Annotated in this window: 62 protein-coding genes and 1 tRNA gene (2 of these 63 only partly in view); 36 read left to right on the top strand and 27 right to left on the bottom strand. The window is 34.4% G+C overall.

What is annotated here, in order from left to right:
• The 5 genes in view from mrdA to purH are tightly spaced (at most 56 nt apart) and all read right to left on the bottom strand, a layout consistent with a single transcriptional unit that may run on beyond the window.
• Positions 1–483, bottom strand: the 5' portion of a protein-coding gene (mrdA, locus tag Y10_RS05375; RefSeq protein ID WP_281764336.1) for a penicillin-binding protein 2. It extends 1,395 nt beyond the left edge of the window; only the first 483 of its 1,878 coding nucleotides appear in the window; the start codon lies at positions 481–483; its stop codon lies off the left edge, out of view.
• Positions 484–486: 3 nt separating this feature from the next.
• Positions 487–996 carry a rod shape-determining protein MreD gene (locus Y10_RS05380; RefSeq protein WP_281764337.1) on the bottom strand — a complete coding sequence of 170 codons (510 nt, stop codon included), beginning with the start codon at positions 994–996 and terminating at the stop codon, positions 487–489.
• On the bottom strand, positions 989–1,819 hold the full coding sequence (mreC, locus tag Y10_RS05385; protein ID WP_281764338.1) for a rod shape-determining protein MreC: 831 nt from the start codon (positions 1,817–1,819) through the stop codon (positions 989–991). The genes Y10_RS05380 and mreC overlap by 8 nt, the downstream gene beginning before the upstream one ends.
• A gap of 10 nt (positions 1,820–1,829) precedes the next feature.
• The gene (locus Y10_RS05390) at positions 1,830–2,858 is read right to left on the bottom strand and encodes a rod shape-determining protein (RefSeq protein ID WP_281764339.1); all 1,029 of its coding nucleotides are present in this window, start codon (positions 2,856–2,858) and stop codon (positions 1,830–1,832) included.
• Between the two features lie 56 nt (positions 2,859–2,914).
• Positions 2,915–4,447, bottom strand: a complete 1,533-nt coding sequence (gene purH, locus Y10_RS05395; RefSeq protein WP_281764340.1) for a bifunctional phosphoribosylaminoimidazolecarboxamide formyltransferase/IMP cyclohydrolase — start codon at positions 4,445–4,447, stop codon at positions 2,915–2,917.
• A gap of 147 nt (positions 4,448–4,594) precedes the next feature.
• Here purH and Y10_RS05400 point away from each other — a divergent pair, with 147 nt between their 5' ends.
• Complete coding sequence (locus tag Y10_RS05400; RefSeq protein ID WP_281764341.1) at positions 4,595–5,848, top strand: ABC transporter permease; 1,254 nt, start codon at positions 4,595–4,597, stop codon at positions 5,846–5,848.
• A gap of 152 nt (positions 5,849–6,000) precedes the next feature.
• Here the strand turns inward: Y10_RS05400 and ade are convergent, their stop codons facing one another.
• From ade to Y10_RS05415, 3 genes are read right to left on the bottom strand one after another with little or no spacing between them, the layout of a single operon-like run.
• Positions 6,001–7,626, bottom strand: a complete 1,626-nt coding sequence (gene ade, locus Y10_RS05405) for an adenine deaminase (RefSeq protein WP_281764342.1) — start codon at positions 7,624–7,626, stop codon at positions 6,001–6,003.
• Between the two features lie 56 nt (positions 7,627–7,682).
• Positions 7,683–8,693 carry a transglutaminase domain-containing protein gene (locus tag Y10_RS05410; protein WP_281764343.1) on the bottom strand — a complete coding sequence of 337 codons (1,011 nt, stop codon included), beginning with the start codon at positions 8,691–8,693 and terminating at the stop codon, positions 7,683–7,685.
• A 10-nt stretch (positions 8,694–8,703) separates the two neighbouring features.
• Entirely contained in the window at positions 8,704–9,105 is a 402-nt protein-coding gene (locus tag Y10_RS05415; protein ID WP_281764344.1) for a carboxypeptidase-like regulatory domain-containing protein, read from the bottom strand.
• A 248-nt stretch (positions 9,106–9,353) separates the two neighbouring features.
• Here Y10_RS05415 and Y10_RS05420 point away from each other — a divergent pair, with 248 nt between their 5' ends.
• The 12 genes from Y10_RS05420 (at position 9,354) to Y10_RS05475 (ending at position 21,652) form a co-directional block, all read left to right on the top strand.
• Complete coding sequence (locus Y10_RS05420; RefSeq protein ID WP_281764345.1) at positions 9,354–9,782, top strand: OsmC family protein; 429 nt, start codon at positions 9,354–9,356, stop codon at positions 9,780–9,782.
• Between the two features lie 11 nt (positions 9,783–9,793).
• A complete protein-coding gene (gene recJ, locus Y10_RS05425; protein ID WP_281764346.1) occupies positions 9,794–11,491 on the top strand; it encodes a single-stranded-DNA-specific exonuclease RecJ in 1,698 nt (565 codons plus the stop codon).
• A 71-nt stretch (positions 11,492–11,562) separates the two neighbouring features.
• Positions 11,563–12,795 (top strand): AAA family ATPase, encoded by a 1,233-nt coding sequence (locus tag Y10_RS05430; protein ID WP_281764347.1) that lies wholly within the window; start codon positions 11,563–11,565, stop codon positions 12,793–12,795.
• 5 nt (positions 12,796–12,800) lie between these two features.
• Positions 12,801–13,379, top strand: coding sequence for a hypothetical protein (locus tag Y10_RS05435; RefSeq protein ID WP_281764348.1), 579 nt, complete (start codon positions 12,801–12,803; stop codon positions 13,377–13,379).
• 227 nt (positions 13,380–13,606) lie between these two features.
• Positions 13,607–15,370 (top strand): T9SS type A sorting domain-containing protein, encoded by a 1,764-nt coding sequence (locus tag Y10_RS05440; RefSeq protein WP_281764349.1) that lies wholly within the window; start codon positions 13,607–13,609, stop codon positions 15,368–15,370.
• Positions 15,371–15,445: 75 nt separating this feature from the next.
• A complete protein-coding gene (locus Y10_RS05445; protein WP_281764350.1) occupies positions 15,446–15,802 on the top strand; it encodes a hypothetical protein in 357 nt (118 codons plus the stop codon).
• Positions 15,803–15,868: 66 nt separating this feature from the next.
• Complete coding sequence (locus tag Y10_RS05450; protein WP_281764351.1) at positions 15,869–17,155, top strand: MFS transporter; 1,287 nt, start codon at positions 15,869–15,871, stop codon at positions 17,153–17,155.
• Positions 17,156–17,280: 125 nt separating this feature from the next.
• Positions 17,281–18,042, top strand: a complete 762-nt coding sequence (locus Y10_RS05455; RefSeq protein ID WP_281764352.1) for a threonine/serine exporter family protein — start codon at positions 17,281–17,283, stop codon at positions 18,040–18,042.
• Positions 18,043–18,044: 2 nt separating this feature from the next.
• Entirely contained in the window at positions 18,045–18,557 is a 513-nt protein-coding gene (locus tag Y10_RS05460; RefSeq protein ID WP_281764353.1) for a threonine/serine exporter family protein, read from the top strand.
• Between the two features lie 199 nt (positions 18,558–18,756).
• Positions 18,757–19,260 carry a hypothetical protein gene (locus Y10_RS05465; protein ID WP_281764354.1) on the top strand — a complete coding sequence of 168 codons (504 nt, stop codon included), beginning with the start codon at positions 18,757–18,759 and terminating at the stop codon, positions 19,258–19,260.
• Between the two features lie 26 nt (positions 19,261–19,286).
• Positions 19,287–21,044 (top strand): tetratricopeptide repeat-containing sensor histidine kinase, encoded by a 1,758-nt coding sequence (locus tag Y10_RS05470; RefSeq protein ID WP_281764355.1) that lies wholly within the window; start codon positions 19,287–19,289, stop codon positions 21,042–21,044.
• Positions 21,041–21,652, top strand: a complete 612-nt coding sequence (locus tag Y10_RS05475; protein ID WP_281764356.1) for a response regulator — start codon at positions 21,041–21,043, stop codon at positions 21,650–21,652. Before Y10_RS05470 ends, Y10_RS05475 begins: the two co-directional genes overlap by 4 nt.
• Here the strand turns inward: Y10_RS05475 and Y10_RS05480 are convergent.
• The 4 genes from Y10_RS05480 to Y10_RS05495 form a co-directional block, all read right to left on the bottom strand.
• On the bottom strand, positions 21,649–22,407 hold the full coding sequence (locus Y10_RS05480; RefSeq protein ID WP_281764357.1) for a UDP-2,3-diacylglucosamine diphosphatase: 759 nt from the start codon (positions 22,405–22,407) through the stop codon (positions 21,649–21,651). The genes Y10_RS05475 and Y10_RS05480 overlap by 4 nt on opposite strands.
• Positions 22,408–22,500: 93 nt before the next feature.
• On the bottom strand, positions 22,501–22,953 hold the full coding sequence (locus Y10_RS05485) for a 6-pyruvoyl trahydropterin synthase family protein (protein ID WP_281764358.1): 453 nt from the start codon (positions 22,951–22,953) through the stop codon (positions 22,501–22,503).
• Between the two features lie 585 nt (positions 22,954–23,538).
• Positions 23,539–23,919, bottom strand: coding sequence for a DUF3037 domain-containing protein (locus Y10_RS05490; RefSeq protein WP_281764359.1), 381 nt, complete (start codon positions 23,917–23,919; stop codon positions 23,539–23,541).
• Positions 23,897–24,691: a HipA family kinase gene (locus tag Y10_RS05495; RefSeq protein ID WP_281764360.1), complete on the bottom strand. Its 795-nt coding sequence runs from the start codon at positions 24,689–24,691 to the stop codon at positions 23,897–23,899. Before Y10_RS05495 ends, Y10_RS05490 begins: the two co-directional genes overlap by 23 nt.
• An 83-nt stretch (positions 24,692–24,774) precedes the next feature.
• On the opposite strand from Y10_RS05495, the gene Y10_RS05500 reads away from it, so the two are divergent.
• Positions 24,775–25,422 carry a 2OG-Fe(II) oxygenase gene (locus tag Y10_RS05500; RefSeq protein WP_281764361.1) on the top strand — a complete coding sequence of 216 codons (648 nt, stop codon included), beginning with the start codon at positions 24,775–24,777 and terminating at the stop codon, positions 25,420–25,422.
• Between the two features lie 43 nt (positions 25,423–25,465).
• Here Y10_RS05500 and Y10_RS05505 read toward each other — a convergent pair whose 3' ends face one another.
• From Y10_RS05505 to Y10_RS05515, 3 genes are read right to left on the bottom strand one after another with little or no spacing between them, the layout of a single operon-like run.
• The gene (locus Y10_RS05505; RefSeq protein WP_281764362.1) at positions 25,466–25,639 is read right to left on the bottom strand and encodes a hypothetical protein; all 174 of its coding nucleotides are present in this window, start codon (positions 25,637–25,639) and stop codon (positions 25,466–25,468) included.
• 1 nt (position 25,640) lies between these two features.
• Positions 25,641–26,402 carry an enoyl-CoA hydratase/isomerase family protein gene (locus tag Y10_RS05510; RefSeq protein WP_281764363.1) on the bottom strand — a complete coding sequence of 254 codons (762 nt, stop codon included), beginning with the start codon at positions 26,400–26,402 and terminating at the stop codon, positions 25,641–25,643.
• Positions 26,403–26,437: 35 nt separating this feature from the next.
• Positions 26,438–27,781 (bottom strand): MATE family efflux transporter, encoded by a 1,344-nt coding sequence (locus tag Y10_RS05515; protein ID WP_281764364.1) that lies wholly within the window; start codon positions 27,779–27,781, stop codon positions 26,438–26,440.
• A 1,005-nt stretch (positions 27,782–28,786) separates the two neighbouring features.
• Between Y10_RS05515 and Y10_RS05520 the strand changes: the two genes are divergently transcribed.
• The 6 genes from Y10_RS05520 (at position 28,787) to Y10_RS05545 (ending at position 33,140) form a co-directional block, all read left to right on the top strand.
• Entirely contained in the window at positions 28,787–29,584 is a 798-nt protein-coding gene (locus Y10_RS05520) for a universal stress protein (RefSeq protein ID WP_281764365.1), read from the top strand.
• Positions 29,584–29,657, top strand: a tRNA-Ala gene (locus tag Y10_RS05525). Before Y10_RS05520 ends, Y10_RS05525 begins: the two co-directional genes overlap by 1 nt.
• Positions 29,658–29,816: 159 nt before the next feature.
• Positions 29,817–30,599: a hypothetical protein gene (locus Y10_RS05530; RefSeq protein ID WP_281764366.1), complete on the top strand. Its 783-nt coding sequence runs from the start codon at positions 29,817–29,819 to the stop codon at positions 30,597–30,599.
• A 630-nt stretch (positions 30,600–31,229) separates the two neighbouring features.
• Entirely contained in the window at positions 31,230–31,772 is a 543-nt protein-coding gene (locus tag Y10_RS05535; protein WP_281764367.1) for a hypothetical protein, read from the top strand.
• A 317-nt stretch (positions 31,773–32,089) separates the two neighbouring features.
• Positions 32,090–32,494 (top strand): hypothetical protein, encoded by a 405-nt coding sequence (locus tag Y10_RS05540; RefSeq protein WP_281764368.1) that lies wholly within the window; start codon positions 32,090–32,092, stop codon positions 32,492–32,494.
• 136 nt (positions 32,495–32,630) lie between these two features.
• Positions 32,631–33,140, top strand: a complete 510-nt coding sequence (locus Y10_RS05545) for a hypothetical protein (protein ID WP_281764369.1) — start codon at positions 32,631–32,633, stop codon at positions 33,138–33,140.
• A 491-nt stretch (positions 33,141–33,631) separates the two neighbouring features.
• Here the strand turns inward: Y10_RS05545 and Y10_RS05550 are convergent, their stop codons facing one another.
• From Y10_RS05550 to Y10_RS05575, 6 genes are all read right to left on the bottom strand, one after another.
• Positions 33,632–33,943, bottom strand: a complete 312-nt coding sequence (locus Y10_RS05550; protein ID WP_281764370.1) for a hypothetical protein — start codon at positions 33,941–33,943, stop codon at positions 33,632–33,634.
• 617 nt (positions 33,944–34,560) lie between these two features.
• The gene (locus Y10_RS05555) at positions 34,561–35,043 is read right to left on the bottom strand and encodes a hypothetical protein (protein WP_281764371.1); all 483 of its coding nucleotides are present in this window, start codon (positions 35,041–35,043) and stop codon (positions 34,561–34,563) included.
• A gap of 157 nt (positions 35,044–35,200) precedes the next feature.
• Entirely contained in the window at positions 35,201–35,968 is a 768-nt protein-coding gene (locus Y10_RS05560; protein ID WP_281764372.1) for a hypothetical protein, read from the bottom strand.
• 190 nt (positions 35,969–36,158) lie between these two features.
• Positions 36,159–36,641: a VOC family protein gene (locus tag Y10_RS05565; protein WP_281764373.1), complete on the bottom strand. Its 483-nt coding sequence runs from the start codon at positions 36,639–36,641 to the stop codon at positions 36,159–36,161.
• Between the two features lie 216 nt (positions 36,642–36,857).
• Positions 36,858–37,298: a GNAT family N-acetyltransferase gene (locus Y10_RS05570; protein WP_281764374.1), complete on the bottom strand. Its 441-nt coding sequence runs from the start codon at positions 37,296–37,298 to the stop codon at positions 36,858–36,860.
• Positions 37,299–37,380: 82 nt separating this feature from the next.
• Positions 37,381–37,719 (bottom strand): hypothetical protein, encoded by a 339-nt coding sequence (locus Y10_RS05575; protein WP_281764375.1) that lies wholly within the window; start codon positions 37,717–37,719, stop codon positions 37,381–37,383.
• A gap of 292 nt (positions 37,720–38,011) precedes the next feature.
• Here Y10_RS05575 and Y10_RS05580 point away from each other — a divergent pair, with 292 nt between their 5' ends.
• The 6 genes from Y10_RS05580 (at position 38,012) to Y10_RS05605 (ending at position 44,008) form a co-directional block, all read left to right on the top strand.
• Positions 38,012–39,400: a T9SS type A sorting domain-containing protein gene (locus Y10_RS05580; RefSeq protein ID WP_281764376.1), complete on the top strand. Its 1,389-nt coding sequence runs from the start codon at positions 38,012–38,014 to the stop codon at positions 39,398–39,400.
• A 333-nt stretch (positions 39,401–39,733) separates the two neighbouring features.
• Positions 39,734–40,057, top strand: a complete 324-nt coding sequence (locus Y10_RS05585) for a hypothetical protein (protein WP_281764377.1) — start codon at positions 39,734–39,736, stop codon at positions 40,055–40,057.
• A gap of 274 nt (positions 40,058–40,331) precedes the next feature.
• Positions 40,332–41,549, top strand: a complete 1,218-nt coding sequence (locus Y10_RS05590) for a DUF418 domain-containing protein (RefSeq protein ID WP_281764378.1) — start codon at positions 40,332–40,334, stop codon at positions 41,547–41,549.
• A gap of 189 nt (positions 41,550–41,738) precedes the next feature.
• Positions 41,739–41,906, top strand: a complete 168-nt coding sequence (locus tag Y10_RS05595) for a hypothetical protein (protein WP_281764379.1) — start codon at positions 41,739–41,741, stop codon at positions 41,904–41,906.
• Positions 41,907–41,922: 16 nt separating this feature from the next.
• Positions 41,923–42,912 (top strand): hypothetical protein, encoded by a 990-nt coding sequence (locus Y10_RS05600; RefSeq protein WP_281764380.1) that lies wholly within the window; start codon positions 41,923–41,925, stop codon positions 42,910–42,912.
• 127 nt (positions 42,913–43,039) lie between these two features.
• A complete protein-coding gene (locus tag Y10_RS05605) occupies positions 43,040–44,008 on the top strand; it encodes a hypothetical protein (RefSeq protein ID WP_281764381.1) in 969 nt (322 codons plus the stop codon).
• 158 nt (positions 44,009–44,166) lie between these two features.
• On the opposite strand, the gene Y10_RS05610 is transcribed toward Y10_RS05605, so the two are convergent.
• From Y10_RS05610 to Y10_RS05620, 3 genes are all read right to left on the bottom strand, one after another.
• On the bottom strand, positions 44,167–44,742 hold the full coding sequence (locus Y10_RS05610) for a hypothetical protein (RefSeq protein ID WP_281764382.1): 576 nt from the start codon (positions 44,740–44,742) through the stop codon (positions 44,167–44,169).
• Between the two features lie 74 nt (positions 44,743–44,816).
• Positions 44,817–45,515, bottom strand: a complete 699-nt coding sequence (locus Y10_RS05615; RefSeq protein WP_281764383.1) for an MBL fold metallo-hydrolase — start codon at positions 45,513–45,515, stop codon at positions 44,817–44,819.
• A 77-nt stretch (positions 45,516–45,592) separates the two neighbouring features.
• Positions 45,593–46,111, bottom strand: a complete 519-nt coding sequence (locus Y10_RS05620; protein WP_281764384.1) for a hypothetical protein — start codon at positions 46,109–46,111, stop codon at positions 45,593–45,595.
• 120 nt (positions 46,112–46,231) lie between these two features.
• On the opposite strand from Y10_RS05620, the gene Y10_RS05625 reads away from it, so the two are divergent.
• From Y10_RS05625 to Y10_RS05645, 5 genes are all read left to right on the top strand, one after another.
• Positions 46,232–46,795, top strand: coding sequence for a DUF4269 domain-containing protein (locus tag Y10_RS05625; RefSeq protein ID WP_281764385.1), 564 nt, complete (start codon positions 46,232–46,234; stop codon positions 46,793–46,795).
• Between the two features lie 42 nt (positions 46,796–46,837).
• A complete protein-coding gene (locus Y10_RS05630; RefSeq protein WP_281764386.1) occupies positions 46,838–47,743 on the top strand; it encodes a hypothetical protein in 906 nt (301 codons plus the stop codon).
• Positions 47,744–47,775: 32 nt separating this feature from the next.
• Positions 47,776–48,474, top strand: coding sequence for a hypothetical protein (locus tag Y10_RS05635; RefSeq protein WP_281764387.1), 699 nt, complete (start codon positions 47,776–47,778; stop codon positions 48,472–48,474).
• A gap of 241 nt (positions 48,475–48,715) precedes the next feature.
• A complete protein-coding gene (locus Y10_RS05640; RefSeq protein ID WP_281764388.1) occupies positions 48,716–49,222 on the top strand; it encodes a hypothetical protein in 507 nt (168 codons plus the stop codon).
• A gap of 7 nt (positions 49,223–49,229) precedes the next feature.
• Positions 49,230–50,006 carry a CPBP family intramembrane glutamic endopeptidase gene (locus Y10_RS05645; RefSeq protein WP_281764389.1) on the top strand — a complete coding sequence of 259 codons (777 nt, stop codon included), beginning with the start codon at positions 49,230–49,232 and terminating at the stop codon, positions 50,004–50,006.
• A 7-nt stretch (positions 50,007–50,013) separates the two neighbouring features.
• On the opposite strand, the gene Y10_RS05650 is transcribed toward Y10_RS05645, so the two are convergent.
• On the bottom strand, positions 50,014–50,856 hold the full coding sequence (locus Y10_RS05650; protein WP_281764390.1) for a helix-turn-helix domain-containing protein: 843 nt from the start codon (positions 50,854–50,856) through the stop codon (positions 50,014–50,016).
• An 85-nt stretch (positions 50,857–50,941) separates the two neighbouring features.
• Between Y10_RS05650 and Y10_RS05655 the strand changes: the two genes are divergently transcribed.
• Positions 50,942–51,751, top strand: coding sequence for a siderophore-interacting protein (locus tag Y10_RS05655; RefSeq protein WP_281764391.1), 810 nt, complete (start codon positions 50,942–50,944; stop codon positions 51,749–51,751).
• A gap of 25 nt (positions 51,752–51,776) precedes the next feature.
• On the opposite strand, the gene Y10_RS05660 is transcribed toward Y10_RS05655, so the two are convergent.
• The gene (locus tag Y10_RS05660; RefSeq protein ID WP_281764392.1) at positions 51,777–53,066 is read right to left on the bottom strand and encodes a hypothetical protein; all 1,290 of its coding nucleotides are present in this window, start codon (positions 53,064–53,066) and stop codon (positions 51,777–51,779) included.
• Between the two features lie 196 nt (positions 53,067–53,262).
• Here Y10_RS05660 and Y10_RS05665 point away from each other — a divergent pair, with 196 nt between their 5' ends.
• Complete coding sequence (locus Y10_RS05665) at positions 53,263–54,135, top strand: DUF808 family protein (RefSeq protein WP_281764393.1); 873 nt, start codon at positions 53,263–53,265, stop codon at positions 54,133–54,135.
• Positions 54,136–54,139: 4 nt separating this feature from the next.
• Here Y10_RS05665 and Y10_RS05670 read toward each other — a convergent pair whose 3' ends face one another.
• Positions 54,140–55,600: a cryptochrome/photolyase family protein gene (locus Y10_RS05670; RefSeq protein ID WP_281764394.1), complete on the bottom strand. Its 1,461-nt coding sequence runs from the start codon at positions 55,598–55,600 to the stop codon at positions 54,140–54,142.
• Between the two features lie 139 nt (positions 55,601–55,739).
• On the opposite strand from Y10_RS05670, the gene Y10_RS05675 reads away from it, so the two are divergent.
• The 3 genes from Y10_RS05675 to Y10_RS05685 form a co-directional block, all read left to right on the top strand.
• On the top strand, positions 55,740–56,174 hold the full coding sequence (locus tag Y10_RS05675) for a hypothetical protein (protein ID WP_281764395.1): 435 nt from the start codon (positions 55,740–55,742) through the stop codon (positions 56,172–56,174).
• A gap of 9 nt (positions 56,175–56,183) precedes the next feature.
• The gene (locus tag Y10_RS05680; RefSeq protein ID WP_281764396.1) at positions 56,184–56,612 is read left to right on the top strand and encodes an SRPBCC family protein; all 429 of its coding nucleotides are present in this window, start codon (positions 56,184–56,186) and stop codon (positions 56,610–56,612) included.
• Positions 56,613–56,678: 66 nt separating this feature from the next.
• Positions 56,679–57,487, top strand: partial view of an LLM class flavin-dependent oxidoreductase gene (locus Y10_RS05685; protein WP_309297819.1) — the 5' portion only. Its footprint extends 196 nt past the window's final position; 809 of the gene's 1,005 nt are visible here — the first part of the coding sequence; it begins with the start codon at positions 56,679–56,681; its stop codon lies off the right edge, out of view.

Below are 57,487 nucleotides of genomic sequence, written 5' to 3' on the forward strand. Positions count from 1 at the left end.
TACTTCAGAAATATACCCCAATACATTAGCGCCAGACGTTGTTTGATAGTCACGTAGCATACGTTTCTGTACATAAAACCCTGGGAATTTGCGCATTTTCTCTTGAATACCGGCATATTCTTTTTTGCTGAGCTGTTGTACAATTACAGAAGGTAATTTAGGAGAGTAGCGAATAGCTTTATTCATTCTATTGTCAAACTCTTCTCTTGTAATATCAAGCAGTTTGCAAAGCTCTAGCGTATCAACTTTGGTAACATTTCTAGGTATCACCATAATATCATACGCAGGGGCATTACTCACCATTAACTTGCCATTTCTGTCGTAGACATATCCTCTTTCAGGATAGTGGTATTTGGAGTCAATTGCAATGTCATCTAAAAAACCATAACTCACCTCATCATCTAGCACCTGCAAGTACAATAGACGGCTAAAAAAAGTAATAGCCAATACTAAAATAAACGCAGATAAAGCAATTCTTCGCATATCTTATTGTTTTTTCTTGAACATGGAGATAGAAAACAAAATTAGTACCAATGTAAGTATACTGGATAATAAAGTTTTCTGAATCACATACATCATATTTGCAAAGCTAAAACTCTCAATAAAAAATAAGGTAAGGTGATGTGTTAAAATCATCAAGGAGATATAAATCAATCTTTGAGAAAATGGTGACTGTGCAATTTTTTGTCCTTGTTGTTGGTAACTTACCCCAAAAGAAAAACGCATATAAGGTTTTCTAAGGTAGCCTATAAGTACACTTGCGGCTGCATGTGCACCACCGCTGTCGCTAAATAAATCTACAGATAGGCCTAATAAAAACGATAAGAAAATAAATAGTAGCCTATTATCTTTATCGCTAATAGGAAAGGTAATGATAAAAAGAATGTATAGATACGGATTGATATATTGCGATAAATTAATAGTGTTTAAGAGTGTTACTTGTAGCAACACCAATACAATAAAACGTACGCTTTGTAATAGAACGGCATTATTCATTTTCAGTAGTTTCTAGGAGTTGTTCTATTTCGTTTTTATCTTTATTTTCTATAATGTATACATAACCAACGTTGGTCATATCATTGTTTAATTTTACATCAATGATATAAGCATTACCAGATTGGTTAAACGTAAACTTTTCAACAGTACCTACTAAAATACCTTTAGGAAAGATAGAAGACATACCACCAGTAATAATAGTGTCTCCTATTTTTATATTGGCTTGCTTAGGGATGTCTGTTAATTGTACTTTTCTATAATCCTTTTTTTCGTTCCAACTTAACGTACCAAAATGGTTGGTGTTTTTAAGGGAAGCATTGATTTGGGAATTGGTATTTAAAACCGATTGAACCACAGCATAATTTGCAGAAGTGTTTTCTACAATACCTATAATACCGCCAGAGGTAATAACTCCCATATCTTCTTTAATACCTTGGTGAGAGCCTTTGTTAATTAGCAGGTAGTTTTTAGGTGCTTTATAGCTGTTTTTGTATACTTCTGCTCTGTGTAATACATAATTGGTTGTACTATCAGTAGAAGAGGTTACTGTACTATCAATTTCAGAAATACCATTTTTTAGTAATTCCTCTCGCAATCTAATGTTCTCATCAATAAGCCTGTTATTATAGGTTTTTAATGAAAAGTAATCAGAAATATTTGTCACAGTACCGTAAACACCGCCACTAATAAAATTAGCAGAGTTTATAAAAGTACTTCGGTGAAAAATATGAGAATGAATAGTAATTCCTAAAGAAAAACAGAAAAGCAGCAGAAATAGCAAAAAGTTTTTATTTCTAACAATAAAAATGATTATCTGCCGCATTCAAATACTATTATTTTATTAAGATGTTTTTAAATCTGTCTAAATTTTTCAAAGCAATACCTGTACCTCTAACAACCGCTCTTAGTGGGTCTTCTGCAATGTACACAGGAAGGTCAGTTTTTTGTGAAATACGTTTGTCTAAACCTCTAAGCATAGAACCTCCACCGGCTAAATAAATACCCGTATTATAAATATCGGCTGCAAGTTCTGGTGGTGTTTGCGATAAGGTTTCCATTACCGCATCTTCTATACGAAGAATAGATTTATCTAAAGCTTTGGCTATTTCACGGTACGATATCATTACTTGTTTAGGTTTTCCTGTTAACAAGTCTCTACCTTGAATAGACATTTCATCTGGCGGCATTTCTAAATCATCAGTAGCCGATCCGATGTTGATTTTTACTTTTTCAGCAGTTGTTTCACCAATGTATAAGTTGTGTTGCGTACGCATGTAGTAAATAATATCGTTGGTGAAAACGTCTCCTGCAATTTTAACCGATTTATCGCATACAATACCCCCTAAGGCAATTACTGCAATTTCGGTAGTACCACCCCCTATGTCAACAATCATGTTTCCTTTAGGTTGAATGGTATCTATCCCGATACCTATGGCTGCTGCCATAGGTTCGTGAATAAGATATATTTCTTTTCCGTTAACACGTTCTGCAGATTCTTTTACAGCACGCATTTCTACTTCTGTAATTCCGGAAGGTATACATATAACCATTCTAAGAGAAGGTGGTAATATCTTTTTCTTTAACGCAGGGATACTTTTAATCAAACGATTAATCATTTGCTCCGATGCGTCAAAGTCTGCAATTACACCATCTTTTAGTGGTCTTATTGTTTTTATATTCTCATGGGTTTTACCTTGCATTAAATTGGCTTCTTTTCCAACCGCAATTATTTTTCCCGTAACTCTGTCCCGTGCTACAATAGACGGGCTATCCACCACCACTTTATCGTTGTGAATAATCAAGGTGTTTGCTGTACCAAGGTCAATAGCAATTTCCTCGGTAAAGAAATCAAAAAATCCCATGTATCCTTTTTCTCGTTTTTTTTATTGTGTTTACCTTATTTATAAAGGTAGTAAAATTAATGTTTAAAATGTCTAACTCCTGTAAATACCATTGAAATATTGTGGTTGTTACAGTAATCAATACTTAATTCATCTTTAATAGATCCTCCTGGTTGAATAACACTAGTGATTCCTTCATTTCCGGCAATCTCTACACAATCAGGGAATGGGAAGAAAGCATCACTTGCCATTACAGCTCCATTTAAGTCAAATTCAAAAGATTTTGCCTTTTCAATAGCTTGTCTAAGAGCATCTACACGACTTGTTTGCCCTGTTCCGCTAGCACAAAGTTGTCCGTTTTTAACCAATACTATGGTATTAGACTTAGTGTGCTTACAAATTTTAGAAGCAAACAGTAAATCATCTAACTCGGTTTCAGATGGTTTATTGTTAGTTCTGTATGTTAAAATATCTTTAGTGTCTGTAATGGTGTCTTTGTCTTGAACTAAAACCCCGTTAAGGCAAGTTCTAACATTAGATTCTGGTAATTCATTTGTTTTTTGAATTAATAGAATTCTGTTTTTCTTACCTTTTAATATTTCTAAAGCTTCTTCGCTATACGAAGGTGCAATAACTACTTCACAGAATAAGCTATGGATTTCTTCTGCAGTTGCAGCGTCTATTTCTTTATTGGTAATTAAAATACCACCAAATGCAGAAACAGGGTCTCCTGCTAGGGCATCTAAATACGCTTGTTTAACAGTAGCTCTTGTTGCAACACCACAAGCGTTGTTGTGTTTTAAAATAGCAAAGGTAGGATCGTCATTTACAAACTCATTGATTAAGTTAACTGCTGCGTCTACATCTAATAAGTTGTTATATGATAATTCTTTACCGTGTAATTTATCAAACATAGCATCAAAATCTCCAAAGAAGAACCCTTTTTGGTGTGGGTTTTCTCCGTAACGTAATGCTTGTCCTTGGTGCTCACTTACTTTAAATACTACTTCTTCTTTTTCTGAGTTGAAGTAGTTAAAGATAGCTGTATCATAGTGAGACGATACTCCGAAAGATTTTGTAGCAAAACGTTTTCTTTCTGCTAGTGTGGTAGCTCCTTCGTTTTTAGTAATTACTTCTAAGAATTCAGCGTAATCTTCCATAGAAGAAATACAAACAGTGTCTTTAAAGTTTTTAGCAGCTGCACGAATAAGAGAAATACCTCCTATGTCAATTTTTTCAATAATATCCTGCTCAGAAGCTCCGCTTGCTACGGTTTTTTCAAATGGATATAAATCTACAATCACAACATCAATTTGTGGAATTTCATATTGCGCTAGTTCTTCTAAATCCTGCGGATTGTCTTGTCTGTTTAAGATACCTCCAAAAACCTTTGGGTGTAAAGTTTTTACTCTACCTCCTAAAATTGATGGGTAACTTGTAACATTTTCTACAGGAACCACACTAATACCAAGGTCATTGATGAATTTTTCGGTTCCACCTGTTGAATAGATGGTAACGCCAAGTTCGTCAAGCTTTTGTACGATAGGTGCTAATCCGTCTTTATTAAATACTGAAATTAATGCTGATGATATTTTTTTTACTGTATCCATTTGTAATTAATAATAAAGTGCAAAAGTAATTTTTTTTACTGAATATAATAGTGCTTAATTCAGGTAAGTGCAACATTATAGGAACTTTAAAGGATAAAAAAAAGTTTTTTAAAAATATACTGCTCTGCAGTGTTAAAATTGTAACATATGCTAATCTATTTTCGCGTTTTTGGAGAGAGTTTCAATTTTGCCATTAATGCATTACGCAATAATAAATTACGAACGTTTTTATCGTTGCTGGGCGTAACCATAGGTATCTTTTCTATTATTGCGGTGTTGGCTGCGGTAGACTCTTTAGAGCGAAATATAAAAGAGAGTTTGTCTGGTATTGATAAAAATACCATGTATTTAACCAAATATAGCTTTGGTCCTACAGAGGTGCCTACTTGGCGACGTGATAATTTTCCGCAGGTAACTTATGAAGAGTTTGAGTATTTGCAACGTAATGTTGGAGATATTGATGCTATTAGTTATACCATTTTTGGATTGAATGAATCGGTGAAATACCAAGGGAAAACCATTAGCGGAGTGCCTGTAGTGGCGGCTACTAACGATATTGCAGAAATTGAAAATGTAAAAATTGATAACGGACGTTTCTTTTCAGAGGTAGAGTCTGTAACCGGTGCGCCAGTGGTTGTGTTGGGAAATACCTTAGCAGAAAACCTATATGGAAGTAGTAACCCAATGGGGACTGTAATACGTGTTTTTGGTAGAAAACTAACAGTGATAGGAGTGTTAAAGAAGTTTGGAGAGGGTATGGGAGATTCTCCTGATGAAAAAGTGTTTTTACCTGCTAATTTTGTGAGGAGCTTTACAAATGGTGGTGCCGAGGGTATCCCTGCGGCTATTGCTCTGCGCCCTGTGAAGGGTGCCGATCCGGCAGCGTTTGAAGAGGTGCTAACACAAAAGTTAAGAGCTAAAAGAGGGTTGAAGTTTGAAGATCCTGATGACTTTTTCTTGAATAAGATATCAATGTTTACCGAATTGATTGACGGAATCATTGCCATGCTAACTTTAGTAGGTGCTGTTATTGGAGGATTCTCTATTGTTGTTGGTGGTTTTGGTATTGCTAATATTATGTTTGTTAGTGTGAAAGAACGTACCAATTTAATTGGTATTCAAAAGTCTTTAGGAGCTAAACGACAGTTTGTTTTATTCCAATTTTTGTTTGAAGCTATTGTTTTGTGTTTAATTGGTGGTGCTGCTGGGATTTTCTTAGTTTGGATAGCTACTCTTATTGCTAGCTCATTGGTGGGTGACTCTTTTGAGTTTGTGCTGTCTTTTGGAAATATCATTTTTGGTGGAGTAATAGCAATAGTTATTGGATTGGTTTCCGGAATTATTCCGGCATTTCAAGCTTCAAGATTAGATCCTGTGGAGGCTATTAGAACCGGAATGTAATTTAGAATTGTACCTTGTTTAGTTGATACTAAAAAGGCGTTTTTGATTTTATCAAAAGCGCCTTTTTTTATGATAGTGTTTTGTTTTCCTTTTATTTTTTCGACTTCAATAGCTGAAAATAAGGTTAATTTATAGGGTTGTTTGCGATGAAATTATACATTTAGAGAAGTAAACTCAAACTTTTTACCACTAAATAATCCTTTGTCAGATAGTTTTAGGTCGGGTATTACTAATAACGCCATAAACGATAGTGTCATAAACGGAGCTTTTAAAGTGCTGCCCAATGCTTTGGCATGGGCGTCTGCAGTTTCATATAAGGTGCCCGTTTCCCAACCATCTTTATCACTAATAATGCCGGCAACAGGTAAAGGAAGTACCGTGGTCTTATGAGAATCAGTAGCACAAATTCCTCCAGTATTTTCAATAATAGTATTTACTGCTTTGCATAGGGCTTCGTCTGAAGTTCCTACAGCAATAATGTTATGGCTATCGTGCCCAACAGAACCTGCTATAGCACCTTCTTTTAAACCAAAATTTTTAATAAAAGCAATGGCTGGAGGTGTGTTGCTGTACCTATTTACCACCGTCATTTTTAGAATGTCGTTTTCTGTATCCGATACCAAATTACCGTTTACCACCTTTGGGGTGCAGTGAATTTCGTTGGTAATAAGCTCTCCATCTAAGGCTTCAATTACTCTAATTGGGTTGGTTGTTGCTGCACTTAAGGTAAAGTCGGAAACTGTTTTTAAAGAAGTGTTGAAATTATTAGGTGTATCAAAAGCAACAGGATGAATATCTGAAGTACCTTCTTTAGCTACTACCGTACCATTTATATACGTTTCTAAAACTTTAAAATCTTTTAAGTCTTCTACAATAATAAAATCGGCGGCATCACCTTCTTGCAACAGTCCAATGTTCATGTTGTAATGTTTCACCGGGTTTATGCAGGCTGCTTGTAATACTTTATAAACATCTACACCGTAGGCTACAGCTCTTGCACAAAGTTGGTTTATGTGCCCTAATACCAAATCATCTGGGTGTTTGTCGTCTGAACAAAACATCATGTTTTTGTAGTTATCAGCCAATAGTGGAATTAAAGCATTAAAGTTTTTAGCGGCACTTCCTTCTCGTATCAATATTTTCATGCCCAACTCTAATTTTCCTTTTGTCTCTTCGTAGGTAAAACATTCATGGTCGGTAGTAATACCAGCCGAAGCATATTTTTTAGCATCGTCTCCCATGAGTCCGGGCGCGTGCCCATCTACTGGTTTGTTGTAGTGTTTAGCCCATGCTATTTTTTTAAGTACTTCTTCATCATCAAATAAAACTCCGGGATAATTCATCATTTCTGCCAAATAATAAATATCTGGAGATGCTAATAACTCTTTAATGCCATCGGAGTCAATGACGGCACCGGCGGTTTCAAAATTTGTAGCCGGCACACATGAAGGAGCCCCAAAGTGAAATTTGAAGGGTACTTTTTTCCCGTTTTCTATCATAAATTGTACACCTGGTACGCCTAAAACATTAGCAATTTCATGCGGGTCTGAAATAGTACCCACAGTACCATGAATAACCGCCAAACGTGCAAACTCAGAAGGTACTAGCATTGAGCTTTCTATATGTATATGAGCATCTACAAAGCCGGGTAGAATGTAATTAGACACGGTGGCATCTATTTTTTCTACACGCTCTATTTTTCCTTCCTTAATGGTTACTTGAGCTGCATAGGTAGTTTTGTTTGTAATGTCTACAAGGTTTCCTGTAACGGTGTACATAGTCTTATTATTTTAAGTCTTAAAATAACAAAAAATTAGCCCATGCATCAAATAAATTAATTCACAACTTTTACGGTATGTGTAGAGATAAGGGCATCGTTAATATAAAGATGTACATCGTAAAAACCACGATGCTTAAAAATGTAGTCTATATGTAGCGTGTTGCGATGAACGCTAAAAGATTCTGGTGCTACCTCAAAGGTACTGCTACCATTGTCAATAGCTAGCGTTACCTTATCTACGGTTACCGAATCTAAAAGTTGTAAGGAGTAGCTGAAATGTTCATTTTTTTTAATGTCATATCGCATTTTTTCAGGCGAGCAATACAATGCCAAATTGCTGTAGGCACTTCCGTAAAGCTGAGGTGTTTTTAAAAACGTATTAAAATTGGTCGTGGTGTTTTCAAGTAATAACCATCTGGGGTCTTCAGGATAATGATTGATAGCCATTAGTTCTGGTTCAGCCAAAAAGAAACCATCGTTATATTTAAACATAAAGTAATTCGTAGCTGGATTAGGAATGCCTGCTGCCCAAGTAGGATCGCACAAATACCATTTTTCATTTAAGTAAACAGCATTCCATGAGTGGTTGGGTGCGGTAAGTTTATCCACATCAATAGTACTGGTGCGGGCATAACCATTTACAATTTCGCAAGGTATTTGAGCCTGTTGGGCTAATTGTTGTAATAGGTAAGAATAGCCGGTACAAATGGTACGATGCTTTTTAATAAGTTGTTGAATGGCTATGTGTTTAAACTTTTGGTTCCATTTAGTTAGCTTTTCAGGATTGTTTTTAAATTGGTGGCGTTTGCCCATATTACGGGCATACAACCCATAATCGTTAGCAATGTTTATACAAACCCATTTATAAAGCGCTCGGAAACGTTCTACATCGGTATCTAAGTTAGCGGTAAGTTTCTCTGTAAGTTGTGGGATGTTTGTTAAACGCTCGTTTTTATAAACAAGAGCTAAGCTGTCTGCCTTTTTAAAGTCTATATGGGCAAAGTCGCTTTTTTGTGCCTGCGCCTGAAATATAAAAAGGAGCGTAAAACAATAGAAAATTTTCATGAATACATCCTTACTCTTTAGATCGTTTAGATTTATAAGGTTTCTCAGAGTTAGGTGCTCCGGTAAATGTTACATATTCTTCTTCTAAAGTAACTTCAATAAAGCTGGTGTCGTCTTTTAATTTTATCTCCTGAGTTTTAAAACCCAAATAACTTATTACCAGTACATCACCTGTACTTAGTTTTTTAGGAAAAGTAAAGGCTCCATTTTTGTCGGTTACGGTACCTTCTGTAGAACCTTTTAATGAGATGCCTACATTTTCTAACGGGCCATCGGCAGCAGATACCTTTCCGGTAACAGTACGTTCAGTGGTTTGTGCCTGTAGGGTGTTTGTTAGGCAACCCATGCACATAAATAAAATAAAAACACCTAAAGTTTTTATCGCGCTTGTGGTAATTGATGTTGTTTTCATACGAGTTATATTTTTGTTACACTAAAACTAATAGCTGTATGTATACTTTAAAACCTACAGTTAGGGAACATGGCATTTGAATGAGGGAATGCACCTCATTTATAAAAAGCTTTCTTTTTAAAGATACAAAATTAGAAGATTACACCGTGTTTTTTTAACGGTTTGAAAAAGTGGGCGGTAAGGTTTATAGTAAGCTACTGCCAATTTTATTCCGTAACTTCGCTATTACAAATAAAATACTTTGCACTATGAAGAATACAGTAACAACCAAGTGGTTGGGCGATATGAAATTTGAAAGTGATAACCCAAGTGGTTTAAACTTAACTATTGATGCTGGAGAAGAAAGTGGCGGACATGGAGAAGGATACAGACCTAAGGCACTTATGTTGTCTGCTTTAGCTGGTTGTAGTGGTTTAGATATAGCATCGTTAATAAAAAAAATGAAGCTAGAGGTAGAAGAGTTAGATATTGTTACCAATGCAGAACTTACCGAAGAGCACCCAAAGTATTATAATAAGGTGAGTATTGACTATAATTTCTACGGAGATAACCTAGACGAAAAGAAGCTGAAAAAAGCAGTTGACTTATCAGTAGATAAATACTGTGGCGTTATGGAAATGTTTAGACAGTTTGCTGAGGTTACTATTAATATTAATTACAAACCTGCTAAAAAATAAAGAGCGCACCTATGCGTTGGAAACTTCAACCCAAACCTGATGCAGATAAGGTACAGCATTTGCAACAAGCTTTAGGGGTAGATACTTTTGTGGCTACCTTATTGGTGCAACGTGGTATTGAAACCTTTGAAGCAGCTAAAGATTTTTTTCGTCCGCAATTAAGTCATCTTCACGATCCATACCTGATGAAAGATATGGAAAAGGCGGTAGCCCGTATTGAAGAAGCCATTGCGAATGGAGAACACATATTAGTATACGGAGATTATGATGTAGATGGTACCACAGCGGTATCGTTAATGAGTAGTTACTTGTTAAGTATTTACCCTGCAGTGGCTACCTATATACCAGATAGATATAATGAAGGTTATGGGGTAAGTTACCAAGGGATTGATTTTGCTTATGATAATGAGGTAACCTTAATTGTTGCCTTAGACTGTGGTATTAAAGCAGTTGAAAAAGTAGCCTACGCCAAAGAAAAAGGGATTGATTTTGTAATATGCGATCACCACCGTCCGGGAGCTACGGTACCCGATGCGGTTGCTGTGCTAGACCCTAAACAAGAAGATTGTAATTACCCGTATGATGAGCTATGTGGTTGTGGTGTTGGGTTTAAGTTAATACAAGCCTTAGCTGCAAATAGGGAACAAACCATTACCGATTTAATTCCGTATTTAGATTTAGTTGCTACGGCTATAGCGGCAGATATTGTGCCTATTACTGGAGAAAATAGAGTGCTGTGTTATTACGGACTTAAAGTAATTAATTCGCAACCCCGAGTTGGGATTAAAGCACTTATTGGGGAGCTGAAGAAAAAAGAACTTACCGTTACCGATGTGGTATTTATTATTGCCCCACGAATAAATGCAGCAGGGCGTATGGAACATGGGCAACACGCAGTAAACTTGCTTACAGAAACAGATGAAGCTCAGGCTACATTTTTTGCGAAGGATATTGAAGAGTACAATGCCAACCGCCGTAGTTTAGATGAACAAATTACACAGGAGGCCTTAGCGCAAATACAAGACCTAAAGGAAGAAAACAATAGTACTAGTGTTGTGTATGATGAAAGTTGGCACAAGGGGGTAATAGGTATTGTAGCTAGTAGGCTAACAGAAACCTATTTTAGGCCTACTTTGGTGTTTACTAAAAGTGGTGAGAAGTTAGCGGCTTCGGCACGTTCGGTACCAGGGTTTGATGTATATAATGCTCTGGAGGCCTGTGCTGATTGCATTGAACAGTTTGGTGGACACAAATATGCGGCAGGACTCACCTTGTTGCCAGAACAATACGATGTCTTTAAAGCTAAGTTTGAAGCGGTAGTAAAAGAAACAATAGATACTAAGCTGCTAACCCCAGAAATTACTATTGATGAGGTAATACCGCTAGAGGCTATTAATGCGAAGTTTTACCGAATTATAAAACAATTTGCACCTTTTGGTCCCGGAAATATGACACCTGTGTTTATGACGGAGCAGGTAACCGATACCGGCTGGGGAAAAAAGGTAGGCGAAACAGGAGACCATTTGCGTTTTGTGTTGGATGCTCCTTTGCCAGGAGAGCGCAAAAATTTAACCGGCATAGGTTTTGGTCTTGGAGATAAATATGAACTAATCACCCATAAAAAACCATTTGCTATTGCTTATACCATTGATGAAAATGAATGGCAAGGTACCGTAAGTTTGCAATTACGGGTTAAAGATTTGAGGTAGGTTTTTAGGGTTTGTAAAGGATTAGTAATGTATCCTATTACTTTTTCAGTATTTTTGATTAAATTTAAGTTATGACTAAGGTGAGCGATAAAGTAACAAATACATATATTGAAAAGGTACATCTTAATGGTTTTAATACTATTAAAAATTTGGATGTGTCTTTACAAAATGGTTTAAACATTATAATTGGAAAGAATGCCTCTGGGAAAACTAATTTCATGACTTTTTTGAATGAGATTTTCGAAGATTTGGAATTGCCAGTTATTGATTTTGATGTAAATGTGTATTTGAATGGGCGTGTAGAGTATGAGTATCGAGCTTATAGTAATGGTCAAGATTTGCAGGATATAGGAATTACTAGAATTAAGGATTTAAATAGTTTAAGTGAGAGTGTTAGTAAGACTGCTTACTACCTAGTTAATAATAAAATGGTGGAACCTCTAGATGTTATATCTAATGAATATAAAGTAAATAGGGTGTTGATAAAACATGGTGTTCCTTCTGAATATGATCTGGTTAATCATCCTTGGAACTTTAACGTTTATGAAGGGAATCGGTACAAGGGTATGTTGCCACTTTTAAGAAAATCTAGAGAGACGCCTTCTTTTGTATCTGATTTATCCCTTTCATTTTTTTTTAATTCAATAGGGTTACCTAAAGATCATGGATTAAAAAATATAGAATTGGTGAAAAGTACTATTAGAGAAACAGGTGAAGTTTTTTTTAAAAGTATTAAAGAGAAGTTAAAAAGATTTACATTAATTCAAGATGTCAGATTATCTGAGAATTTGAATCTTTTTTTTGATGATTCTAATGATTTACTTAGTTTAAATAATTTATTTCTTGAATTTTATGTAAATAACAATTGGTTGCCTTTTTCTAGTCTGTCAGATGGAACTAAAAGATTATTTTATATTATTTCAGAATGTAATAGTTTAAAATACAAGGGTGAAATTAAAATGAAAGATGATGTAGGAGTTAATTTTAATATTGATAATCGCAATAAGATTATTTTATTGGAAGAACCAGAGTTAGGCTTACATCCGCATCAGTTGATGAATTTACTCCAATTTTTAAAGGAAGAGTCTTTAAATAAGCAAATTATTATAACCACACATTCTCCAATGGTGTTAGATGTTTTAGATAAAACTGAATTGGACAGAATAATTATTGCTTCTTATAGTTTAGAGGAGAAGAGAACTTTAATGAGACACTTAAGTGAAGAGGAAAAAGAAAAGGCGCAGCTATACATGGAGGATGACTATTTAAGTGATTATTGGAAGTATTCAGATCTAGAAGAATAATAGTTATGGTAATAGCATTAGTAGGGGAAGCTCCCAATGATACGGATTCAATAGCAAATTTGCTTTCAAGAAAGTATGATTCGGGTTTTGATTTTATACCCTTACTGAATAGAACAAATGGTAGCGATTTGGATTCTCAAAAAACAAAAAGGTTACTACGAAACGAGTATGAGTTTGAAAAGCGAAAAGGAAATGCCATTGATGTTGTAATTTTTGTTAGAGATTTAGATGGGCTCGCTAGTAATAGTCATCAAAGAACTATTAGGGATGATTATTTTACTAATTTTAATAGTGTTGTAGATAGAAAGGGGATATACCTTTTAAATATCTATGAAATAGAAGCATTGATTTTGGCAGATATTAAAACTTTTAATGCTAAATATAATACTACTGTAGAACAAGTTGAGGATTCTATGTTAATCGAAGAGCCTAAAGAATTTCTAAGGGGGCAAAAAGTGGGGTATTTCGAATCTCATAACCCTGAAATATTCGGACTTTTAGATTTTGAAACGGTATATTCTAATTGTAATTATTTTAGTCTTTTTATAGATAGATTTAATAGGTTGATTAAAGATTTGAGGTAGGTTTTTAGGGGTAGACGTAGTTTAAGGTATATAAAATAAGTAATAAGGTTCATGTTGTATTAAGCTTAGGGTTTTAACAAATAAAGTGTCTAATTCTCAATGTTAAGTTTTTGATGTTAAGAATGTTTCATTTGTAATTACGCGTAAAAAAATCTTATATTTGGTAACTAACTGAAAACCAATACCGATTTTTTCTCGTATACATTTATGAGATAATAGCGATACCTATGATAGCCAACACCCAAACTCAGAAGCTTTGTACAGTCCTTTATTTGCTGTGTGCTTTCCTATTTAGTACAGGGGTGTATGCACAGTTAACTTCCAGAATTACTTTAGAAAATCAGGTAGCTGCAGCCTCTACAATAGTAGAAGGTAAGATTTTACATAGTGAGAGTTTTTGGGATGCTAACCAAGATAATATTTATACGTTACATACCGTAGAGGTAATTAAGAAATTTAAAGGCTTGGTGCCATCTACTATTCAAGTAGTAACTGCGGGTGGTACTGTAGGTTTAAATAGCGAAGAAGTATTTCCTGCATTGCATTTAAGTAAACAAGATGTAGGGATGTTTATGTTACAACCTAGTCAGGTCACTTTTTCCATAGATTTTGGTTTTCCGATATACGAAGTGTATAGTGATTTACAAGGGTTTTACCAGTACAATAGCTATTTAGATGCGGCTGCTAATAGTAATACGCAAGTAAAAGGTATTGCTACTTTGTATGCAAATATCATGCAATTAACCGGTGTAAAATACAATGTGGTTACAGCAGGTAAAGCTGGTGCAACAGATGCTACAGCGGCACCACAGGGTCCGTTAGCTATAACTCAATTACAGCCTTTAAATGTTACGGCGGGTACAGCCACAGTGATTACTATTAACGGTACTGGTTTTGGAAATACTCAAGGGTTTGTAAAATTTAAAGATTCAAATACAGGCGGATTAACAACTTATACAGCTTTAGATTCTCAAATTTTAAGTTGGTCTAATACTGAGATAAAGGTTGAAGTTCCCGCATTTGCTGGTAGTGGTTTAGTTCAGATACAAACCAGTAGTGGTAGTAGTATGAATTCGTTAGATGCATTGGATATAGTATATGCAGAAACTAATGTTATTAGCGATGCTGTTAATCCGGGTGATTTAGTGTCTTATCCCAATCAGCATATCAGTGTAGATAATGGGGGGTATCTTTTTCAATTGAATAGCAGTTTTGCTTCTAATTCCGAGGCTTTTAATAGTTTTAAAGATGCTTTAGAAGCGTGGACATGTGGAACTCAAATGAATTGGAAATTAGGGGTAACTACCAACCTGAATACAACAGCCACCGATGGAATAAGCTTGGTACGTTTTGATAATGGAAATGAATTGCCAGTAGGTATTTTAGGAAGATGTACCGTGAGAAGTTCTGGGTGTTTTTCTGGGAGTGGAATAGATTGGTATGTTACAGAAATGGATTTGCGCTTTGATGATGCTACCAATTGGAATTTTAGTCAAAATAATCCTTCTTTAAGTGAATTTGATTTTGAAAGCATTGCGCTGCATGAATTAGGACATGGAAGATTGTTAAACCATGTTATAGATACCCAAGAAGTAATGCATTATGCAATAACTCAAGGCGAGGTAAATAGAACTTTAAGTGTATATGATATTGATGGTGGAGTAGACATCCATTTAAGAAGTACCTTGGGAGGCTATTGTTCTCAAGAGGCAATGATGGATAAAGCATGTATAAATAATGTAACAAGTGTAAATAATAGTCAGGTATTTATATATCCTAACCCTGCCAATGATGTATTATATATTGATTTTGAAGAGGGGAATATTTTTAAACAAATTAATCTTTACGATGCTAGTGGTAGAAGAGTTTACAACCAATTTACTAATGCAGTGCAAAACAAAATAGATGTTAGTCTGTTAAGTACTGGGCTGTATGTATTAGAGTTGGTGGGTGAAACAGATTCACTAAAAAGAAAACTACTGATAGAATAACAGCTTTTAACATTTTATTATTTAGAATGAGTATAAATAATTTGTATCTTTGATAAGGTCAAGATACAAATGCTTATGAATAAGAATATTTATATACTTCACAGAAACGATTTTGGAATTGCTTTTATGTGGAAGAAGCCTAAAAAAGTAACTTCAGAAAAAATACAATTAATATTTAGAGATATAGGGTTTTACCTTACGTATAACGAGTTTAAAGAGTTTAAACAATGTGTAGCCGATACCCGCGACAGTATAGCAGATTGTGGTTTTGGCTGTTATGGTGATTGCCGATCATTATTGTTAAGAACGCCTTTAAAGCAGTTAGATGTGGCTATTAGTTTTGAAGAGTTAGAAGAGATAGAAGATTTGATACATGGAGCTCTGTTTAGAATACAGTTAGAATTGTATTTAGAGGAAGTGGCTAAAAATTAAAAATATTGATTCTCCTCATTTAAAAAATAGCTACTTTTCTTCCTTTATTGTTAGTAAATTCACTTCATGGAGAAACACGACGCATTTGCGGCCTTACGCTATAAAGAATTTAATGTTTTTCTAACCATTAGATTCGCCTTAATTTTTGCATGGACCATGCAATTTGTAATTATACAGTGGGAAGTATATCACCTTACAAAAGACCCTTTATCACTTGGTTATGTTGGTTTGGTAGAGGTAATACCTGCAGTATGTATGGCGTTATTTGCGGGACATTTGGTAGATAGTAATGAAAAACGCGGATTGCTTTTAAAAGTAATTGCAGGGTTTAGTGTAATAAGTTTGGCTATGTTTCTGTTAACATGGCCAGCTATAAATAGTAATTGGCCTAGTAACTACATATTGTATGGTATTTATGGTTGTGTTTTTTTAGGGGGCTTTGTACGCTCTTTTGTGGGGCCTACCGTATTTGCCTTATTGGGGCTCATAGTACCAAGAAAAATATACCCGAATGCAGCTACTTGGAATAGTTCTATACGTCAGGTAAGTTTGCTTTGTGGTGCAGCAGCTGGTGGTTTTACCATCCATTTGTTAGGTACGCATGGAGCTTTAGCTATTGTTTTTTTCTGTGTGTTGGTAGCATTTCTTTTTGCGCTAATGATTAAAAAACGAGCACTACCCGTAAAAAATACTACCGCTACAGAGCAGAAAGAGTCGGTTTTTTACAGTTTGGCAGAGGGTCTAAAATTTGTGTTAACCAATAAAATTATATTAGGAGTATTGGCTTTAGATATGTTTGCTGTATTGTTTGGTGGGGCGCGTGCCTTACTGCCAATTTTTGCCGAAGATATTTTAAAGGTAGGTTCTAAAGGTTTCGGTATTTTAGAGGCAGCACCCGCCGTGGGAGCGCTTATAACCATGGTTATTTGTGCCTTTTTACCGTTATATAAGAATACCGGGAAAAAACTATTAATTGCAGTTTTTGGTTTTGGGGTTAGCATTATCATGTTTGGGGTATCTACCAATTTTTACTTGTCTGTTTTTGCTTTGTTTTTAAGTGGAGTAACCGATGGTATTTCCATGGTGATACGACAAACAATTCTACAATTACGTACGCCAGACCATATGCGTGGTAGGGTAGCATCTGTAAATTCAATATTTATTAGTTCATCTAACGAAATGGGATCGTTTGAAAGTGGTTTTACCGCCAAGTTAATGGGTACGGTAGTAGCAGTTATTTTTGGTGGCTGTATGACGCTATTAACGGTTGTAGGTATGGCAGGAATGATACCACCTTTACGAAAACTTGATTTACAGAAAGATGTTTCTGAACATCAGGATGACGGAAAATAATCTTGTTCTTAAAGAACGACATTTATCAGTATTACTGGGGTATTATGTTGTAATTTTGACCTGATTTTTAACACAACAGTTCTACTTCAAATTTGGTAATTAATACATGGCTAAAATTGAGATGTATGAATAGAAATGAACCTTTACAAACAGGTACATTATTATTGGAAATAGGAGCCTTATTAATGACTTCTGGAGCGAATACCAATAGGGTAAGAGTAACCATAAAGCGTATAGCAGAAAGTTATGGTTATACAGCAGACTACCTAATAACTCATAGGGCAATTATGTTAACCCTTAGTAGCGAAGAGCAGCAAGAGTTTAATCAAATAAAACAAACCTATGGCTTTGTGCCTAATTTTAAGGTAGTAAGTGGTATTAGTAGGTTAAGCTGGGAAATAGCTAATGAGCAGGTTTCTCTAGAGGAAGCTGCTAAAGAGGTGGAGCGCTTAAAACAGCTGCCACATTATTCAAGATGGGTTATTTTGGCTGTAGTGGGGTTGGCATGTAGTTCTTTTTGCAGACTTGCAGGGGGTAGTTTTTTTGAAATGGCTATTGTATTTATAGCATCATTTACAGGGTTGTTCTGTAAGCAAGAATTGGGGAAAAGGCAAGTAAATGCTTATGTAGGTGTTTTTATGGCGGCTTTTGTAACCACATTAGTTACAGGAGGAGTGGCTAAATTTTTTAATTATGAACATGAGAATATTGCTTTTATTACCGCTATTTTATATTTAATACCAGGGATTCCTTTTATCAATTCAACCTCTGATATTCTAGATGGTAATTCTTTAAACGGGGTTGTACGTGCAGTTAATGGCTTTGCTATTTCTTTTGCTATTGCCTCAGGATTAATTTTTGCATTATTAATTTATAATTTAGTTTAGGAATGAATACATCGGTGTTACTAGAAAGTTGGATATGGTTTGGTATTGCAGCGGTTGGTTTTGCAGTTTTATTTAATGTGCCTAAACGTACATTGCTCCCTATTTTTTTAATGGCAGCCTTAGGAGGTACTTTAAAATTGATATTAGTACAAAATACAGAAAATGTAGTCTTAGGAACTTTATGCGGAGCCGTTCTGGTTGGTTTCCTAAGTATTTATGCTGCACATTTGCGTCATTCACCACCGTTTGTGTTTGCTATACCTTCCGTTATACCTATGGTGCCAGGCTCTTTTGCCTATCACACGATGAAGGGTGTCATAAAATTAAGTGGACACGTAAACGCTTTAGAGTTTAATAGTTTGTTACGCGAAACCGTAAATAGTGGCTTAAAAACATTGTTTATATTATTGGCTATTTCCATAGGTGTATTTGCACCTATGTTAATTACAAGAAGAAATTCGGCAAAAGAGATTAATATACGGATTCCCGTTTTGAAATCTAAACGAAAATCATAACTTTATAACATTATCAGAGTCAAGCAATAGTAATAGTTTGTTACGCTCCTTAGATGTTATCAGGTAAATTATTGATTTTAGTATGCTGAGTAACGGTTACAGCCTAAAATACCTACTATTGGGTATTTTATATTTGAGGAAAAAAAAGGAATATTGTTAGGAATACTTTTTAAGCCTTAATAAAAATAAATAAACAATTATGAAAGTTTTGCAAGTTTGCGGGAATTTAGATGTCCCGAATACAGAGGTAACGGTAAAAACTATGTTGCCTAGCTTAAAGCATGGAGGAAGTTACTCGTATGAATCGTTTTACAACCTTAGTGTGAGTGATGGTTCAACAGATTTCTACGTGATTTTAGGAGTTTTAAAAGTAACTTCTGAAGTGGTTGGTAAATTGGCCGATTATAAAACTGACGCCATTACTTTACAACAGGTAACCAATAGTAAATTTGATTATACGTCTACTACGGTAGAAAACCCTTTAAGTGTTTCAGTGGATTTAGCTGAGGTAGGGGTTACAGATACCATTCACTTTATTTCAATTCATGAGGATGACTTTGTATTAGGTGATGGTGGAGAAGAGGTTTTAACACTTATTAAAAGTAATATTTTAGATAACCTTTCTTCTGCTGATTACAAAGCTATGGTTTACCCTAAAGATGGGGATGGAGGTCCGCTAAAAACCGCAGGATGCGTTTTCTAGAAAATACAGTTTATATTAAATTTTATATGGCAATGATACTAGGTATCATTGCCATATCGTGTTATGGACAAAAAGCTGACCTCGAAATTTTTGAGAGTCTTGTAGAAAACGACAATTACCTAGAGGCTATTGAGAAATCAAAGTCGATAGAGACTTCAGAATTAGATTCAACTGACCTCGCTAATTACTTCTATTTACTTTCAAAGGCATATAGATCTAATAACGACCAATCAAGCGAGATGTTCTATTTAATGAAGTCTAGAGATGTTTATAAAAATCTTCAGATACCAGATAGTTTAGATCAGGTAAATTTTTCAATTATCTCTGTCCTTATTAATAATTCTGATAGTCTAGACGAGATTAGCTTGTATGTGAAAGAATATCTGGAAGAGGCAGAAAAAAATCAAGATCATAAAAAATTAGGAAAGATTTATCATCGGCTTGGTATTGAGTTAAACGCAGACTATCCCTTTGAATCTTTAAAGTATTTTAGAAAGGCACTAGCTGAAATTCAACAAACAGATGAAGAATTTATTGAAGGTAGAATATATCAAGGCTTAGGAGCTACCTTTGCAAAGGATACTATCATGAAGTTAGATTCAGCCTTAGTTATGATTGATAAGGCTATGAAAATTTATAAAAAGCAAGATGAAAAGAGTTTTCAGGCTTTACTTTTTATAAATAGAGGAGTTATTTTTACTAAAAAAGGAGACTATCAAAAAGCGTTGGAAGCTTTTCATTCTGCAGACACTTCTAAGTTGGATAAGTTTAAGCGCTTGGTGAAACCTTATATTTATGGACATAGGGGCAATATGTTTAAGGCTAAGGGGGATTATAAAAGTGCTTTGGAAGAATATGAAAAGAAGCAGATTTTTATGGACTCCTTACACTTAGAAGATCAAAAGAGAGCCATTAAGGATATTGAGACCAAGTACAAAACAGCTGAAAAGGAACTTGAGAACCAGAAGTTAGTAAGTGAAGTGAAAATTAAAAATTACTCTCTTGTTTCTGCGGGCATTCTTTTGGTGTTGTTGCTAGTAACAGGGGTGTTGTTATATACTTTTATTACTAAAAAGCGTAAAATAGCAGAACAAGAAAAAGCTATTCAGGTACAAAAAATGCAAACCATGCTTAGAGAGCAAGAATTGCATGAGATTGACGTGATGTTAGAAAGTCAAGAAAAAGAGCGTCAACGAATTGCGAATGATTTGCATGATAACTTAGGAAGTTTACTATCGGCATTAAAATTAAATTTTAATACCTTAGGAAAACGAGAAATACATGATGAGAACTCCAGAAGACTTTTTGAAAAGACAGAGGAGTTAATTAACGAAACATATGTGCAAGTGCGTAATATTTCGCATTTGAAGAATTTAGGTGTAGTTGGTAAAGAAGGATTATTAACGGCTGTGAAAAAAATGGCCGAAAAGATGAGTGTTATTAATGAGTTACAGTTTAATGTAATTCCGTTTGGATTAAGTAACCGATTGGAAAGTAACTTAGAAATTACACTGTTTAGAATGATACAAGAGCTTTGTTCTAACATTATAAAACACTCAGGAGCTAATGAGGTGAATATTTACCTTACACAGCACGATACGCACCAACTAAACGTAATTATTGAAGATAACGGAAAAGGATTTGATCCTAAAGTAATGAACAAAGAGAATTCCGGTATTGGATTAAAAAACATTGAAAAGAAAGTAGAGCAACTGGGGGGAACCTTTACTATTGATTCTTCAGAGAATAAAGGGACTACCATAATAATTGATATTCCGTTATGATACGAATAGTTATAGCCGAAGACCATCAGGCGTTAATAGATGGCGTAAAATTATCGTTGGAATATGAAAATGAAATTAGTGTAGTTGGAGAAGCTAACGACGGAGAAGGACTTATAGAGCTGGTAGCAAAGTTGCGTCCAGATATGGTAATTACTGATATTAGAATGCCGAAATGTGATGGTATTACTGCTGCACAAAGAATTAGTGAAGAATATCCTGATGTGAAAATAATAGCCTTTAGTATGTTTGACCAACCGGAAGCTATTTCACAAATGAAGGCAGCCGGGGCGTCTGGTTATGTAATGAAAAACTCTTCATTAAAAACCTTATTGAATGCTATTTTTACCGTAAACGAAGGGAACCAATTTTTTGATGATAAAATTATTATTGGGGCAGAGAAATCTGATGAAAAAATAATTTTAAGTAAACGAGAAAAGGAGATATTAGTGCTCATTGGACAAGGTAAGACTTCCTCGGAAATTGCCGATGTACTTTTTATAAGCAAAAGTACTGTAGATACGCATAGAAGAAATATTCTACGTAAAATAAACGTACATGGTAAAACCGATTTACTACGCTTTGCTATAGAGCGTAAATATGATTTTTAAAGTTCGTATTTTTTCAGTTCTAGGGTGGTGCCATCAAAAACAGCATAGGTGTAATAGCCTATCCAATCACCTAAATTTAAATATTTAGAATTTTTTTTCAGGTCAATTTCCATAGGTAAATGGCGGTGTCCAAAAACAAAATAATCATAATGGTTGGTTTCTAATTTGCGTTTGCAATACTGAACCAGCCATTCGTTATCTTCTCCTAAAAACACAACGTCATCATCACCACTAATCAGTTTGTTTTTAACCGATAAGTATTGTGCCATACGTACTCCAATATCTGGGTGCAACCATCTAAATAACCATTTAGAAAACGGATTGGTAAACACTTTTTTCATTCTTTTATAGCCTTTGTCACCTGGACCTAATCCGTCTCCATGACCTATAAAAAAAGAAGTGTTGTTAAATTCAAATACTTTTGGTTTGTGGTATACAGGTATGTTGAGTTCTTCTTCAAAATAACCATTCATCCATAAATCATGGTTGCCTACAAAAAAGTGAATAGGAATACCCGAATCGGAGATTTCAGCTAACTTGCCCAATACACGTACAAAACCCTTTGGTACTACTGTTTTATATTCAAACCAAAAATCGAATAAGTCGCCAAGTAGAAAAATTGCAGCTGCATCTTCTTTAATTTCATCTAGCCACTTTACAAACGTATGCTCTCTTTGTAGACTGTCCGCTTTATTTGGAGCTCCTAAATGATTGTCGGACGCAAAATATACTTTTTTACCTTCGGGTAATTGCATAATTCTTTTTTAATAAGGGCTAAGATACTATTTACGCTAAAAATTTTAAACTACTTGTTTTAATTTTGTTTTCGGTTAGCCTAAGTGTGCTATTTATGCATTATCGCTAGCAAACCATTCAGCATATGATGAGTCGGTTTCTTGTAAGCGTAAAGAGAATAGTTTTATGTTTTCTGGGAGTCTATCTCCAATTTTTTTAGCAAAATCTATCACCATCATTTCACTGGTAGGTTGGTAATCTACCAACAATACATTGTGATCTCTTTTGGCTAATTCTTCTGCTAATTCTACATGAGGCGTATTTTTGTTAAATACCGTAGCATGGTCAAATACGTCTACAATTTCTTCAGTAACTATTTTTTTAAGATCACCAAAATCTATTACCATTCCATATTTTACATTAGAAGTATCGGTTATAGGATTACCAATTACTGTAACGGAAAGTTTATAGCTATGGCCATGAACATTTTTACATTTTCCATCATATCCGTAAAGTGCATGTCCGGTTTCAAAGCTAAATTGTTTGGTAATTCTAATAGTACTCATGTTATAAAATATTTGCTGGCAAAGGTACGGAATAATATTAATCCTATGTCTTTAAATCATTGATGATGTTTTTATGTTATAGAAACTCCGTACTTCACTATTAGCTCATAAACTTACTCAGATGGGATCCTGAATCAAGTTCAGGATGACGGAACACTATATATAAACACCCTCGTCATGTTGAACTTGATTCAACATCTCACAAGTGGCTCATAAACTCACTCAGATGGGATCCTGAAATCGAAGATTCAACGGAGTTCACCAAGTTCAGGATGACGGAATACTCTCTATATATAAACACCCTCGTCATGTTGAACTTGATTCAACATCTCACAAGTGGCTCATAAACTTACTCCAATGAGATCCTGAACTAAATTCAGGATGACGGAACACTCTCTATATATAACCACCCTCGTCATGTTAAACTGGTTTCAACATCTCACAAGTGGCTCATAAACTCACTCAGATGGGATCCTGAAATCGAAGATTCAACGGAGTTAATCAAGTTCAGGATGACGCTATGCTCTCAACAAACAACTAATCCTCGTCATGTTGAACTTGATTCAGGATGTGGTGTTATACCTTTTAGCTTACTAATCCTTCAAACAGCTGGTTCAGCGTTTCTTCTAAATTGTTACTAAAGCCGGGATGTGGTCTGGAGGTTTGTATGCAAGAGCTTCTAACAGCAGTAAGCCATCGGAATCTGTCTGCTAAATCCATCGCTCCAATTCGGCCGCCATGAGTACCGTTACAAACTTTTACAAAAGACGCTAAGTTTTGCTCAAATACCTCCACATCAGCTTCTTTATCAAAGAGCAGTATTTTTTCGGAATGTAGCGCATATTGTACCGCCAAATATTTTGCACGCTTACAGAATAGAATAATACCTGCGTTAATAAATTCTTCTCTTTCAACCTTAGGCACAATTCGTATTACGGCATATTCATATAAGTACTTTTCTGGCATCTTGAGCTTCTTTTACAAAAATTTCTGAATTAGCTATTCGTCGAATTAAAAATTGTGCATATACCTCGCGCATACTTTCCGGACTTTCAGATCCGTCAGGCGAAATTAACCAAGTATCGGGTATCAAGTTTACAATGTTTCTAAGTGCTTCTTCGGTAAGAATACTTTTAAATTTGGTATTAGCCTTGTCTAGCATAGTGGCTTGTGGTAGCAATACATGGTCTTTTATATAAGTAAACGGACTTAACGCATGTTTTTCCCAGTTTACCCATGAGTGATGAAAAAAGAAAGATGCACCATGATCTATCAACCATAACTCTTTATGCCACATAAGCATGTTGGTATTTTTAAAGGTACGGTCTACATTGGTTATAAAAGCATCTAACCATACAATTTCAGAGGCTGTTTGAGCATCTACTTCAGTAACTAAAGGGTCAAAATTAATAGCGCCCGATAGAAAATGTAATGCAAGGTTTAGTCCTTGACTTCCTTGTAATAAATCCTGAATTTCTTCATCTCCTTCTGTTCTTCCAAATGCTGGGTCTAATTCTGCATATACAAGTTCAGGTACTTTAAAGCCCATTAATCGGGCAATTTCACCTCCTAGTAATTCTGCAATTAAGGCTTTTTCTAAATGGCCTGCACCTCTAAATTTAACCACATATTTAAAGCCGTCATCGGCATCTGCTAAGGCGGGTAAAGAACCGCCTTCTCTCAGGGCTAAAATATAACGCGTTACGTTAACGGTGCGTAATTGGTTAGTTGCATCCATTTTTTTACAATAAAAAACAAAGGTACTAAAAAACATAACCTTAAATAATATACATTTGCGCACTTATTTTTTGTAACCAAACATTGTTAACAACAGAATTGTATGAGCAATTGGATTTCGTTGAAAATCCACTCTACGAGAAGGTTATTACAGACTTACTTAACCAACAGTATAGTGTTGTAGAAGATTTTTTTACTCCGGAAGAAGTAGTGCAGTTGCGCGCTTCATTGCAGGATAAATACGAAGAAGATGCTTTTAAAAAGGCTGCTATTGGCAACCGTGTAAATGAAAGTATTGTAAAATCGGTACGTGGTGATTTTATTTTATGGCTGAACGAAGCAGAAGCCAATGCCGCAGAAACTACCTTTTTTAACCGTATAAACGATTTTATATCGTATATGAACCGTACCTGTTTTATGGGTATTTTGTTTAAAGAGTTTCACTATGCGTTGTACCCTGAAGGTACTTTTTACAAACGACATTTAGATACGTTTCAGAATGATGATAGACGAAAACTGTCTATTGTTTGTTATTTGAATGAAGAAGATTGGAAACCTGAATACGGAGGTGAATTGGTTATTTATACCAATGACAATAGAGTAGAAGAAGAAAAGGTGTTTTACCCGCTTCCTGGGCGTGTGGTTATATTTGAAAGTCAGATTTTAGAGCACGAAGTAAAACCTGTTAAGCAACCAAGGTTAAGTATTACCGGTTGGCTTAAAACAAGGTAAACGCTTTGTTTACATAATAATGGTTTGAGCTTGCTTAGGTAGTTTATTCTTTTCGTTTGTTTTTAAAATACGAAAACATAAGATACGCAAAAGCAGCCAATACAATTAAAGGTAATAAATACCCAATTAGCACCCCGATGACATAAGAGTTGTCGGGTGCATTTTTTATTTTTTCTTCAATATCAGGTTGCTGAAATAAGGTAATTAACAAGTTCATTTTACTTCTTATTTTTAAATGAAGCTAAAGCTTCTTTAGTAAAAGGCGAAAGTACTAATCTTCCTGAAATTTCTGCATTATCAAATAATAATTCTTCCCAATTTTCAGTGCCCTCCCATAAAGTATGTTTCATGGCTCTTAATGCCGCCGGATTATATGTTGTTAATTTATCGGTTAATTGTAGTAAAGCGGTATCTACATCTTTAATAGATTCAAAAACTTGCGTGTAAAGACCTTTCTTTAAAGCCCATTGTGCCGATTTCCAATCTTGAGCATTTAAGGTTAAATCTGCCAAAGCTGTTTTACCTATTTTGCGTTCTACGGCAGGCGCAATTACAAACGGACCAATGCCTATACTAAATTCAGAAAGTTTTATCTGGGCACTTTCGGTAGCCATTACATAATCACAGGCTGCTACAAGTCCAACACCGCCGCCAACAGTTTTACCTTGTACTCTACCAATAATAAGTTTGGTACAACTACGCATAGCATTTAATACATTGGCAAAGCCACTAAAAAAAGCAATGCCCTCTTCCATGTTTTTAATTTCTAAAAGTTCATCAAACGAAGCACCAGCACAGAAGGCTTTTTCACCTGCACTTTGTAGTACTAGCGCGGTAATAGTTTTATCGTTAGAAACTTTTTCAATGGCTTTGGTAAGCTCTTTCAACATAGCAGAAGGAAACGAATTACTAGCAGGATGGCCAAAAGTAATGGTAGCAATTTTGTTAGTAACAACGGTTGTAATGGTACCTTGTGTCATTATAATAGTTTTGGGTCTTCCCCAAAAATAACAAATTATGTAGAAGTGTGTAAATACTTACTTCTAAATTTTAATACAGGACCAATAGACCTTATCAGCATCCAAACGGTAAAGGCTATCCAAATACCGTAGAGTTCTAAACCCGTATAGTGTGTAATGGTAACTACGGGTATAAAGCCAAAAAGGGTAGCAACAATTAATAAGTTTCTTAAAAATTTAGCTTCTCCTAATCCTTTAAAAATACCGTCAAACATAAAGGCTATGGAGTTGATAGGCTGCATGAGTAATACCATCCAAAACACAGAGTAGAAGGCGGCTAGTACTCCTTCATCTTTATTAAACAGTAAGCCTATTTGGTTATATAGCACCACACAAATAGCAATAAGAATACAGGCTATAGTGATGGCGTATTTACAAATATCAATACTTAAAAACCATAGTTTTTTGTATGCCTTTTGCCCTAAAAGTTTTCCTGAAATAGCATTACCAGCATTGGCATAGCCATCAATAAAGAAAGAGAAAAACAGCCAAATGTTCATTAAGATACTTTGTGCTGCAATACTATTTTTACCGTACACCGTGGCTAATCTGCTGGCTACTACCATGGCAACATTTAAAAAGAAGGTTCTAATAAATAAGTTACCACTCATAATAAGCAATGCCCGTAAATTAGGATTAATGGTTTTGCTAATTTTAAAACCAAATGGAGTTTTATAAGTATAAAATAAAATAGCCATGAAAAGCATGGTAAGCTGCGCTATAACACTAGCAATAGCAGCCCCTTGCAAATGCATAGCCGGTATGAAACCATCAATACCATATACCAAGGTAAAATCTAACCCAATATTTACAGCAGCGCCCACCAAGCTACATATCATAGCCCATAGGGTATTTTGCATACCCCTAAATACGCCAAATATAGCAAAGGTTACCAAAGTAAGCGGATAGCCCAAAGCCCTAATAAAATAATAGCTTTCAGCATAGGCTAGAATTTTTCCTTCGGCTTCAAAAATGGTTGAAAAAATAAAGTGCGATCCTGCGGTAGTAATTACCAATAGGAGCAGGCTAAGTAACAGGTTTAACCCTATAACCTGCGGAACCAAGGTTTTTACGGCATGTAATCGGTTTTCGCCAAGGTGTTTAGAAACCATTGCAGAAATGGCCGTTTTGGTCTGTGCTAGAATCCAAATAAGTGCCGATAAAAACGAACCAACAATACCCGCAGCCGCCAAAGCTTCTACAGAGTTTTCTTTAACATTACCCAATACCGCAACATCGGTTATGGAAATAAGAGGTTCTGCTATACCTGCAAAAATAGCAGGTAGTGCAAGCTTGTTTATTTCCCAGAAGCTGACTTTGGTAGTACTGTTTTTCGTCATGCCTGCAAAGGTCGGGATTATTTTTAAATTTTAGAATGAATGCACATCCCGTCATTCTGAACTCGATTCAGGATCTCATCTGAGTAAGTTTTTGAGCTACTAGTGAGATGTTGAATCAAGTTCAACATGACGAGGGGTAGTTTTTTGTTGAGTGTGTTCCGTCATCCTGAATTTAATTCAGGATCTCATCCGAGTAAGTTTTTTGAGCTACTAGTGAGATGTTGCATCCAGTGCAACATGACGTAGGGTGATTTTTGTTGAGAGTGTCCCGTCATCCTGAATTTAGTTCAGTATCTCATCTGAGTAAGTTTTTTGAGCTGCTAGTGAGATGTTGCATTCAGTTCAACATGACGAGGTATAGTTGTTTGTAGGGAGTTTTGCGTCATCCTGAACTCGATTCAGGATCCCATCCGAGTAAGTTTTTTAAGTTACTAGTGAGATGTTGAATCAAGTTCAACATGACGTAGGGCAGTTGTTTGTAGGGGTTTTTGCGTCATCCTGAATTAAGTTCAGGCTCCCATCTGAGTGAGTTTATGAGCTACTAGTGAGATGTTGAATCAAGTTTAACATGACGAGGGGTAGTTGTTTGTAGGGAGTTTTGCGTCCTCCTGAATTTAGTTCAGGATCCCATCTGAGTAAGTTTTTTGAGTTACTAGTGAGATGTTGCATCTAGTTCAACATGACGTAGGCTGATTTTTTGTTGAGAGTCGTGCGTCATCCTGAACTTGATTAAGGATCCCATCTGAGTGAGTTTTGAGCTGTTAGTGAGATGTTGAATCCAGTTCAACATTAGTTGTTTGTAGGGAGTTTTGCGTCATCCTGAATTTAGTTAAGGATCCCATCTGAGTGAGTTTTGAGCTGTTAGTGAGATGTTGAATCCAGTTCAACATGATGAGGGGAGTGGTGCTATGGTAAGCAACAGTTTACAATGTTTACATTATGATATCTTGCTGACTTCTTGATAATTAAAAATAAAATCCTATTTTTAAAGAAAACTAACCAATTATGAAAAACATCCTGGTTCCTGTGGGGACATCTCCCAATGCGTTAAAAACATTGCAGTATGCGGTAGATTTTGCTGCCGATTTTTTCTGCGATGTATATGTAATGCAAGCCTACACAGTTTTGGCAACCATGGGTATGACATCTAACATGCATGAGGTAGTTGGTAAAAATACCGTATACCAGTTAGAAGAGCTTATAAAGGCGGTAGATGCTAAAGGGGTACAAATAAAAATACTAACCTATGAAGGAGGCGTTTTAGAGGCTATCAAGAAAATTAGTGAAGAATTGTGGGTAGATTTAATTGTAATTGAACCTAAAAGTACCGATATACGTGATGAGGTGTACTTAGGAAAAACTACTGGAAGTATTATTAAACAAACCGATATACCTACCCTTATTGTACCAGAAGATTATGAACACCACCCAATAACGTCTATACTTACCGCATTTAAATCGGGTATTGTAAAAAACCGTAGCAAACTAGTGCCGCTGAAAGAAATTAAAGAGAAGTACAATGCTAGTGTAGAACTACTTTTGGTGAAAACGCCGGGCTATAACGAGGAGGATCTAGTAATAGATAGCGGACTAAAAGAGTTGAGTACAGGGGTTTCACATGCCGAAAGTGCTACTACTTTTCAGGGGGTATTACAACATATTCAGTTAGTTAACCCAGAAATGTTGTGTGTATTTAGAAGAAAGCGTGGTTTTTTTTCGAAGTTATTAGAAAAAAATGTAATATTGAAACGTGATTTTCACTGTACAACACCACTCTTGGTGCTCTCGGTGAAAAAATATTAGGGGATGTAGCTCAGCTGGCTAGAGCGCTTGACTGGCAGTCAAGAGGTCGTGGGTTCGACTCCCATCTTCTCCACAACATATAAAACCTCTGCACCTTTGGTTGGAGGTTTTTTTGTGGGGTTAATCTACTGCCTTTTTTAACTTTAAGTAAGAAATAAGGGTACTCTTTTTCAGAGAATAAACAGGAATGTTGTGTATTTTTATACTCATATAACAATTTACCTATCATTAAATGAAAACCTTAATTAAACTTACATTTATATTAATTTTAATTTTCAGCTGTTCCAATGAGAACAAAACTAAACCTAAAACAGACTTAGCGAAAAAGGTAAATTACGGTACTATAATTTCTGAATATCTAGAATCTAGAAAGAATGAACCAACTCTGATTTTTAATAACACATATTACCCGAATAAAAGATTTAATATTAGACTTGCTGAGAATGATATCAAATGGTCGGAAAAAGATAACGCACTAGAAATTATAATCAATGGAACAAAAGTAAATACATCAGAAAAAGTTACATTGAATAATACTTGGGGAGAAAATGTGGATAGCGTGAATTTTGCAAACACTGTGAGACAAATCAAATTTTACGAATCAGATTCTCTCCTGGGTTTTGTACTTACCAATGAGCCTTGCTCAGGATTGGCATGTTCGGTTAATTATCAATTGATTTATGATTTAAAGACAAAAAGCGAGAGTTATTTTGGAAGATTTAAAACGGGTTTTGAATTAGAATTGTATGATTTCAATCATGATTCAAGAATCGATTTTTTAAGCAAAACGTTATATGGTAGAAAGGAACAAATGATGGATACTACAGAATTTATAATGTATAGTCAAACTGAAAAAGGAAATTTCCAAGAATTTAGAACTGAAGAACAAAATAGATTTACCTTCAGACATATTTATCCGGCAATTTATCCTGGACAAAATAAAGACACTGTAGTGGATAAATTTGAGGAAAATTGGATTGAAAAAATAAATAATAAAGTCAGCCAACAACGGTAGTTATAGCACAAATCACTGTAAGAGATAAACTATACTAGTCGCTTTAGAGCGGCTTTGTTGTTTTAACGGTATGGATGTTGGTCTGGAGCTTAAAGCAGTTTAATGTTCGTTTAGGAATCTAAGTCAAATTCAGATTTTATTTTGTAAGAATTTTGAAAATCAGCACTTTTTCGAAAATGTTAAAGTCGTCATTTTTTTGAAGCCAAAAGACTTTTTAAGCCTCTTTTTTTTTCATGGGCAATTTAAAAATCACCAAACTATGCTAAATAAAATGAACTTAAAAATTTGATGTTAAAAGGCTTGGAGCTAATAAAGAATAAAATTATTTTTAAAAAACATAGTTTATTGTTTTATAGTTTGTATAAGTTTTATAAAAAAGGGTATTGAGGTTGTTTACCGCTTGTTTCCTGATGACACACCTGTGTATTCCTGCTTGTTTACTCCTTGTAGCAAAATAGCATCTAGCTATAAACAAGTGAAAAATCATTCTTTTTTGTAGGAAGGATTTTTTAGAATTTAGACTTTTATCTGGTTTAATAAAGCTATTTCCCTAACCAAGGCATACCATTCACTCATTTGAGCTTTTATAAAAATTTGGTTTCAATAAATTTGAAGTAAAATTGACTTAAGATGCGATGTTTATATGTGATTTTAGTTTGGGTGTTAACATTAAGCTGTAGTTCTGTTTATAAAACTACTGAAGTTGAGGTTAATTCTTCTATTCAATTAAGTCCTCCTTTTACTAATCAGGGGGAGCAAGAGGATTATTGGGCTCAAGAACTTTTTAAAAAAGAGTATACAAAGAAACAGTATTCAAAATTTGTTGGAGAAATAACAAACACTGGTAACAAAATAAGATTTGGCAAATTTCAATTTGTCGAGCTTTTTGATTCAAATTCAGATTACAATATGATTTTCGAAAAAGGATTGTTTTATCCAGATATCTTGAATGTAATCAGTTTAAATATTGGAAGTTTAGAGGAACTTAAATTTTTGTCTGATAACCCTAAAGTAAAGAGATTCAGATTTTGGTTATACCGACCAAATATGGCAAATCCTCAAGTTTATGTATTTGAGCTAACAAATTATAAGGCTACTGAAAAAACGGATTGGAAATCGTTTATAAAGGATGCTCAATTAACTTTTGTAAAAGATGGTTGGATAATTTTATAGTTCAAACAGCTTTGTTTAGAAGCTTCAACTATGTTAAAATTGTTAAACTTTGTTAAAAAGGGGGCTATTCGGTGACCTCTTAATTTTAGCTCTTTTTAAACCCTTGTAAACACACGATTTTGGAGCTTTTGGATAGTCCCATCTTCTCCACTAGCTATAGAACCTCCACACCAAAGGTGTGGAGGTTTTTTTGTGGGGTTAATCTACAATCTCTTTTAACTTTAAGTAAGGAATAAAACTTATTCTTCTCTGGGGCATAAACATGAATATTGTGTATTTTTATGCTAGTATAAGGAGTTGTAAGCCATTTGAAAAAAATGAACGAACCAATAATAATTGAAGAATTAGGAAAAGTTTACGGAAGAGATGCCATATTTCTTGATGGAATTGAATTTAAGGGAACTCACTCTGTAAAACTGATAGGGGATTTTAATGGTTCGCTTTGTGAAAACGTAAAAAACGAAAAGTGGATTACATACGAACTGACTTTTAAGGAAATTTTGGAGTTTAAAATGGTGGAATTGGACTTTTATTCTGACATAGAATATACTTCCAGTTTTGAAAAAGTTTTTGACTCTGATAGAATAAACGAATTTTCTAAAAGTTCGCAGAATTTTAAATTAAAGAGTTCACACGAACATTATATTTTTCATACTTATGACCATGTGATTGAAGTAATTGCTAGTGAATTTGAATTAAAACTTAAACAAAAAAAAGAATAAAAACGGCACACAATCAATGGTAACCACAATTACGGCGGCTTCGACTTCGTCCGAATCTACTCTGAATTGCTACCGCCAGTTCTTAACCGAAAATCACTAACTTTAATCCTTTAACTGGTGGTTATACACAACCATTATGGCACATAAGATGAAACCAGTAGAATCTACATACGAAATTATTCTTGGGAAACATTTGAATCAAGACGTTGACGAAAAATGGTCTACTTGGGCTGTAGATATGATGATGATAGGATATGACACAGAACATTTAGTAGAACTTGCTGGAATTGAAAAACCATACAACCAATTCGAATTAAAAGAATTAACCGACAAGGTATTTGAAGAACTTAATCTTGACTTCACAAATCGGGATAAAGTAGTTGTTGATTATGTGACTTATTTGGCTACGGAAGTACTGAATGATAATAGAGATTTACTCAAAACCCTAAGAGAAATTAAAGACCTGTGTATTGCTCTTGATTACCACCGTAAAATATATGATTTCTACTCGCTATACTATGCCAAAGAAGATTTGAATGATGATACTGTACAATGGTATTGGAATGGAGCAGACAGAACCAATATAGACCAAATTTGTATGGAATATTTAACCAACTGGATTAAAGAAAATGGAAGTCAACTTTAATAAGGAAAGCCAAGTTTTAAACAATTAAAAAATCTATGATACAAGCCGCTCTAGAGCGGCTTTGATGTTTTTAGGGGGTAATATGCTTTATAGTGAATTATCAATTTTGGGAGCTTTAATCGAGGAGTATGAGAACAAAAATACTTCTCTGTAATAGCAAATGAGCCAATTAAAACTACTAATCGGCTCATTTTTTAGTGTTTTTTGAGGTGATTATATGATTTTGGAGAAATGATGCCGTTGTGACATTAAGTAAGCCTATGCATAGAGTAGAACCAATATGGGAGGTTGGCCAGTAGCTCAAAGTCCAATTCTACGAACGACAATAACGCAATCCAAATTAAAGAAGAGAGGTTATTTAAGTATGCTAACATAATATAAGGGTTAGTATCATTTTTGAACCGACGTATACGCGACCCGTACGTACGGTGGTGTGAGAGGCGCACTTCGTCAGCTACTGGCGGAGCCGTCTACTCGATTGTGTAGCGTTTTTACATTTGATTAAATACTCCGTTATAATCTATTGGATATATGATTTCATAATTCCAATCGTCTTCTGCAGTATTCAATCTTTTCATTATTAAACTTTTGTCTAAAAGGCTTTCTTGATTAAGAATGTCCATAATCAATTGTATAGACTTTTCCCATTCAGTAACTTCAAACAGCATATTTGCTCCACCTGGACCTAAATCGCCTGCTATCCATTCTCCTAATCCATTACTATTCAGTTTTTCGTGAATCTTTTCTTCAATAGAATGACGTAAGTCTAAGACTTGTAAATCATTTTCATTTTTTGGTTGCATTTGTACAAAAATGATTTTTCCAATATTGTCAAAACTCTTTCGGTAACCTTTAATTTTTAGGGAAGATTTTATTGAGTCCAATTCAGATTCCGATACTATTCTTTTATTAGTTATCTTCTGAAGTGTGTTGTAATTTTCATCAAAACTTATTTCTCCTTCTATCAAATTCAGGTTCGAGTTGTCTTTTACAATTCGACTGAACTCAATTATTCCTTCGGTCTCATTTTTATAATTTGAACTGACGTATTTAATGTCCACTTTTTCAGTCGGTTTATGATTTGTTTGGTTGTTACAACTCAAAGCAAAAATGGTTATCAATATTATTCCTATGTTCTTCATTTCTTAAATGCTACACAACTCGTTATATATGGATAAACATACACTATATTTAATGTTATTTCCCAGATAAGAGGAGCCTATGTTTATTATTTACTTACACCTTATAAATATAACACTTTACGTGTGTCTATTTTACGGACAACCATAAAAAGTAATTTAACAAAACAAGCAGCATCACGCCGTTGCACAAGCTATTCGCATTTAGTGAGTGCGGTAAGCTTTACATTGCTGTTATTTGGGAGTTGTGAAACGGTTTCCGGTGTTGTAGCTAGTTTTTATTATTTCTTCTTAAGAGATTCTGTTTTTAGTTTTTGAATTAATTCCACGTCATCTTCTTGTATTCCTCCAATTTTTTTTCCGAAACAGTTTAATAGTGCATAAATGGTTCCAATAATAACATCTCTTCTTCTTGTATCAACCTTATGATAAGTAGCATCCGTTATTTTAAATCCTAATGAAACTTCCTCTCCTTTTAAAGCCTCTACATAGCTAATAAAGAAGTTTAAAGTTTTTTCAATTTCAATCCTAAGCTGTTGAGGAAGTTGATTTTCGTTAATTAAATATTCAACATTATTTCGTCTATATTCTTTATCCAATTTGCATATTTTTAATTCAACGTGTGCATAGTGTCCCGTATATTTTTTAAAAAAGCCTATACCAGTTTTTTCGTCAAAACTCCAGATTTCAAGATTATCCTTTATTTGATAGAAGTACTTGGCAAATCCCCCTAATGTACCATGTAAAAGTTTTATTTCATTCATAGTTTTTTTGCATTGCTTACACCTGTCTCTTATAACCGTCAGTTACGGTTTTAAAGTTAATAACTTTCAGTTTAGCACTTATGTTGGCAATTCCGAGTGGATTCGGACGTAGTCGAATCCGCCGTAATTGCGGTTATACATTGTTGCCAGTAGTTTTTTATTCATTTCCTTTCGAGTCTAAAACTTTTGTTTCTATTCCATAAATCTCAAATACGGCCTTGGCTTTATTTCTTGTTCTCTTATCATTGCAAATAAAATAGTCGCAATAGCTCGAAAAATGACTGTGACTTGCATCCCAAAGTCGAGCGTAATTTGATTTTTCATTGTGTTTGTCTTTCCAATATCCAACCATATCTAACATCTCGAAAATTCCAGCAAATCTATTATGCAGTCCCATTTCTTTTCCTTGAGGATGAAACTCAATTGCTTTTTCAATCATACCCACGAGTGAAAATCCGCCCATTAAGTCGCTTTTAGAATTGATTTGCTCAATAACTTCTTTAGGCGAATAATTGTTAATTCGGATTGGGTCAATATTTAGTTGTTTTCTAAATTCCGCTTTTTGTGTTTCGCTTACGGTATTCATCATTCCTTTCATCATATTTTGCGCAAAAGGAACATCGTTTATTGTGTTAAAAACAACACTTGGTTTTTCTTTTAGTTTATGGACTTTGTTTGATGGTAATTCCTGAAATAGATAGTTGTTATTTGTAACACTTGATATTGTTTGAAAACGTTTTTCAAGTCTATTATTCAGTTCAGATTTTGTTTTTGCAGTAATTTCATTTGCTTCTTGAAGATGAGAAGCAGAATAAAAGAAGTCAGTTATGTTTTTGTCAATATTTTCCAATAAATCCGTAGTTGACAATGAATTTTGTTCAATGTCAACGAAAATGTTGTTATCTAAATATGCTGTTTTTTTCAAATTACTGGCAACTCGTTATATTAGGATAAATATACTCTATATTCCATGTTATGTTCCGGATAAGAGGAGCTCTTGTTTATTATTTGTATATCTCAAATATAATACTTTGTGAGTATAGATTTTCACGCCGCCCATAAAACAATAGCTGTATTTACTTCATTATCAAAAAGTACATAGCCATTACCCCAACTTACTTAAGTTCCGAAAGTATAATCTTTTTCTGTTTTAAGGTGTTTTTCATGGCCTTTTCCCTAACGTTAGGGTTACTGCTATGTATAAGCTCATAATATTCTGTTGGAATCACCTGCCATGATAATCCGTACTTGTCTTTACACCACCCGCAAACGCCTTCTGCACCGCCATTGGTTGTAAGAGCTTCCCAATAATAATCGGTTTCTGATTGGTTTTTTGTATTGATAACAAACGATACCGCCTCGTTAAATTTAAATAAGGGTCCGGCTGCTAATATGCTAAACTCCATTCCTTCAATTTCTATAACTGCGGTTTCTATTCCGGCATCATTCCCACTTTCTTCGCTATTAAATTGTTTATAATCTAGCAGCTTACCATTTTTAAAGATGGACAGATAGTATTCAGCCACCGCTTTAGCATCTTTCTCAACCCATAAATAAGGGGTTATTTTTTGAATGTTCTTTGATGATGAATGTAGCATATTTGTAGTTTTATATTTTCTTTTAAGACCTTTTTTGGTTTCATCTTCACTTTTCTGAAGCTAGTATGAAAGATAACGAATAAAGAGTATTAAAACTAGTGGAATAAATGAATAAACGTAGTTATGTTCTTTATTAATGAGGTTAATCTTCACCAAGGTATATCATATTTGATTATCCCAAAGAATCTGTACAAATACTACTATTGCAACTTTTAATTATTTCTTTAATTCCATGTGTAAGATAGGGTAGGGTTTGCCAGTAGCATCTAATTCAGAACGATTTATAACCTCAAATCCGCAATGCTTATAAAAACCTACGGCTTGTTCATTCTGTTCATTTACATCTACTTTGGTTACGTTTAAATTTTTAATAGAATAGGCTAAAAGCGTTTTTCCTATTCCTTTTCCTCTATCGTTAGGGTGTATAAATAGCATTTCCAAGTTTTGGTTTGCTACCCCTATAAATCCCACTATTTTGCCGTTATTATTTCTAACACATTTTAGATCAACTGCATCTAAATAGGTATTTAAAATTAGGGGTTTGAAATAGGCTATATCTACTTCTTTAAGAAAACTATGTGTAGCACGTACCGAAGCCTCCCAAACTTCTACTACCTCTTTATATTCGCTTTTAGCAATCGCGTCTATTACATTCATTTTAATGATAGCTTATGGGAATAAAGATAAAGTTTTTCACTTGAAGCTTTTGGTTAATTACCTTTTTAAGTATAGATGTATTCTATTGTTTTACTTTTTTTCTATAGTATAAGAAAAATAATAGCTGAAGTAAGGTATGTGGTAATATACCAATGAGTCCTATTTTCAGATTAATTTCAGTAATAAACTTGCTTAAAAACACCAGTACAATAGTAGCCAAAATACTTGGTAGAAAAAACAGTACACGCTCTGTGTAAAAGGTAAGTTTTAGTTTTTTTACGACTATAAATAACCAAGGTATATAACACACTACCCAGAGTATTAAATATACCAAGCCTATTACATTAACCATACAGCTATCTCCCGAACAATCTTTTCTAAGAATGAGCAACACCATTACTATGGTGACTAGAATAGCCAAGAAGTAGCTTTTTATGTTGAAATGTTTCATAGGCTATAGCAAGATAGAAATTAAACTTGTATTTAGTAGCATTATTACTACCAGATAAATGATCTTCGCGGAAAACTTACAAAACCTCTAAATATGAATACTTAGCAAAAATCTATTGTTTTAACAAGTTTACAGGATTATATGAGGTGTTTGAATTGTTGGATTAAGATTTTTGAAAGTTTTTTATTACATTTATTGATATTTTGTAATAATTTTCACATTTATTATGAAGTATCATCAATCTAAAAACAACGCATCAATCATGAAAAAACAATTACTTAATTTAACTTTTATTTTAATAATAGGCTACATGCATGGGCAGTGCTTTAGCGAATTACGCTTAGGAGGGCATGTAGTAACCGTAAAGACTGATGGTACCCTTTGGGGTTGGGGCTATGGTGGATGGGGGCAATTAGCAAATGCCGCTATGAACAATCCTAGTAGTCCTGTTCAAATAGGAACTATGAATAATTGGGTATCTGCCTATAATGGCTTAATAACCACCTTTGGCGTAAAGCAAGATGGTAGTTTGTGGGGCGTAGGTGGCAATTCATATGGGTGCTTAGGAGTTGGATCATCTGCACAAGATTATTATACAAGTTTTCAACAAGTGACTTCTTATACCGATTGGGTAGATGTGCGTGGCGCTTATTTTTTTACGGTAGGGTTACGTGCTAATGGTACCATTTGGGCATGGGGCCAAGGCGATCAAGGACAAATGGGGAATGGTACAACACCTATGGCACAACCTACACCTACACAAGTGGGTACCGATACCGATTGGGCATCGATAGCTGTTGATGCAAGCAGAACGGCTATTGCTATTAAGAATAATGGTACCGTTTGGGGGTGGGGAGCTAATACTGGTTATATGTTATACGCGGGTTCTAGTGTTACTTCTTACACCTTACCTACACAATTAAATACAGATACCGATTGGGCAAAGGTTTGTTTAGGCGGACATCATGTATTAGCACAAAAAACTGATGGTACCTTGTGGGTTTGGGGTGGCGCTTATGATGCCATGGGTGTAGGACAAAATTATGTTGATGTGGCTACTCCCGCACAAATAGGTACAGATACTTGGCGCTCTTTTACGGCAGACCCAAATGCATCTTTTGGGGTAAAAAGTGATGGTACTTTATGGGCATGGGGCTTTAATACCGAAGGAGAATTGGGAGATGGTACCACTATAAATCAGCCATTACCAGTACAAATAGGTACCGATGCTGATTGGGTGTCTGTTATAACCAAATTATATGCTCCTACCATAGCAGTAAAAGAAGACGGTAGCGTTTGGGCATGGGGAGACAACACTTACGGGACCTATGGAAATGGTACCTATACCAATAGTTTAACTCCGGTAGAAGTAATAGGTATTTGTGTAGATACACCACTAACTACTCCTGAATTTGAACAACCTACAATACGTTTATATCCTAACCCTACCACTGATAAGGTTACTATAGACAGCGCTTTAAACCTTACCGAGTATACCATAACCAACCTATTAGGACAAACTGTAGCAAAAGGTACCCTAATAGAGGGGCAAAAAGAAATAGATATGCAAGCGTACAGCTTGGGTACGTACATAGTGCATCTAACAACAACTTCGGGTGCTAACTATACTTATAAAATAGTAAAGCACTAAAAAGTAAAAAAGTCGCTTTTAGAGCAGTTTTGTTGGATTATAATATTTGTACAGTCGTACTATTTATTCTTCATATCCGGAGTATTAACAGGAATATTGTGTATTTTTATACGGATATAACGAGTTAGATATAATTTATAAACCAAAAATGAAAAAGACTGTATCAATTCTAATTTTGCTTTTTATTGTTAAGATATGTCATTCTCAAAATTCAAATGGAATAAAAAATCGCTGAAATACTTATCTAAAAAGTATTGTGAACCAAAAAAAGAACAAAGCACATTTGACGCTGTAATGTCAATGCTTTGGGCTATATTTAGTTAAATTACTCATATGAATAGAAAAATAAAATGGACTTTCAGAATGTCATTGACAAGCATTTTATTGCTGACTATTACCCTATTTATAAATTACTTTCGAGAACCATTATTCGGAATTAAAGAAGGATATGCGCCACATAATTTTAGCTTCAATTTTATGTTTTTTATTCCTGCAAAACTAATATCACTCGGATTGGGAATAGCGGTAATTGGAAGAACAATTAAACATTGGACAAAATGGAATTTTTTAAACAAAAAAATACTTTTAATCAGCCTTTCAAGTCCAGTAATTTTATTATTTGTTTATCAAACAATTAGACTATTGACAATTGAATAAAAAAACATGTGGTAACAATGGTAACCGTTGCACAACTCCCAAATAACCTTAAAAGATTCATTGTACAAGGCGATTTAGAGCGGCTTTGTTGTTTTAGTGGTAGTGGATTTTCTGGTTTTGTGGTAGGCTTGCAAGCGGTTCTTTTTGTTATTTAAAAATAAACTTTAAATAGGAAAAAAACTTCTCTTATCAGCAAAATACACAGGTATATTGTGTATTTTTATACGTGTATAACGAGTTAGGAAGAATACGGACAAAAAAACTAAAACTTGAATTGAACGATCAACCAACCAAAGTAAAAAACCGAATTGACTTATTAGATGTTTATCGTGGATTTGCCATTCTGGGTATTTTTGTGGTAAATATTATTATAATGAATTCGACTTTTCTTAATCAAGACGAATTTGCAAAACAATGGACTTCTAATATTGACCAAATAACCGAGAGGGTTTTACAACTCTTTTTCTATACAAAATTCTTCCCGATTTTTTCATTACTTTTCGGATTGGGAATTTCAATGCAGGCTTTAAAGTTGTTTGAAAAGAACAAACTTTCATCTTCATTTTTTACGAGAAGAATGTTCTTTTTGTTCATATTTGGAGCATTGCATATCATATTTTTATGGTCAGGAGATGTTTTAAATATTTATGCTATTCTTGGACTTTTGACCACGATATTCATAAAGAAATCTAATAAATTGATTCTCATTTTAGCTGCAATTTTTCTCTTCTTTCCTTTTTATGACCAAGTTTTTGAATACTTGTTTAAATTTTTAAATTTTCAACCTGAAACTTATTTAAGTAATTACACAGGAGAAACCGTAAACCAAATTATCAAAAACGGAACTTATCAACAAGGAGTAAAATTAAGATTGTTGGAATATCTTGCAAACATCCCAGTATTGTTTGTTTTTTTAGCCCCAATTGCCTTGTCAATGTTCTTACTCGGACTCTATCTTGGAAAAAATAAGATATATGAATCATTAGAGTCTTTCATTAAACAAATAAAGTTCCCCGTACTTCTAACAACAATCATTACAAACATCTACAGAATTCTGTTTTTGTTCGTATTTATCAAACTCGAAATTTTTAAAATTGAGCTTTTTAGAACGTTATTAATCAAATTAATGGTAATATCAGATGTAATAATGGGATCCTTTTATTTATGGTTTATTGGTTGGCTTTGGTATAACACGAAATGGAGAAAAATTTTGTCACCGTTAAAATATGCAGGTAGAATGGCTTTGACAAATTACATAATGCAAAGTTTTATCGGAGTGATTTTATTCACATCAGTCGGATTTAAATTATACGAAACGTTAAGTCCATCTCAAACCCTTACTATAGCTATTTTAGTTTTTGTTTTTCAAGTAATATTAAGCAAAATTTGGCTGACCTATTTTAAAATTGGACCATTGGAATGGATTTGGAGGTGCTTAACATATAAAAAGTTAATACCGATTAAAAAAAGTACCATGCCTAACAATATATAACACCTGTAAGAGTAGCAAAACCATTAGATAACCGAAAGAGATAAACTATAAAAGTCGCTTTTAGAGCAGTTTTGTTGGATTATAATATTTGTACAGTCGTACTAATTATACCTCTTTCTGTAGGATTAATAGTAATATTGTGTATTTTTATACGGATATAAAGAGTTAGAAAAAATTAATACCAATCATATGCACAATCAACAATTAGCGAATGAAATTAATTCTTTGAAAGAAACCATTGAGTCTTTGATGATGGAAATTCAATATTTGAGAAATGATTTAGAAAAAACGAGAGATGAGAGTGAGGGTTTAAAGTTTATAATATCTGAATTGGAAAGTGTCTTAAGAAGAGACTAAAATAATAAAACAATAAATGTCAACAAGTACAAAATGGAAAAAAGGACTGTTAAAAACAGGGCTTCCTTTAGAATATGTTACATCAAATATATTTAATTCTTTAGGTTATGAAATTTTTGGAGAATATCCGTATATCAGACCAAATGAAAGTAAAGAGTTGAAGGAGTTTTCGGTTGATTTAAGAACATACAAATGTCTTGATTCAGAAGGTAAACTTATCGTCCTTTCCGCTCTTGTTGAGTGCAAATACAGACAACTAGGAACTTCTTGGATTTTCTCACCATATCCAAGTGAGATGTATCCAATAGGAATTTTAAACTCAACTGAGGACTTAGTACCTGTCAGAATTGAGTCTAAATCTGTATGGGAATTTGAACAATCTATAGGTTATTGCATTGGTGGTGTTGAGCTTTCAAACGATGGTGGAGGCAATACGAATGGAGTAAAACACGGAATTTTCCAACTAAGGTTTGCTATGCCAGTATTTGTTAAAAATGATTACGAAAACGTTCTTGACCATACATATTCAGAAGGTAGATTTATTGATTTATCGTGCGGAATTTTGGTTACGACAGCTGACATAAGAGTAATTAAGTCAAATTTAGAACTAAAAGACTTTAATCTTGCTTCTGACTTAGATGAAATTACAGAATTGAAAGAAGCAATCATATTAAACGAAAGAGCTGGACCTCAATTACAAGAGTTTGCCGATTCACTGGCTGACGATTTAATTGATAAACACCCTGAACTTGAACAAAGGTTACTGGATATTGGTAAAGTTCTGGTTGGCAAGGAATGGATAAATAGAGTTGCCCCAGATTTGGATACTATCAAAAGAAGTATTGGATTTAGCGCTGAACGAATATTAATTGTCAATGAAAAATATCTATCAAAAACGATTAATAATCTTGAAAAGGCTATTTTACGAGATATAAAAAAAGAAAAAGTATACGGAAAAGTTATAGAAAAGAAAGATGACCTTGAAATTACAAAACCTGACAAATAATAACTGGTGCTAACACGGCTATAATTCAAAGCTTATTTGCTATCTTTCGGCTACGGCGGAAATAATCCTGTGGATTTGTCCGCAACGAAATCATAGCGAAATCCGTTAATACTAATACACGAAAAAATTGCAAAACGAACCAATAACAAATATTACGAATGATTCTTTGAATATATCTATTCAGGACAGCTTGTTTGTTCAAATTAAAAATCTCAACGAAAATATTTCTTCGATTCATTCCGATTTGCATAATCACTTGAATCAAGAAACTGACACTTTTTTAGGTGTTTCAAATGATACAATCTTTACCGTTGTTTTTACAGTTTTAATTTTCGCCCTTGGAATTTTAATTGACAGATTAATTAAAAGAAAAAATGAACAAGCAGATTTGCAAAAGTTAAAAAATTATTTCATTAATCAATTTGATGAATTAAAGAACAATATAGTTCCTGAATTAAGAAATGGTTACAAAAAGTTCTATCAAGAAACGATTAGCTTAGATAAAGGAATACCAACGACAGCACCAAAGATTTTAACCAATACTTATGACCGACTATCTAATTTGGAATCGCCACTTTTATTCAAAACATTTAAAAACAGTTCTTATTTTAATACTGCTTTTTCTCAAATTGATTTTATTAAAAACTTAATGGTTATTGTTGATGATTATCATTCCACAGTAGTGCAACAAAGTGAAACACTTAGATCTGTTTTTGTTAGCTTAGATAAGAAATATCTAGACAAGGTTATTGAATTCACCGAGTATGAAAAGAATAATAATCCTAATTATCGTCAAGACCCAACATTTCTACTTTTAGACTCAAAAGTTCAATACTATCATCAAAATATAGTTGGTAAAAGAGCTCTGGTTGATTACTACAAAAGTGTTATTCGACCAATTCAAATACAAATAGTAAATACTAATTTATTTAGGACTCATCCAATTGGTAGAGAGATTTCAATTTTAGGTAGAGATATTTCTCACCAATATAGCCACTTAAGAATTTTAAATATTGAAATACGCCAACAATATAGGTATTTTACGCAAGTATTAAACCGAACAATTTCTAAGTTAGAATCTCTGAATACAGAATAAATACTAGTGGAAACAATGGTAGCCATCACAACTCCCAAATAAACGCAAAATATAAAAAATACAAGCCGCTTAAAAAGCGGCTTTGTTGTTTTTAGTTACAAACGTTTAACTTATATTTCCTCTAAAATCACCTCCAGTTTATATCAAACCACATTAGCTTAATCTTTATTATAATCATCTTCATAATCATTAAAAAAATAGCTAAAGTTTCTCATTTTTATGGTTCGGTGTTTTCGCTTAAAATCGGGTAGTGATAATCGGTATTCCTCATTACTTTCGGCATTAATGGTTATGAGCAGTATACCTACTTCAGTATCTTCAATAAAAATGTTATTGTTAGCTATTTGTATGTTATAAATAAGCCCCACATACAATTCAGTTACCTTAAGGTTCTCAATTGCTACAATACGAGTGCCATGTTTTTCATCATAAATGATGATCAATTTTTCTCCAAACCATTTTATATAATATAGTTGAATTCCATCATCTGAATGATTACTAAAAGGTTGGTAATTCACTACAATACCATCGTTATGTTTAATTTTCACACAACATCTCCCAAAGTTTGTTTTGTCGTGCTGGAACCAAGCAAGTTGATTACCGTTGGTTGCTATATTTTTTAATGTAATGGCATGACTAGCCATTTCACTTTCCCATTCAATAATGTTGTCTTCATTTATAACATCAAATCCTTCATTCCAAAGATTGAGTATAATTATGTCCCAGAACTTCATGTATGCTTATTTATTTAAACTTTATTAAGGTTTGTTTGTGGTTTAATAGCTATTTGTAGTGCCATATAACATTTCTAAAAAGCTACTGTAATTTTTTCTCCCGGTGTAACTAGGGGTTGCATGTTTTCTACAGGACCCCATGTTTCTTTAGCGCTTGGTACCTGTTGTGGGTATAGGTGATAGATGTAATACATTTGTGCATCAATTTCTTTTTCTTCCTCTTTCGCATATTGTAAAATCCAATAGGGTACAAAGGCTACATCAATATTTTTTGTACTGCTAATAACTTCAGGGTCGGTAGTGTCGCCCGACAGAAATATACGTTTACCATGCCAGGTAATAAGGTATGAGTAATGCCTAAACGGAATGCCAAATATTTTATGTTTGGTTTTAAACGCTTTAATTTCAAACCCCGGAATAGTTTCACCTAGTTTTTCAAGCGCTTTAATATTATGCACCCCAAAATGCTGTCCGCCTTTTGTTTTCATTACGCTTTTTAAATTCTTTTTAGAGTAATGGTCAGCGTGTTTATGGGTGTATATAAATATGGCATCTTGTGTAATGCTGTCTAACTCAGCATCATCAAACTCCATATAGCCATGCGCACCAGATTTATAAGGGAAATCTATATAAAAATTAGTAGTACCATCTGTCATATACAGTCCGCAGTTGCCCATAAACTCAATGGTAATTTGGTTGTTTTGGGCGTAGGTAAAACGGGTTGTAAAAGCACAAGCTAGTATAAGCAATAGGCTAGAGTAGTGTAATTTCATAGGTTAGGTGCTATTAGGTTTTCTCAAATATAACACTTTTGTGTAAATGTTTTTAATAGCACCTAACTATGTTGTTACTACTCGGTAACATAGTATTTTACAGCTACCAATTCCATAGCGCTTGGTGCCCCGAGTAAGGTAGAGTCTTCTTCAATATCTAATGTAAACACACAGCTGCTGTTGGCAGCTATACCCAAGCAGTTTTCAGAAGCCAAGTTAGCATACGCAGATGAGGTAACCATACCGTCAATAGCTATGCTAAAGTAAGGGTAACCAGTAACCGCATAGTTATTAGAGTTGTTTAGTTTTATTTCCATTTGCAAACGGTGGCTGTTATTACCAGTGTCTTGGGTGTATTCAAAAAGTAACACTTCATAGGTGAAGTTTTCTAGCTCGTTTCCGGTTTGAGCAGGTTCGTCTACAGCTTCTTCAAAATCACACGATACCTCTTGCTCGGTATAATACACATACGATTGTCCGTTACTGTAGGTGTACTGTGGTATTTGAATTGTTTTGGTACAGTTGTCATCAGATTCACAGCCAAAAAATAAGACAGCTATTAGCATTAGTATGCTAAGGTTAAAACATTTTATCATGATGTATTGGTTAAGTTTTTTCTGTGGGAAATTTACTGAATTTTTATAAGAACTCGTATGTGGTTAATCATTTATTAATATGAGGTAGTGGTATTTAGTAACTATCTTTGAGGGAGTGCCATGGAGTATTTTATCTTAAAATATATTGATACCTTTATAGTTATGGATGTAGACTTTACCAATATCAGTTATTTAGAAAAAGGAAACCAACAACAGCAAAATTTATATAGGTTGCTTACCACGCATAACGTGCTGTCTGTTTTAGCGCCATACCAACCTTTGGTGGTGGGTACTATTCCTATTGGTATTGACGTAGAAGGTAGCGATGCTGATATTATTCTACAGTTTGATTGTATAGAGGAACTTCCTATGCTTTTACACCAACAGTTTTCGGAATATGCTAACTACCGTTTGCGTATGCAAGCTGATAATGTATTAGTGTGTAACTTTAGTATAGAGGAGGTGCCTTTTGAGCTGTATGCTACCAACATACCTACGCAAGCGCAGTATGCTTTTAAACATATGTTGAAGGAGTACGAAATATTACAAAAGAAAGGAGCTACATTTAAAGCTGAGGTGCTAGCGCTTAAAAAATCGGGCATGAAAACCGAACCTGCCTTTTGTAAATTGTTAGGGTTAGAGGGGAATCCGTATGAGGTATTATTAAAATATAATTTAGAATAACGCGTTGGTATAATTATTGAATACGGTACCTAAATTGTTATTATGAAAGCAACCTATCTCATTATTTTAATTTTCGTTGTGGGCAGTTTACAAGCAATTGCCTACCCAATACCACCACAGCCGTTACGCAAACTAGTAGCCAATGCTGAAACTATTGTATATGCAAAAGTAGTAGCTATTGAAAGCATTGAACATGACCAGCAATGGAACGATGTGAAAGCAACGTTACAAATTACAGAGGTGCTACAAGGGAAAGTAACCCAAGCTAGTATTCAGGTGTTTTTTTCTAATGGGATGATTTGTCCTGCACCTGCTAAATATGAAAAAGGAACTTTTGTATTAGCTTTTTTAAATAAGGAAGGGAACCATTATGTAACACAGGCACTCTCGTACGGTTCTAAAAAGTTAACTTCAGATGCGTATAGCGTATACAAACAACGAATTTTAGAGATTCAGACTATAGCTGCTATAAAAAACGAACAGCAAAAAATTATAAAAACTGTTGAATGGTTGGTTACATGTGCCGAGCACCCAGTAACAAGATGGGAAGGTGTCTATGAGCTGTCTCCTAATAGTGATTTCATGGCTTATTATGATGATACTATTGAAACAAAAAATAGACGCTATTTTTTAACTGAAAGTCAAACCAAGCGTTTGCGTATGGCATTATTTAAGATTGAAGAGCTAAACTATGAAGATTTGGGATTAATAGGCCTTACCGTACAAGAAAATGATGAAGTGATGCTGCAGTTTTTAATAGAAAAGATGCGCTCTGTTGATGTTGATACCTGTTGGTATACTGAACGTCTAATGGAGTATATAGCTACTATTGCTAACCGACAAGATTTAAAACAGATAGTTGCCGAAATGAATGCTATAGATATTTTAGAAGCGGGGTCTAGAAAAAAACATGATGACTTGGTAAGAAGGTTTATAAAAATTATGTAAAAAAAGACTATCTTGATTTTTATATACGTGTAATGAAGAAATTATTTTTATTGTGGATGATATTAATACCTATGCTGGCATTGGCGGAGTATAATGGTGTTTTTATTGAGAGCACAATTACCATGAAAGATGGAACGGAGGTTACCGGTTTTAGATACCGAGCACATTTTGCTGAGAGTGCAGAAACTATTGATTATTTTGAATCTAATTGGGAGGTGTTGTTTGCTAATGATATGACGTATGAACCTGGTGAGTATTCGTATTACCAGCATTTGTTGAAATATGAGAACAACAATTATTTGGTGTACAAAATGGTGTCTCCTGTAGCTTTAGAGTTAGCAAATGTTGCAAAGGTAACCGTGGTTAATATTATTTCGGCTAGCTATGATATACATATTAATGAACCCCTTTCAGTAACCGATAAGCAATGGATGGATACCCCTAGCATTACCAGTTATTACTATAATACGGGTGAGTTTTGCGATAGTGAAGTGTTTATACATGCAGCTGGTGAAGTTGCCGATGAAGTACTAGCACAGTTAAAGGCTATAACCACAAAGTATACTGCTAAATTGAAAGCCGTGGAGGAGTCTAATAAAGACCATAGGGTAGATGATGATGAAGCAGAAATATTTAGCGCAATTTACAATGAACAAAAGAAAGAAATAGAGACTTTCTTAAAGCAGCACAAAGCATTAAAAACAATCACCATAACTATGTGTAGTTGTTAGTGTTTTAGCAAGTACTTTGTAATTAAGTTTTACATTTTTAAGATGTACTATCTTTGAACTACTATGGAAAAGATACCAGTACGTACTATAAAGGAGCCATCGTATTGACTTTGTATAGTACTCTGTGGGCAATTACTCACTTTTTTTTATTTTGTATAGGACTTCGTTTATAACTTGTTTATATTTAGTGAGTTTTAAGTGCTTCTTAGACTTAGAGCTGTTATCAACCAATGAATAATTTATGAAAAATGTCAAATTGAAAGCACTACTACATGTGTTCATGTTTACTATTAGTTTTGTTTTGGTAAATGCCTGTGGAGGTGGTAAAACAAGTAGCGGATCGTTAGGGAGTTTTGTTGCAATCATGCAGGTAGATGAACCTATAGAAGGTGTATGTGATAATGATAAGGTATATGCAATTCTTCCTTTAGGGGATAATGGACAAGTGAAGGCACAATCTCCTAAAACCAATGAAGAAATAGCTCAAATGCTAAATGCAGAGGTTACCTTTTTAAAAGATAACACTAGCTATTCTGATAAGGGGATGGTAAGGCTTATTGTAAATTGTAAAGGAGAAATGGTACAATGTGCAATAGACAATAAAACTAAGAGTGCCGAGTTAGATGCTCAAATAGTAGCTGTTTTTAATACTCTTAAATCATGGGAGGCTGCAACTATGAACGGAACTCCTGTAGACTCTTCGGTTTTAATTAGTTTTACTATTAAAAATGGTACAATAGAATTGTAATAAGCCTATGAAAAAATCGTTACGTGTACTTTTATTAGTGGCAGTTAGTTTTCTTGTTTTCTACTTTTTTAATAAGGCTGCTTTTGGTTGGCTACGGTCTTCCTTATCTAATGTAATTGGTGTAAAAGGTATTAGCCATATAATTACCTACTGCATTGTGGGAGTACCCCTTTTTGTTGGTACATTAGTAGCTTCTAAAGAGAATAACTTTTTACGGAGTTTAGGGCTAAGAGCCAATGCTTTCAAGGGTTTTGGGTTAGCCCTAGTGTTTACCCTACCTATGCTCATTGGTGGAGCCCTTTTTTTTAACTTCAATACAGAAATTACGTGGGACGAATTTTTAATAGGAGCAGTAGCCGCTGCATTTTTTGAAGAGCTTTATTTTAGAGGTTTTTTGTTTGGGCTTTTATTTAAGAATACCAAAATAGGTTTTATACCAGCAATTATAGTGGGGGCTGTATTGTTTGCTATGGGGCATTTGTACCAAAGTACAGACCCAGCAGAGTTAATAGGTATTTTTACCATGACCTTTTTGGGGGCAGTCTTATTTGCATGGGTGTATTGCGAATGGGGGTATAACCTGTGGGTTGCTATAAGCTTACACTTTTGGATGAATTTCTCGTGGATGCTTTTCAGCGTTTCTGAAACTGCTTTAGGAGGTAGTGCTGCTAATATTTTTAGGTTTACAACAGTGGCTTTTGTAATTGTAGGTACCGTGGTTTATAAACTACGTACCCATAAAGGGTTAGAAGTAAACCGTAAAACCTTGTGGATTAAAATGTGATTTTACGTTACTCTTTTAGCTGTTTGCGGTAAGCAGAGGGCGATACCTTGTAATAGCTTTTAAAGTTTTTATAAAAGTGACTTTCGTCTACAAAACCAAATTCATTGGCTATTTCAGAAAAGGAGAGGGTAGGTTGTTGTACTCTTTTTTCAATGGCTTGCATTCTGCATTGTAAAATATATTGCTTTACGGTAGTATTCATTTCTTGTTTAAAATAAGCACAGAGTTTGTTGTATGTAAGGTTAAACGTTTCTGCAATGGTACTTAACTTAAGCATTTCAGGTGTTCGTAAATTCTTTTGTATGTATCTAATAATAGGGCGTATGTTAGGTTCAGGAATGCCTTTTTCAGTAGTGCCTGGACGTATGGCAATATTGCGTTCTACCAGCATAAGTATGCATAGCACTTGGTAATAAATTAGGTTTAAGTTGCTAAATGCATTATCCTGTAAGGCTACTAGTAAATTGTAATAGTGTTTCATTAAATGGGCATCTTTTTCTGCAAGTGCAATAAAAGGATGCATAACAGATTTTGCTCTGATAGGGGGAGTAGCCTTACCATTGGAAATTTCAATTAAACGTTTCAGCTCCATTTTGGTGTCTTCCGTAACTCGGCATACATAAGCATGAGATTCGGGTGTTAGCCTTAAAGTTACTTGGTCATTTTTATTTAAGAAAACAATTCCCGGAGCTGTAAGGGTAACGGTTATGTTATTCCTTGTTAAGGTACCTGTTCCTGTTTCTAAAAACAATAAGGTTTGGTATGGTATGTTTATGGGCTCGTTTATGGTATTATTCCCTGAAACAGTAAAGGCATCAATTGCAGCGCTTATGCGGGTGTTTAAGTTCATAGTGTAAAATTACATATTTAAGATGTAATTTTACATAAATAGATGTGGTGAATTATAGAACTTTGTATCCACTAAAAAAGTTGTTATGACCACAGAAAAGGAAACTATAAAACCACAGCTAATGAAAGCGGTGTTAACCGTTAAAGAAAAACAAGTTTTAACCCCACACTACATCAGAATAATTTTAGAAGGAGAAGACTTGGGTATATACGCGCAGGCAAACGAAGGCGATAACAATAAAATTCTAATTCCTTTAGATAAATCTGCTAAACTTACTTTGCCCGATGGCCCGGTGAAAGGGGGCGATGCTAAGTTGGCTATGAGAACGTATACCATGCGTTCGTTAGATTTGGAAAAAGGCGAAATGGCTATTGACTTTGTAATGCACGGTGAAACAGGACCTGCTTCTACTTGGGCAATTCATGCTGAAAAAGGAGATGAGCTTGGGGTTTTAATGAAGGTAAAAACAAAACCCCTTTTTCAATCGGCAGCATATTACTTTATTATGGGCGACCATACCGCATTACCTGTAATTAGTGTAATGCTAGAGAAATTACCCAAAGATGCAAGTGGGGATGTGCTTATTGAGGTGTATAGTGAAGATGATGTACTAGATTTGGTGAAACCGGCGAATGTAAATGTGAAGTGGGTATGTAATAATGCTCCTGGTGATACCTCTATGTTGCTACCTGAATTTAAAAGGTATGATATAACTAAAGAAACCGATAAGTTTGTTTTTGCTGCAGCAGAATTTAATGTTATAAAAGAAATACAAGAGGTGTTAAGAGCCGATGATACGCTAGAGCGTAAGAACTGGTATGCTTTTTCTTATTGGAAACATGGAGTAGCGGAGGATGCTTCTGCCAACGACCGTAGAGGATTAAGAAATGCATAAATTGGTTTAGTACTGATGGTATTAGTTATAAATTATAGGAATAGCTAATACCATATTGAATATCTGGGGCATTGTTGATAGATAGAATATCTTCCCCGATAGTAAAGTTAAAATCTCCTTTTTTAGATCGTGTGCCTATTAAAAAGTAGGTTTTAATGGAGAAAAAATACATAGAAGCACTTGTTAGTTTACTTAGCGGAAAAACACTATTTATATCTTCTCCTTCCCAAGTGTCACTTGCTCTTAAAATAGAAACTCCTAAGTTTTCGTATTGATCTTGGCTACCACTATAGATGTATCCTTTTAAATAGGCATCTTGGTAGTTGTTTAGTATACCAACAAAAAAGGTTTTATTTTTTTTAGACTTGTAAAAATTACATCCCATATATAGTTTAAAACTATTTCTAAGATCTCTATCTATTAACTTAGGTGCATCTCCTAAATTTACCAGTGCATGGTGTGTTGTTAATCCTTGTAGGGTAAAATCCATGGTAAAATTAGTACCAAAGCCTTGCCGGTAAAAGGCAGTAGCAGAAATGCCTCCTGAAACTTTTGGGTAATAAGAGTTAAGCGGTATCCCTAGGTGTCCGCCGGCTTGCAAACTGGCATGATGTTTTTTAGTAGCACTTTGCCAAATAGGGAGCCAATAATGAGTGTCTAACGTGCCTAAAAAAGCACTGCCCTTGTCTATTCTTATAGAATTGTTGTTCTCATCAATAAACTCAATATGTGCTTTATTAAATGGGTATAAACGTCTGCCAAAATTATCTTCTTTACCTATTAAATCATGTACTTCCTCTATAAATTGGTCACTTGCCGGATACATTAAAGGAAAATTGCCACCCGATAACCAATGGGTATTTAAGGTAACCAATAACGATCCTTTTTTTTCTAATTCTAATAAGTAGGAAACTCTCAGCCTTTGTAAAACACCATCTGTAGAAAATGTTTTTTCTTCTGTTTCTATGTCATTATCTAAGAAGTATTTAGGGCGTTGTGTAAAGTATAGTTTATTTATTTCTTGTTTTTGAGTAGGAGTTAAATTTTTAGGATAATAAACGGTAGATTGTGGATGCCAGATGTTTCCCAAATCATAACTAGCCGAAAATTGATGTCTTTTTTTGGTAAAAGTACCCACATATAAAGGAGCATCTATTGTAAAAATACCAAAAGGGTGCAAAGGATTTACATTATTTAAAAATACAGCATGTTTAAAAATAGTTGTGGGGGTGTCTGCATGAGGGGTTTGAGCATTACAATAGTGTAGACTTATAAAGCTTGCTATAAATAGAAAAATGTTGACTCGTTTTACCATTTTCTAGAAATATTGGGTTTTATTTTTTATTACTAATATAATGTGTAGTGTTTTGGTATTCAATAAAATACAATATATTCAGTATAAATACGTAAAGGAGTTTTTTACATTTTGTATTAAAACAATCATAAATGTGAGCGTTGAATTATAGCTGTTTAAGAAAACCCATTATTTTTGTAGGAAACAGGTTTAACGTATGGCTTCAGGTTTTTTTGCAATCTTAGATGATATTGCTTCTTTAATGGATGATGTAGCGTCTGCTAGTAAAATTGCTACCCAAAAAACAGCAGGTATTTTAGGAGATGACTTGGCAGTGAATGCTGAGAAAGCTACTGGTTTTGTTTCTTCTCGGGAATTACCAGTGTTATGGTCTATTACTAAAGGAGCATTGCTTAATAAAATTATTATTATTCCTATAGTGTTTTTGCTACAGGTATATTTGCCTATAGCTATTACCATTGTACTACTTTTAGGTGGATTTTATTTGGCTTTTGAAGGCGTTGAAAAAATTATAGAGTTCCTGTTCCATAAAACACATAAAGAACATACTGTTGCCTCTGCACCCGATAAAGAAAGTGCTTTAGAAGCTGAAAAGTCTAAAATTAAGGCTGCAGTATCAACAGACTTTATACTTTCTATAGAAATTGTAATTATAGCGTTAAGCTCTGTTATTGCAGAACCTTTAGGGGTACAAATTGTGACTGTTTTAATAGTTGCGCTATTAGCTACGGTTGGTATATACGGTATTGTAGCTCTGATTGTGCGTATGGATGATGCAGGTTTTAAATTAATGAAAAAATCTAATGATGGTAGTTTTACAGATAAATTAGGTCATTTATTAGTGAAGGCGTTGCCTGTAGTTATTAGAATTTTATCTATAGTAGGTACTATAGCACTCATATTAGTTTCAGGAGGTATTTTTGTGCATGAAATTGAATACTTTCACCATTGGACAGAAATGTACCCTTCTATTTTAATTGAAGTTGGTTTAGGTCTTACTGCTGGTTTAATAGCCCTAGCAGTGGTAACCGGAGGTAAAAAAGTAGTAGGGGCATTTAAAAAAGATTAATTTATTAGAGATTGTCTAGAAATTTTTGAGCCACTTTTAAATGGTCTTCTTTGGTTTCTTTTTTCATGCGGTTCCAGTTCCCTGCTATTAATTTTAATCGAGGGTTTTCTGTAAAGTAATCGTAATGTTTGTCTATAAAGTTCCAAAAGAGTCCGTCCCAAGTGGCTTGCCAGTCACCATTTTCATAATTACTCATTTTCTTTAAGTAGTTGCTACCACTTATATAGGGCTTTGTACTCATAAGTCCGCCATCTGCATATAGGCTCATGCCATATACATTAGGTACCATAACCCAGTCGTAGGCATCAATAAACAATTCCATAAACCATTGGTATACTTCATTAGGGTCAAACTCACATAAATTCATAAAGTTTGCCAAAACCATTAAGCGTTCAATATGGTGTACATACCCTGTTTTAAGTAATTTTTTAATGGTGGTGTCAATAGGGGTAATACCCGTAGTACCTTCATAAAATGAAGCAGGGATTTTGCGTTTGTGTTTCCAGAAGTTAGAAGTACGTTGTTGTACTCCAATTTTTTCGTAAAGTCCCCTTATAAATTCTCTCCAACCAATAAGCTGACGGATAAAACCCTCTATGTTGTTGAGGTCTATATCATTATTTTTAGCATAGCTTAACGCTTGTCTTATTGCTTCCTCTATATCTAATAACCCTACGTTTATTAAGGGAGAAATAACACTGTGATGCAAAATGTTTTCATTAGCAACAATACTATCTTCATAAGTTCCAAACCCTGAAAATCGGTTTTCTAGAAAGTCGTTATACCAACTCGTTGCTTGTTTATGGGTTACAGGGTATAGGGGTGAGCTACTCAGTTCGCCTAGATTGTTTTTAAAGTTGTCTTCAATATAAGTTATTGCCTCTTGGTAATAATCGGTGCTATCTGGAAATTGTATATAGGGTGGTTTCTTGTTTTTAGGATATTTTTTTCTGTTTTCTGTGTCGTAGGTCCATTTACCACCGTCAGGCTCTCCTGAGGTTATAAGTATGTTACGTTCTTTTCTTTGTTGTTTGTAAAAATTTGTTTGGTGGTAGTTCTTTCTGTCCTTCTTAAAATAGCTTTCCAGATCTTCCTTACTGTTTATAAATAAGGGGTTGTTATACCATTTAATATCTTTTTCAATAGTTTGTAAGCGTTGTTGTAACCAACCATCTACTGGGTTAAACAGATGTACTTCATCTGTATCACTTTTATTAATATGTTTTGCCAGTTCTCTGATATCAGATAATTCATCCCCGCTTTCAATATATGTTACAGAGAAACCTTGGTCTTTTAGGTATGCTTCATAGTACTTCATACTAGCTCTATGAAAAGCAAGTTTCTGCTTATGGAAATTATACTGTTTAAAATACAGGTATTCTTCAACTAAGTAAATATTGGTTTTCTTGTAGAAGTCTATTTGCTGAAACAGTTGGTTAGGTAGTATAATTGCGGTATGGTTCATAGAAACTAGCTAAATTTATTAGTTGTGAAAATATAAAAACCACGGAAGGAAGAAGGTTAAATAAATTACAAAAAATTACTAATGGAGCTATATTGTTAATTTTGTATCTTGTTGATACAAAACCTAAACCCTTAATTTTATGACAACTAATGTAAAACCCCCTAAGTATTTCATGGTTATATCCATTGTTTCCTTATTATGGAATCTAATGGGGGTACTAGCCTTTTTAGGAGATCAGTTTGTAACTGATGAAGTATTGGCAAAAATGCCAGAGATAGATCAAAAGATTAGAGCCATGTACCCATCTTGGTCTGCTATTGTATATGGTGTGGCCACTATTTCTGCAGCAATAGCATCTTTAGGTCTTACCATGAAAAAAAGATGGTCACATTATTTATTTCTAGTTTCACTTATAGCCATTCTTATACAGTCTTACTTTACTTTCTTTGTGATTGATTTTATAGCATTGAAAGGGTTTGGAGCAGAAACCATTCTTAGTATATTAATACTAGTTATCGGGGTATTTTTACTTTGGTTTTCTTATAAAGCCATGAAAAAAAGATGGATTGTTTAAACTAGTAGTATGGCTTATCATATTTATCATGATGTTGTTATAAAGGTACCTTGTGCAGAGGTGTATAAAGCGGTATCACAGCCAGAGCACTTAGTCAATTGGTGGCCATTACATTGTTCAGGAACTCCAGAGGTTGGAGCATCTTATAATTTTTTCTTTGAAGAACCCTATAATTGGTATGGTAAGGTTATAAAAGCATCTAAAGATATTTCTTTTGCTATTGAAATGACCGTAGCAGATGAGGATTGGAATCCGACAAGTTTTGGTTTTGATTTGGAAGCAATAGAAGAAGGATGCTTGGTGAAATTTTGGCATATCAACTGGCCTTATTGTAATCATCATTTTAGAAGATCATCGTATTGTTGGGCAATGCTTTTAAAACTGTTGAAAGATTATTTAGAGAAAGGTATTATTGTACCTTTTGAGGGTAGAGAATAAGCACTATCACTTAGTATAGGAGAAGTGATTTTCTTTTTTGTAATTTTGTTTTTTTAAATGAGTAAGATGATGAATGAAAGTCCCCTAAATAATTTTCCCCTATCTGTTTTAGATTTAGTTCCCATATCAGAAGGAGCTACCGTATCAGAGTCGCTAGCCAATAGCGTTTCATTAGCGCAACATGCAGAAGGCTTAGGATACCAACGTTTCTGGTTAGCAGAACACCACAATATGCCCAACATAGCCAGTGCGGCTACTACTTTGTTAATGGGGCATATAGCTGGTAATACACAAAAAATACGTGTAGGTTCTGGTGGAGTGATGCTCCCCAATCATAGTCCGTTAATAGTAGCTGAGCAATTTGGTACTTTGGCACACTTATACCCAAATAGAATTGATATGGGATTAGGTAGAGCACCAGGTACAGATCCTATGACTGCTCAAGCAATTAGAAGCGACCGTATGACGGCGGCACAGCATTTTCCGTATGAAATTGAAAAAATAGAGAAGTTTTTATCTGATGATAATGGAGGGGTGCAAGTAAGAGCTTATATAGCAGAAGGTGTTTCAGTGCCTATGTATATTTTAGGCTCTAGTACAGATAGTGCTTACTTAGCAGCTGCTAAAGGGTTACCTTATGTTTTTGCAAGTCATTTTGCACCTGCCCAATTTATGGATGCTATTGAGATATACCGAAAGAACTTTAATAGTTCTGGTGCTACAAAAACACCTTATGTAATGGCATGTGTAAATGTTATTGCAGCCGATACAAATGAGCATGCACAGTATTTATCTACCACCTTAAAGCAGGTGTTTATGAGTATTATTACGGGTAATTTACGTAAAATGCCACCCCCTGTAGAAAATATGGATGC

Source organism: Neptunitalea lumnitzerae (genome assembly GCF_027924185.1).
Taxonomy (GTDB): domain Bacteria; phylum Bacteroidota; class Bacteroidia; order Flavobacteriales; family Flavobacteriaceae; genus Neptunitalea; species Neptunitalea lumnitzerae.

What these genes read in the sequence shown, in the direction of transcription:
- Y10_RS05440 (WP_281764349.1), top strand. Translation starts at nt 13,607, where the DNA reads ATGATAGCCAACACCCAAACTCAGAAGCTTTGTACAGTCCTTTATTTG.
- Y10_RS05460 (WP_281764353.1), top strand. Translation starts at nt 18,045, where the DNA reads ATGAATACATCGGTGTTACTAGAAAGTTGGATATGGTTTGGTATTGCA.
- Y10_RS05415 (WP_281764344.1), bottom strand. Translation starts at nt 9,105, where the DNA reads ATGAAAACAACATCAATTACCACAAGCGCGATAAAAACTTTAGGTGTT.
- Y10_RS05645 (WP_281764389.1), top strand. Translation starts at nt 49,230, where the DNA reads ATGAAAAAATCGTTACGTGTACTTTTATTAGTGGCAGTTAGTTTTCTT.
- Y10_RS05640 (WP_281764388.1), top strand. Translation starts at nt 48,716, where the DNA reads ATGAAAAATGTCAAATTGAAAGCACTACTACATGTGTTCATGTTTACT.
- Y10_RS05600 (WP_281764380.1), top strand. Translation starts at nt 41,923, where the DNA reads ATGTCAACAAGTACAAAATGGAAAAAAGGACTGTTAAAAACAGGGCTT.
- Y10_RS05620 (WP_281764384.1), bottom strand. Translation starts at nt 46,111, where the DNA reads ATGATAAAATGTTTTAACCTTAGCATACTAATGCTAATAGCTGTCTTA.
- Y10_RS05520 (WP_281764365.1), top strand. Translation starts at nt 28,787, where the DNA reads ATGAAAAACATCCTGGTTCCTGTGGGGACATCTCCCAATGCGTTAAAA.
- Y10_RS05435 (WP_281764348.1), top strand. Translation starts at nt 12,801, where the DNA reads ATGGTAATAGCATTAGTAGGGGAAGCTCCCAATGATACGGATTCAATA.
- Y10_RS05595 (WP_281764379.1), top strand. Translation starts at nt 41,739, where the DNA reads ATGCACAATCAACAATTAGCGAATGAAATTAATTCTTTGAAAGAAACC.
- Y10_RS05585 (WP_281764377.1), top strand. Translation starts at nt 39,734, where the DNA reads ATGAATAGAAAAATAAAATGGACTTTCAGAATGTCATTGACAAGCATT.
- Y10_RS05550 (WP_281764370.1), bottom strand. Translation starts at nt 33,943, where the DNA reads ATGCAACCAAAAAATGAAAATGATTTACAAGTCTTAGACTTACGTCAT.
- Y10_RS05400 (WP_281764341.1), top strand. Translation starts at nt 4,595, where the DNA reads ATGCTAATCTATTTTCGCGTTTTTGGAGAGAGTTTCAATTTTGCCATT.
- Y10_RS05655 (WP_281764391.1), top strand. Translation starts at nt 50,942, where the DNA reads ATGACCACAGAAAAGGAAACTATAAAACCACAGCTAATGAAAGCGGTG.
- Y10_RS05675 (WP_281764395.1), top strand. Translation starts at nt 55,740, where the DNA reads ATGACAACTAATGTAAAACCCCCTAAGTATTTCATGGTTATATCCATT.
- Y10_RS05660 (WP_281764392.1), bottom strand. Translation starts at nt 53,066, where the DNA reads ATGGTAAAACGAGTCAACATTTTTCTATTTATAGCAAGCTTTATAAGT.
- Y10_RS05665 (WP_281764393.1), top strand. Translation starts at nt 53,263, where the DNA reads ATGGCTTCAGGTTTTTTTGCAATCTTAGATGATATTGCTTCTTTAATG.
- mreC (WP_281764338.1), bottom strand. Translation starts at nt 1,819, where the DNA reads ATGCGGCAGATAATCATTTTTATTGTTAGAAATAAAAACTTTTTGCTA.
- Y10_RS05380 (WP_281764337.1), bottom strand. Translation starts at nt 996, where the DNA reads ATGAATAATGCCGTTCTATTACAAAGCGTACGTTTTATTGTATTGGTG.
- Y10_RS05515 (WP_281764364.1), bottom strand. Translation starts at nt 27,781, where the DNA reads ATGACGAAAAACAGTACTACCAAAGTCAGCTTCTGGGAAATAAACAAG.
- Y10_RS05445 (WP_281764350.1), top strand. Translation starts at nt 15,446, where the DNA reads ATGAATAAGAATATTTATATACTTCACAGAAACGATTTTGGAATTGCT.
- Y10_RS05545 (WP_281764369.1), top strand. Translation starts at nt 32,631, where the DNA reads ATGGCACATAAGATGAAACCAGTAGAATCTACATACGAAATTATTCTT.
- Y10_RS05565 (WP_281764373.1), bottom strand. Translation starts at nt 36,641, where the DNA reads ATGCTACATTCATCATCAAAGAACATTCAAAAAATAACCCCTTATTTA.
- Y10_RS05410 (WP_281764343.1), bottom strand. Translation starts at nt 8,693, where the DNA reads ATGAAAATTTTCTATTGTTTTACGCTCCTTTTTATATTTCAGGCGCAG.
- Y10_RS05505 (WP_281764362.1), bottom strand. Translation starts at nt 25,639, where the DNA reads ATGAACTTGTTAATTACCTTATTTCAGCAACCTGATATTGAAGAAAAA.
- Y10_RS05475 (WP_281764356.1), top strand. Translation starts at nt 21,041, where the DNA reads ATGATACGAATAGTTATAGCCGAAGACCATCAGGCGTTAATAGATGGC.
- Y10_RS05650 (WP_281764390.1), bottom strand. Translation starts at nt 50,856, where the DNA reads ATGAACTTAAACACCCGCATAAGCGCTGCAATTGATGCCTTTACTGTT.
- Y10_RS05455 (WP_281764352.1), top strand. Translation starts at nt 17,281, where the DNA reads ATGAATAGAAATGAACCTTTACAAACAGGTACATTATTATTGGAAATA.
- Y10_RS05615 (WP_281764383.1), bottom strand. Translation starts at nt 45,515, where the DNA reads ATGAAATTACACTACTCTAGCCTATTGCTTATACTAGCTTGTGCTTTT.
- Y10_RS05535 (WP_281764367.1), top strand. Translation starts at nt 31,230, where the DNA reads ATGCGATGTTTATATGTGATTTTAGTTTGGGTGTTAACATTAAGCTGT.
- Y10_RS05495 (WP_281764360.1), bottom strand. Translation starts at nt 24,691, where the DNA reads ATGGATGCAACTAACCAATTACGCACCGTTAACGTAACGCGTTATATT.
- Y10_RS05680 (WP_281764396.1), top strand. Translation starts at nt 56,184, where the DNA reads ATGGCTTATCATATTTATCATGATGTTGTTATAAAGGTACCTTGTGCA.
- Y10_RS05450 (WP_281764351.1), top strand. Translation starts at nt 15,869, where the DNA reads ATGGAGAAACACGACGCATTTGCGGCCTTACGCTATAAAGAATTTAAT.
- Y10_RS05630 (WP_281764386.1), top strand. Translation starts at nt 46,838, where the DNA reads ATGAAAGCAACCTATCTCATTATTTTAATTTTCGTTGTGGGCAGTTTA.
- Y10_RS05580 (WP_281764376.1), top strand. Translation starts at nt 38,012, where the DNA reads ATGAAAAAACAATTACTTAATTTAACTTTTATTTTAATAATAGGCTAC.
- ade (WP_281764342.1), bottom strand. Translation starts at nt 7,626, where the DNA reads ATGTACACCGTTACAGGAAACCTTGTAGACATTACAAACAAAACTACC.
- Y10_RS05555 (WP_281764371.1), bottom strand. Translation starts at nt 35,043, where the DNA reads ATGAATGAAATAAAACTTTTACATGGTACATTAGGGGGATTTGCCAAG.
- Y10_RS05470 (WP_281764355.1), top strand. Translation starts at nt 19,287, where the DNA reads ATGGCAATGATACTAGGTATCATTGCCATATCGTGTTATGGACAAAAA.
- Y10_RS05610 (WP_281764382.1), bottom strand. Translation starts at nt 44,742, where the DNA reads ATGAAGTTCTGGGACATAATTATACTCAATCTTTGGAATGAAGGATTT.
- Y10_RS05635 (WP_281764387.1), top strand. Translation starts at nt 47,776, where the DNA reads ATGAAGAAATTATTTTTATTGTGGATGATATTAATACCTATGCTGGCA.
- Y10_RS05670 (WP_281764394.1), bottom strand. Translation starts at nt 55,600, where the DNA reads ATGAACCATACCGCAATTATACTACCTAACCAACTGTTTCAGCAAATA.
- Y10_RS05625 (WP_281764385.1), top strand. Translation starts at nt 46,232, where the DNA reads ATGGAGTATTTTATCTTAAAATATATTGATACCTTTATAGTTATGGAT.
- purH (WP_281764340.1), bottom strand. Translation starts at nt 4,447, where the DNA reads ATGGATACAGTAAAAAAAATATCATCAGCATTAATTTCAGTATTTAAT.
- recJ (WP_281764346.1), top strand. Translation starts at nt 9,794, where the DNA reads ATGCGTTGGAAACTTCAACCCAAACCTGATGCAGATAAGGTACAGCAT.
- Y10_RS05570 (WP_281764374.1), bottom strand. Translation starts at nt 37,298, where the DNA reads ATGAATGTAATAGACGCGATTGCTAAAAGCGAATATAAAGAGGTAGTA.
- Y10_RS05420 (WP_281764345.1), top strand. Translation starts at nt 9,354, where the DNA reads ATGAAGAATACAGTAACAACCAAGTGGTTGGGCGATATGAAATTTGAA.
- Y10_RS05465 (WP_281764354.1), top strand. Translation starts at nt 18,757, where the DNA reads ATGAAAGTTTTGCAAGTTTGCGGGAATTTAGATGTCCCGAATACAGAG.
- Y10_RS05510 (WP_281764363.1), bottom strand. Translation starts at nt 26,402, where the DNA reads ATGACACAAGGTACCATTACAACCGTTGTTACTAACAAAATTGCTACC.
- Y10_RS05530 (WP_281764366.1), top strand. Translation starts at nt 29,817, where the DNA reads ATGAAAACCTTAATTAAACTTACATTTATATTAATTTTAATTTTCAGC.
- Y10_RS05490 (WP_281764359.1), bottom strand. Translation starts at nt 23,919, where the DNA reads ATGCCAGAAAAGTACTTATATGAATATGCCGTAATACGAATTGTGCCT.
- Y10_RS05390 (WP_281764339.1), bottom strand. Translation starts at nt 2,858, where the DNA reads ATGGGATTTTTTGATTTCTTTACCGAGGAAATTGCTATTGACCTTGGT.
- Y10_RS05540 (WP_281764368.1), top strand. Translation starts at nt 32,090, where the DNA reads ATGAACGAACCAATAATAATTGAAGAATTAGGAAAAGTTTACGGAAGA.
- Y10_RS05485 (WP_281764358.1), bottom strand. Translation starts at nt 22,953, where the DNA reads ATGAGTACTATTAGAATTACCAAACAATTTAGCTTTGAAACCGGACAT.
- Y10_RS05430 (WP_281764347.1), top strand. Translation starts at nt 11,563, where the DNA reads ATGACTAAGGTGAGCGATAAAGTAACAAATACATATATTGAAAAGGTA.
- Y10_RS05480 (WP_281764357.1), bottom strand. Translation starts at nt 22,407, where the DNA reads ATGCAATTACCCGAAGGTAAAAAAGTATATTTTGCGTCCGACAATCAT.